Source organism: Sorangium sp. So ce381, assembly GCF_051473845.1.
Taxonomy (GTDB): Bacteria; Myxococcota_A; Polyangia; order Polyangiales; family Polyangiaceae; genus Sorangium; species Sorangium atrum.
The window spans coordinates 2,763,560-2,821,230 of sequence record NZ_CP150336.1; the positions used below are offsets into that span (position 1 = coordinate 2,763,560).

General features: G+C 71.5%; 39 protein-coding genes and 1 pseudogene (2 of these 40 running past the window's edge). 10 read left to right on the top strand and 30 right to left on the bottom strand.

What is annotated here, in order from left to right:
• Positions 1 to 295, top strand: the 3' end of a protein-coding gene (locus WMF29_RS10590; protein ID WP_437328725.1) for an SAM-dependent methyltransferase. The gene continues 323 nt to the left of window position 1, outside the view; the window shows 295 of its 618 coding nt (coding positions 324–618); its start codon lies beyond the left edge, outside the window; it ends in the stop codon at positions 293 to 295.
• 425 nt (positions 296 to 720) lie between these two features.
• On the opposite strand, the gene WMF29_RS10595 is transcribed toward WMF29_RS10590, so the two are convergent.
• From WMF29_RS10595 to WMF29_RS10645, 11 genes are all read right to left on the bottom strand, one after another.
• A complete protein-coding gene (locus WMF29_RS10595) occupies positions 721 to 1,905 on the bottom strand; it encodes an acyl-CoA dehydrogenase family protein (RefSeq protein ID WP_272101676.1) in 1,185 nt (394 codons plus the stop codon).
• A 59-nt stretch (positions 1,906 to 1,964) separates the two neighbouring features.
• On the bottom strand, positions 1,965 to 4,025 hold the full coding sequence (locus WMF29_RS10600; RefSeq protein ID WP_437328726.1) for a L,D-transpeptidase family protein: 2,061 nt from the start codon (positions 4,023 to 4,025) through the stop codon (positions 1,965 to 1,967).
• A gap of 221 nt (positions 4,026 to 4,246) precedes the next feature.
• Positions 4,247 to 6,106 (bottom strand): DNRLRE domain-containing protein, encoded by a 1,860-nt coding sequence (locus tag WMF29_RS10605; RefSeq protein WP_437328727.1) that lies wholly within the window; start codon positions 6,104 to 6,106, stop codon positions 4,247 to 4,249.
• Positions 6,107 to 6,640: 534 nt separating this feature from the next.
• Positions 6,641 to 7,435 carry a creatininase family protein gene (locus WMF29_RS10610; RefSeq protein WP_437328728.1) on the bottom strand — a complete coding sequence of 265 codons (795 nt, stop codon included), beginning with the start codon at positions 7,433 to 7,435 and terminating at the stop codon, positions 6,641 to 6,643.
• Positions 7,436 to 7,438: 3 nt separating this feature from the next.
• Positions 7,439 to 9,142 carry a benzoate-CoA ligase family protein gene (locus tag WMF29_RS10615; protein ID WP_437328729.1) on the bottom strand — a complete coding sequence of 568 codons (1,704 nt, stop codon included), beginning with the start codon at positions 9,140 to 9,142 and terminating at the stop codon, positions 7,439 to 7,441.
• Positions 9,143 to 9,144: 2 nt separating this feature from the next.
• Entirely contained in the window at positions 9,145 to 10,629 is a 1,485-nt protein-coding gene (locus WMF29_RS10620; RefSeq protein WP_437328730.1) for an NADH:flavin oxidoreductase, read from the bottom strand.
• 2 nt (positions 10,630 to 10,631) lie between these two features.
• Entirely contained in the window at positions 10,632 to 11,897 is a 1,266-nt protein-coding gene (locus WMF29_RS10625) for an acyl-CoA dehydrogenase family protein (protein WP_437328731.1), read from the bottom strand.
• Positions 11,894 to 12,781 (bottom strand): enoyl-CoA hydratase family protein, encoded by an 888-nt coding sequence (locus WMF29_RS10630; RefSeq protein ID WP_437331100.1) that lies wholly within the window; start codon positions 12,779 to 12,781, stop codon positions 11,894 to 11,896. Before WMF29_RS10630 ends, WMF29_RS10625 begins: the two co-directional genes overlap by 4 nt.
• 40 nt (positions 12,782 to 12,821) lie before the next feature.
• On the bottom strand, positions 12,822 to 13,364 hold the full coding sequence (locus tag WMF29_RS10635) for a MarR family winged helix-turn-helix transcriptional regulator (protein ID WP_012234634.1): 543 nt from the start codon (positions 13,362 to 13,364) through the stop codon (positions 12,822 to 12,824).
• 32 nt (positions 13,365 to 13,396) lie between these two features.
• Positions 13,397 to 13,897, bottom strand: coding sequence for a RidA family protein (locus WMF29_RS10640; protein WP_437328732.1), 501 nt, complete (start codon positions 13,895 to 13,897; stop codon positions 13,397 to 13,399).
• On the bottom strand, positions 13,894 to 14,655 hold the full coding sequence (locus tag WMF29_RS10645; protein ID WP_437331101.1) for an SDR family NAD(P)-dependent oxidoreductase: 762 nt from the start codon (positions 14,653 to 14,655) through the stop codon (positions 13,894 to 13,896). Before WMF29_RS10645 ends, WMF29_RS10640 begins: the two co-directional genes overlap by 4 nt.
• A 432-nt stretch (positions 14,656 to 15,087) precedes the next feature.
• On the opposite strand from WMF29_RS10645, the gene WMF29_RS10650 reads away from it, so the two are divergent.
• Both WMF29_RS10650 and WMF29_RS10655 read left to right on the top strand, forming a co-directional pair.
• On the top strand, positions 15,088 to 17,100 hold the full coding sequence (locus WMF29_RS10650; protein ID WP_437328733.1) for a hypothetical protein: 2,013 nt from the start codon (positions 15,088 to 15,090) through the stop codon (positions 17,098 to 17,100).
• Positions 17,097 to 17,858, top strand: coding sequence for a hypothetical protein (locus tag WMF29_RS10655; RefSeq protein WP_437328734.1), 762 nt, complete (start codon positions 17,097 to 17,099; stop codon positions 17,856 to 17,858). The genes WMF29_RS10650 and WMF29_RS10655 overlap by 4 nt, the downstream gene beginning before the upstream one ends.
• Positions 17,859 to 17,914: 56 nt before the next feature.
• Here the strand turns inward: WMF29_RS10655 and WMF29_RS10660 are convergent, their stop codons facing one another.
• The 3 genes from WMF29_RS10660 to WMF29_RS10670 all read right to left on the bottom strand — a co-directional run bounded on the left by WMF29_RS10660 (position 17,915) and on the right by WMF29_RS10670 (position 20,692).
• Positions 17,915 to 18,559, bottom strand: a complete 645-nt coding sequence (locus WMF29_RS10660) for a Uma2 family endonuclease (RefSeq protein WP_437328735.1) — start codon at positions 18,557 to 18,559, stop codon at positions 17,915 to 17,917.
• 160 nt (positions 18,560 to 18,719) lie between these two features.
• Positions 18,720 to 20,117: a Si-specific NAD(P)(+) transhydrogenase gene (gene sthA / locus WMF29_RS10665; protein WP_437328736.1), complete on the bottom strand. Its 1,398-nt coding sequence runs from the start codon at positions 20,115 to 20,117 to the stop codon at positions 18,720 to 18,722.
• A 47-nt stretch (positions 20,118 to 20,164) separates the two neighbouring features.
• Positions 20,165 to 20,692: a tetratricopeptide repeat protein gene (locus tag WMF29_RS10670; protein WP_437328737.1), complete on the bottom strand. Its 528-nt coding sequence runs from the start codon at positions 20,690 to 20,692 to the stop codon at positions 20,165 to 20,167.
• A 62-nt stretch (positions 20,693 to 20,754) separates the two neighbouring features.
• Between WMF29_RS10670 and WMF29_RS10675 the strand changes: the two genes are divergently transcribed.
• From WMF29_RS10675 to WMF29_RS10690, 4 genes and pseudogenes are all read left to right on the top strand, one after another.
• The gene (locus tag WMF29_RS10675) at positions 20,755 to 22,797 is read left to right on the top strand and encodes a hypothetical protein (RefSeq protein WP_437328738.1); all 2,043 of its coding nucleotides are present in this window, start codon (positions 20,755 to 20,757) and stop codon (positions 22,795 to 22,797) included.
• 107 nt (positions 22,798 to 22,904) lie between these two features.
• On the top strand, positions 22,905 to 23,678 hold the full coding sequence (locus WMF29_RS10680) for an esterase/lipase family protein (RefSeq protein WP_437328739.1): 774 nt from the start codon (positions 22,905 to 22,907) through the stop codon (positions 23,676 to 23,678).
• Positions 23,679 to 23,715: 37 nt separating this feature from the next.
• Complete coding sequence (locus tag WMF29_RS10685) at positions 23,716 to 24,282, top strand: hypothetical protein (protein ID WP_437328740.1); 567 nt, start codon at positions 23,716 to 23,718, stop codon at positions 24,280 to 24,282.
• A gap of 238 nt (positions 24,283 to 24,520) precedes the next feature.
• Positions 24,521 to 24,730 (top strand): annotated as a pseudogene (locus WMF29_RS10690) (adenylosuccinate synthetase); the annotation flags it as partial.
• Positions 24,731 to 25,400: 670 nt separating this feature from the next.
• On the opposite strand, the gene WMF29_RS10695 reads toward WMF29_RS10690, so the two are convergent.
• The 12 genes from WMF29_RS10695 to WMF29_RS10750 all read right to left on the bottom strand — a co-directional run bounded on the left by WMF29_RS10695 (position 25,401) and on the right by WMF29_RS10750 (position 48,432).
• Positions 25,401 to 32,132: a DNRLRE domain-containing protein gene (locus WMF29_RS10695; RefSeq protein ID WP_437328741.1), complete on the bottom strand. Its 6,732-nt coding sequence runs from the start codon at positions 32,130 to 32,132 to the stop codon at positions 25,401 to 25,403.
• 1,198 nt (positions 32,133 to 33,330) lie between these two features.
• The gene (locus WMF29_RS10700) at positions 33,331 to 33,549 is read right to left on the bottom strand and encodes a hypothetical protein (protein WP_437328742.1); all 219 of its coding nucleotides are present in this window, start codon (positions 33,547 to 33,549) and stop codon (positions 33,331 to 33,333) included.
• 20 nt (positions 33,550 to 33,569) lie between these two features.
• Complete coding sequence (locus WMF29_RS10705; RefSeq protein WP_437328743.1) at positions 33,570 to 37,529, bottom strand: protein kinase domain-containing protein; 3,960 nt, start codon at positions 37,527 to 37,529, stop codon at positions 33,570 to 33,572.
• 224 nt (positions 37,530 to 37,753) lie between these two features.
• On the bottom strand, positions 37,754 to 39,118 hold the full coding sequence (gene gcvPA, locus WMF29_RS10710) for an aminomethyl-transferring glycine dehydrogenase subunit GcvPA (RefSeq protein WP_437328744.1): 1,365 nt from the start codon (positions 39,116 to 39,118) through the stop codon (positions 37,754 to 37,756).
• Between the two features lie 56 nt (positions 39,119 to 39,174).
• A complete protein-coding gene (gene gcvH / locus WMF29_RS10715; protein ID WP_437328745.1) occupies positions 39,175 to 39,576 on the bottom strand; it encodes a glycine cleavage system protein GcvH in 402 nt (133 codons plus the stop codon).
• Between the two features lie 88 nt (positions 39,577 to 39,664).
• The gene (gcvT, locus tag WMF29_RS10720; protein WP_437328746.1) at positions 39,665 to 40,786 is read right to left on the bottom strand and encodes a glycine cleavage system aminomethyltransferase GcvT; all 1,122 of its coding nucleotides are present in this window, start codon (positions 40,784 to 40,786) and stop codon (positions 39,665 to 39,667) included.
• An 86-nt stretch (positions 40,787 to 40,872) separates the two neighbouring features.
• The gene (locus WMF29_RS10725) at positions 40,873 to 41,415 is read right to left on the bottom strand and encodes a hypothetical protein (RefSeq protein ID WP_437328747.1); all 543 of its coding nucleotides are present in this window, start codon (positions 41,413 to 41,415) and stop codon (positions 40,873 to 40,875) included.
• The gene (locus tag WMF29_RS10730; RefSeq protein WP_437328748.1) at positions 41,412 to 45,038 is read right to left on the bottom strand and encodes a hypothetical protein; all 3,627 of its coding nucleotides are present in this window, start codon (positions 45,036 to 45,038) and stop codon (positions 41,412 to 41,414) included. The genes WMF29_RS10725 and WMF29_RS10730 overlap by 4 nt, the downstream gene beginning before the upstream one ends.
• 16 nt (positions 45,039 to 45,054) lie before the next feature.
• Positions 45,055 to 45,654, bottom strand: coding sequence for a hypothetical protein (locus WMF29_RS10735; protein WP_437328749.1), 600 nt, complete (start codon positions 45,652 to 45,654; stop codon positions 45,055 to 45,057).
• The gene (locus tag WMF29_RS10740; protein WP_437328750.1) at positions 45,648 to 47,000 is read right to left on the bottom strand and encodes a PilW family protein; all 1,353 of its coding nucleotides are present in this window, start codon (positions 46,998 to 47,000) and stop codon (positions 45,648 to 45,650) included. The genes WMF29_RS10735 and WMF29_RS10740 overlap by 7 nt, the downstream gene beginning before the upstream one ends.
• Entirely contained in the window at positions 46,997 to 47,599 is a 603-nt protein-coding gene (locus WMF29_RS10745; RefSeq protein ID WP_437328751.1) for a type IV pilus modification PilV family protein, read from the bottom strand. The genes WMF29_RS10740 and WMF29_RS10745 overlap by 4 nt, the downstream gene beginning before the upstream one ends.
• Complete coding sequence (locus WMF29_RS10750) at positions 47,596 to 48,432, bottom strand: pilus assembly FimT family protein (RefSeq protein ID WP_437328752.1); 837 nt, start codon at positions 48,430 to 48,432, stop codon at positions 47,596 to 47,598. Before WMF29_RS10750 ends, WMF29_RS10745 begins: the two co-directional genes overlap by 4 nt.
• Positions 48,433 to 48,506: 74 nt before the next feature.
• Here WMF29_RS10750 and WMF29_RS10755 point away from each other — a divergent pair, with 74 nt between their 5' ends.
• Entirely contained in the window at positions 48,507 to 49,613 is a 1,107-nt protein-coding gene (locus tag WMF29_RS10755) for a DUF6599 family protein (protein ID WP_437328753.1), read from the top strand.
• A gap of 86 nt (positions 49,614 to 49,699) precedes the next feature.
• On the opposite strand, the gene WMF29_RS10760 is transcribed toward WMF29_RS10755, so the two are convergent.
• The 4 genes from WMF29_RS10760 to WMF29_RS10775 all read right to left on the bottom strand — a co-directional run bounded on the left by WMF29_RS10760 (position 49,700) and on the right by WMF29_RS10775 (position 54,620).
• Positions 49,700 to 50,419 (bottom strand): peptidylprolyl isomerase, encoded by a 720-nt coding sequence (locus WMF29_RS10760; RefSeq protein WP_437328754.1) that lies wholly within the window; start codon positions 50,417 to 50,419, stop codon positions 49,700 to 49,702.
• Between the two features lie 51 nt (positions 50,420 to 50,470).
• Positions 50,471 to 51,319 carry a MaoC/PaaZ C-terminal domain-containing protein gene (locus WMF29_RS10765; protein ID WP_272101706.1) on the bottom strand — a complete coding sequence of 283 codons (849 nt, stop codon included), beginning with the start codon at positions 51,317 to 51,319 and terminating at the stop codon, positions 50,471 to 50,473.
• Positions 51,320 to 51,448: 129 nt separating this feature from the next.
• The gene (locus WMF29_RS10770; RefSeq protein WP_437328755.1) at positions 51,449 to 52,300 is read right to left on the bottom strand and encodes a hypothetical protein; all 852 of its coding nucleotides are present in this window, start codon (positions 52,298 to 52,300) and stop codon (positions 51,449 to 51,451) included.
• 10 nt (positions 52,301 to 52,310) lie between these two features.
• Positions 52,311 to 54,620 (bottom strand): serine/threonine-protein kinase, encoded by a 2,310-nt coding sequence (locus tag WMF29_RS10775; RefSeq protein WP_437328756.1) that lies wholly within the window; start codon positions 54,618 to 54,620, stop codon positions 52,311 to 52,313.
• 125 nt (positions 54,621 to 54,745) lie between these two features.
• Here WMF29_RS10775 and WMF29_RS10780 point away from each other — a divergent pair, with 125 nt between their 5' ends.
• A complete protein-coding gene (locus tag WMF29_RS10780) occupies positions 54,746 to 56,404 on the top strand; it encodes a segregation/condensation protein A (RefSeq protein WP_437328757.1) in 1,659 nt (552 codons plus the stop codon).
• Positions 56,391 to 57,671 carry the 5' portion of an SMC-Scp complex subunit ScpB gene (gene scpB / locus WMF29_RS10785; RefSeq protein ID WP_437328758.1) on the top strand. It continues 453 nt past the right edge of the window, so the window shows 1,281 of its 1,734 coding nt (coding positions 1–1,281); it begins with the start codon at positions 56,391 to 56,393; the stop codon falls past the right edge of the window. Before WMF29_RS10780 ends, scpB begins: the two co-directional genes overlap by 14 nt.

The following is a 57,671-nucleotide window of genomic DNA, read 5'->3' on the forward strand; positions in this document are numbered from 1 at the left end:
GTACGACGTGGTGCTGTCGGACATGGCGCCCGCGACGAGCGGCAGCAAGATCGCCGACCAGGCCCGGAGCTACGAGCTGTTCATGCGCGCCGTGGCCGTGGCCGAGGCGCTGCTCGCGCCTGGTGGGGCGTTCGTCGGGAAGATCTTCATGAGCGAGGACTTCGTGAAGGCCCGGGACGCGCTGCGGAACCTCTGCGAGGAGGTCCGGAGCATCCGGCCCGAGGGGACGCGGGCGAACAGCGTGGAGATCTTCCTGGTGGGGCTGCGAAGGAAAGCGGCGGGGAAGACGGGGTAGGGGAGGGGAGCGGGGCGGCGGAGAGGTCTTGGCGCACTGCCCGACCCCCGGAGAGGGTGTTCGTGGGGCGGCGCGGGGGCCCCACCGAACTCGCCCAATTGACGTTCTATCTCCGGCGCGCTGTGCACGCCGGAGATAGAACGTCAATTGGGCTCAAACAACGGTCCGTCCCCCGCGCCGCCCCACGAACACCCTCTCCGGGGGCCTGCGGCTCTCCTGGGTCATGCCCACTGGGACAACGGTCCGTCCCCCCGCGCCGCCCCACGAACACCCTCTCCGGGGGCCTACGGCTCTCCTGGGTCATGCCCACTGGGACAGCGATCCATACCCGCGTTGGCATCGATTTCGAGATGCGATAGTCCCTTTCGGGGGCATCTATCACGGTGATTCGGGGCCGAGGCAGCGCAGAATCCGGGCGGCTGCCATCAGAACGCGTTGTGCCCCGTGATCGCGTTGCCGAGGATCAGGCAATGCACCTCGTCGGTGCCCTCGTACGTGTACACGCTCTCCAGGTTGAGCATGTGACGGATGACGGGGTAATCGAGCAGGATGCCGTTCGCGCCGAGCACGCTCCGCGCGGTCCGGGCGATCTTGAGCGCCCAGCCCACGTTGTTCCGCTTGCACAGCGAGACCTGCACCGGGCTGATGCCGGTCGTGTCCTTCAGCCGGCCGAAGTGCAGCGCCATCAGCTGCCCCTTCGCGATCTCCGTCGCCATCTCGACGAGCTCGGACTGGATGAGCTGCCGTGACGCGATCGGCTGGCCGAACTGGGTGCGCTCGCGCGCATAGGAGACCGCCGTCTCGTAGCAGGCACGCGCGGCGCCCAGCGCGCCCCACGCGATACCGAAGCGCGCCTGGGTCAGGCAGCCGAGCGGGCCCTTCAGGCCGACCACGCCAGGGAGCACGTTCTCCTCCGGTACGCGCACCTCGTTCAGGACGATCTCGCCTGTCGGGCTGGCGCGCAGGCTCATCTTGCCGTGGATGAGCGGGGTCTCCAGGCCCTTCATCCCGCGCTCCACCACGAAGCCGCGGATGGACTCGGCCCCTCCGTCGTCGACCTTGGCCCACACCACGCAGAGGTCCGCGATGGGCGCGCTCGTGATCCACATCTTCGTGCCCGTCAGCACGTACGAGCTGCCGTCCTTCCGGGCGCGGGTCTTCATCGAGCTCGGATCCGACCCGCTGTCGGGCTCCGTCAGGCCGAAGCACCCGATCAGCTCGGCGGCGGCCATCTTCGGCAGCCAGCGCTGCTTCTGCGCCTCGGAGCCGTACTTCCAGATCGGATACATCGCCAGCGAGCCCTGGACGCTCACGAAGCTGCGCAGGCCGCTGTCGCCATACTCGAGCTCCTGCAGCGCGAGGCCGTATGCGACCGAGTTCATGCCGGCGCAGCCGTAGCCGGTCAGCGAGCCGCCGAGCAGGCCGAGCGCGGCGATCTGGGGGATCAGGTCGGTCGCGAACTCCTCGCGCGCGAACAGGTCCGCGGCGCGCGGGAGGTACCGCTCGCGCACGAAGCGACGGACGGCATCGCGGATCATGCGCTCTTCCTCGGAGAGCAGCGGATCGATCGCCATGAGCTGATCGAGCGAGAGGGGCTCCTGGGTGGCCATGGAGCGAGCGTGTAGCGTGGCTTCGCGCGGCGTGGAAGGGGCAGCGCCGGCGCGCCGGCTCAGGGGCGGATGGAGACGAGCGTGCCCTTCCGTAGCGAGAGCGCGCCGTGCCATTCGGCCGGCACCTCGGGGGTCGTCCACTCGAACAGCCAGGCGGCGTCGAGCGGAGAGAGGTTCACACAACCGTGGCTGCGCGGGGTGCCGAAATCGTCGTGCCAGTAGGCGGCGTGGAACGCGAAGCCCTCCGTGAAGTACTGGACGAAAGGCACGTCGCGGAAGTCGAACGGATCCTCTTCCTCCTCGTCGCCGTCCATCGTGACCGTGACGTGCTTCGTGTGGATGCGGAACAGCCCCTGGATGGTCGAGCGCGTCGTCTTGGGGTCGCCGAGGCCGTCCGCCCCCGTCGAGACAAGGGTCACGTAGACCGGGCGAGCGCCCTCGTAGGCGACGAGGCTCTGCTTGTCGATCGAGACGTCGATCCACTTCCGCCCGCGCACCGCCCACGCGGGCGCCCTGGGGAGCGGGTCGACGCGCACGACCTCGTCGGCGCGGACGAGCGAGCCGTCCCGCGCCTCGAGGTAGTCGATGCCGCCGACGCGCCGCGACGCGCCGGATAGCGGGATCGCCTCGCGAAAGCGGAGCGGGGCGCGGGTGACGCCGCCGCGCTCGCCCGGGACGAGGCGCACGGCGTGGCGGCGCCTGGCGAAGGCGACGGGCAAGGTGACGCCCTCCGGGAGCGCCAGGCCGGCGAAGGCGCTCGGCCGGATGACGCGGGTGCGGTCGAGCGGCAAGACGGCGAGGTCGGTCGTCAGGCCGAAGCGGCGCCCGTCGTGGTCGAAGGTCGAGAGCAGGGCGAAGCCGGAGCGCGTCCGGGCGCGGCCAAGGACGAGCGCGCCGGGCGAGCGGCGATCGCCGGCGAGCCCAGGCGCCGGCCGCCCATAGAGCAGGACCGAGGGGGTCGCGTCAGGAGGCGGAGGCGCGACGAAGTCCGGCGCGCGCGCGGCGGTCGCGGCGCGGAGCAGGTGCGCGGCGAGGTCGGGCTCGGCGCCGCGCTGCTCGTCCTCGTCGGGCAGGCGCGCATAGAGCAGCGGGGTAGGGGAGCGAGACATCACGTACGTGTACGGCAGGCCGCCGAGCAGGGTTGTCGCGTCGCCGGCCCGCGTTGCGGCAGGTGCGCTTGCGCCGGCCTGCGTTGCGGCAAGTGCGTTTGCGCCGGCCTGCGTTGCGGCAAGTGCGGTCTCACCCGTCTGCGCAGCGGCAAGTGCGGTCTCGCCCGGCTGCGTTGCGGCAAGTGCGGTCTCACCCGTCTGCGCAGCGGCAAGTGCGGTCTCACCCGTCTGCGCAGCGGCAAGTGCGGTCTCGCCCGTCTGCGCAGCGGCAAGTGCGGTCTCACCCGTCTCCGCCGCGGCAACTGGGGTCTCGCCCGCCTGTGTTGTGGCAGGCGCGGCCTCGCCACCAACGACCGGCAAGGCGGACGAAGCGAACCGACGGACCGGGCGGCGAGACGATGCCTCGACCGCGAGGTCGTGAATGTTGAGCGTCGCACTGGCGCCGATGCAGACGTAGCCGTTCGGCTCGATGCGGTACCAGCCCTCGGCGCACGATGTCCTGCCGGACGGCTGCGGCCTGCGCGCGACCACGGCGCCGGCGCGCAGGTACCCGATCCGCCGGCTGGTCCAGCGCGGCTCGGCGAAGACCCAGGTCTCCCTGGCGATGCTCGCGAGCTCGTGGACCTCCTCCTCGGCCGCCGCCGGCGAGGTGGCCGGGGGAGGATCGATCTCGGGCAGCTTGTCGGATCCGTCATCGACGAGCTCCGGCGGCAGCGCCGGCAACGCGAGCGGGTCACCGCCCGGCGCCGCCGCGAGAGCGCCCGGCGCCATCGCGAGAGCGCCCGGCGCCATCGCGGCCTCCGCGCTGGGCGGCGCGGCGTCCTCCACGGTGGCGGCGGAGGACGCCGGGGCAGCGACGGCGGGCGCGGCCGCGGCGAGCGGCGCGGTGACGGCTGCGGCGGGCGCAGGGACCGGGGACGTCGCGGCCGGCTCGGAGGCAGGGCGCGGGCAGCTCACGCTCAGCGTCCCGAGCGCTATGGCCGGCAGGAGGAGGACGCCTCTCACGCGCATGGAGCGCGCGTATCAGGCGGCGTCGGCGAGGGCCAAGTTCAGGGGATTCAGCAGCGTGGGAGGGCACGGGAGCGAGCGGCTCGCCGGCAGGAGGCGCCCGCCTCTGGGAGGCCCGGCAGGGCCGGCGGGCGCCTTGGCGCGACGTGCGCGGCGGACCCGCGCCCGCCGGCTTCACCAGCGCGGCGCGCGGCCGCCTCGCCGGTCCGCCGGCTGGAGCGGCGTCACGGCGTGGAGAGATCGCGCGCGCACGTCGCTGTGACGTAGTAGCGCCGCGAGGTGCCCGCGTAGGAGACCTGATAGTCCGTCGTCTGCTTGAAGGCCGCGGCCAGGAAGCTGCCGCCGTGCATGAAGCGCGTGCTCGAGCTGTTGTCGAGCCGCGAGCAGTCGTTGCAGGGCGTCAGCAGCGAATAGTTGTCCGAGCCGTCGCGGGTGGCCTTGTACGCGTTGCCGGCCAGGTCGAGGTGACCCCACCGCCCGGCGCCATGGGGGAACTTGCCGACGTCCGTGAGGTCCGTCTGCGAGCAGGGATAGAGCGACGGATACCCCGTGACGCAGTCGCCCGCCACCGAGCCGTCGCCCTGGCAGCACCAGGACGCGTCCTGAAGCGTGATATCGTAGACGCTCGAGCCGCCCCACGGGTAGAGGCGCTGCTCGTTGCCGCCCGCAGAGGCGTAGTTGACCTCCGCCTGGGTCGGCAGCCGGCCGCCGTCCCACGCGCAGAACGCGAACAGCTCGTACCACGTCGCGCAGACGATCGGCTTCTTCTCCTTACCTGCCGGCGTGTCGCTCCAGGACGGCCATCCATAGGGATCGCAGATGAGCGCCGTCTTGAGCGCGCTCGTGTTGGCCGTGAGGTAAGTGTTCCACGACGGGTCCCAGCCGCTGTTCGCGATCTTCGGGTGTGCACCCGCGCCGGCGGCCGGCGGGTTGGCCTGGGTCGGGCCGCCGGTCTGCTCGAGGTACTGGCGGAACCGCCCCACCGTGACCGAGTACTTGTCGAGGTAGAAGCTGCTGACCGTCGCCGGCAGGCCCGCATTGTTGAGCCGGTTGAACGTGCCGCCCGGGACCGGGAGGGTAGAGCAGCAGTTATCACCCCCCTCGACGCCGCAATTGGCACCTGCGCCCGGGGTGCTGCTGTTGCAGCTGATCGGCAGGCCAGGCACGCCGCCCCCGCCTCCACCCCCCGCGCCTCCGGCGCCGCCCGCACCGCCCGCGCCCCCGGCGCCGCCCGCGCCCCCGGCGCCGCCCGCGCTGCTGGAGCTCGCCGTCGTGGAGGAGGTCGTGGAGGAGGTGGAGCTTGCCGTCGTGGAGGAGGTGGAGCTCGCCGTCGTGGAGGAGGTCGTGGAGGAGGTGGAGCTCGCCGTCGTGGAGGAGGTCGTCGAGGAGCTGGAGCTGCTCGACGTCGCCGTCGTGCCCCCCGTCGCGCTGTCGTAGCAGACGCGGAGAGACGGCCTCTTATCCAGCGAGACCTCGCTCGTCCTGATGTGGGTGCGACTCGTGTCTTGCTCGAAGAGCACGCCGTGGTTCTGGACGGCGCCGCTCACCCAGCTCTGCACGAGCTCGGTGAGGCTGAGCGTGTGGTAAGAGTAGTTGTATCCGGCGTCCGCCGTGAGGTACCCCAGGACCGTCGGATCCCAGGCGGCCGAGTGCGAGTTCCACGTCACCGTGTTCTCGTCCCAGGCCGTCGTGATCCGGTGCGCCCGCATCACACCCGGGGGGGGCGCGGCGCCTATGTAGAGGGAGAGATCCGCTGAGACGATGGTGGCGTTGGCAGGGATCGACGAGAGATCGAACGCGATCAGCGCGCGCATCTGGGAACCGGAGCTCTCGCCGGCGTACATGTCGGCCCCGGTGGGCGTGTAGTTGGGATAGGTCGAATTGATGAGGGCATCCTTGACCACGCCCGTCGTCCCGGTGCGCTGGAGAGTCACACAGACCGTCACGGCCTGCTGCGCCTCACCGAGCAGCTCGCCACCTTCGTCTTGTACGCCAACGCACCCGGCGAGCGCCGCGCCGGAGGCGGCGGCAAGAGAGGCCAGGAGCAGATGCCGAGACCCTCGCACGATCGTTCGATTCCTCATGATGCTCTCCGATCCGCATCGCCGGGCCAGCTCCGCCCGCGAGGCTGCATGTGATGCCATCGCGCAGGAACGCCAGAGAGCGCCCCCGCCAAAACCACCATCTGGATGCGCGCCGTAAAGCATCACCTTCATCAGGTCAGCCGTCGGATCGTTCTGGCGTCAAACAGCGCGCGAGGAAAACGATACCGTTTTACGGCTTCTCTTTGAATACGTCAATTGGGAAGCGAGGTTTGTTGTCAAAAATCTGATAATGTTGCTTGTGATGTCAGGACAAAAATAATCATTATTGCTCAAGTCGATGGTGATTGTCGAGCGCCGTGAAGCACATTTGCGATGCCGCTCACGTTCTACGTTCTGCGCGCTTCTACGCGCTTCTGCGTGGCGCGCGGCTTCTGCGCGGCGCGCGCGGCCTGCGTGACCTGTTCAGCTTGCCGAGGCGCGTGAGTCGATGGCGGATTCTGCCGTTCAGGCGAGCGTGAGGCAGCGGCGATGGAGCAAAAACGCCTACTTTTGTCTACCTGACCACCCTTTGGCTTACCCGCTGCCTTTTCCTGGCATGGGCTCGTGACCGGCAGCCCTGGAGAGCCCTTCTTCGACCTCGGTCACGACCATCGTCGCGAGCAGATCGAGCAACGCGCGGCCTTCGTCCTCGGATGCCTCGCGCGGAGAGCCGGTATAGGCGGCGTCCATGCCCAGGGCGCGGAAGCTCTTCACCCCTGCTTGAATTCCCTCCGACAGGCTCAGCGCGAGGTCGGGCAGCGCATGGGCGATGTCTCTCCGGACGAGGGCGGAGGCCGCGGCGAGGACGAGCGAGGTCTCGTAACGGCCCGCGTGGCAGGCGCCGCTCCGGAACTCCGCGGAGAGCGTCCGTGCCCAGCGGCGCGCGAGCGGGCACGCGACGGAGGCGCGGCCCAGGGGCAGGTCGCTGGCGGCGGCGCGCACGGCGCGGTCGTGCTCCGGCTCGAGGTGGTTGTTGATGAAGCAGACATGGGCCAGGCCGGCCGACAGGTAGGCCTCGGCGACGGCGCGCAGAAAGGCGGTGAGCGCGGGCGCCGGGATCGAGATCGCGCCCGCGAAGCCCGCCGCGAAGTCGGTCACGCCATAACCGACGGGCGGGGCGACGAGCGCGGCGACGCCTCGCTCCCACAGCCGGCGGCCGGCCTGCTCGGCCGCGGCCTCGCCGATGAGCGTGTCCGTACCGAGCGGAAGGTGCGGGCCGTGCGGCTCGACCGAGCCGACCGGCACGAGCGCGACGCACGGCGCGCCGGCCGAGAGGAGCGCGGCGAGCTCCTCGGTCGTGAGCTCCGCGAGGCGCGGCGCGGCCTGCATGGGCTACAGGCCCGCCGGGTTCTCGCCGGCGACCTCGCGCTGCCGGAGCGCCTTGCGATCGGCCTTGCCGCGATCGTTCCTGGGGATGTCATCGACGAAGGCGACCCAGCGCGGGTACTTGTGCTTGCTCAGCCGGTCCTTCACGAAGGCCTTGAGCTCCTGGGCGAGCTCGGCCCTCCCCTCGTCGGTGGCGACGCGGCCGCGCGCGTCGTCGCGGACCACGATGAACGCCTTCGGCTTGACGAGGCCCGCCTCCTCGGCGCCGATCACGGCGGCGAGGCTGACGGCCGGGTGCTCGGTCAGGCACTCCTCCACCTCGACCGGCGCGACCCAGACGCCGCCCACCTTGAGCAGCTCGTCGGCGCGCCCGCTGAACCAGAGGTAACCCTCGGCATCCATGCGGAAGAGATCCCCGGTGCGGCACCAGTGGCCGTGGAAGGTGCCCCAGCTCTTCTCGCGATCCTGGAAGTAGCCGAGCGCGACCGAGTCGCCCTTCACCCACATGACGCCGGTCTCGCCGGGTGGGAGCTCGGGCGCGCCCGGCCCGGCCGCGTCCGAGGAGAGGATCTTGATCGTGTACCCCTCCACGACGCGGCCGAGCGACCCCGGGCGCACATCGCCGGGGCGGTTCGTGCAGTAGATGTGGAACATCTCCGCGGAGCCGATGCCGTCATAGACGTCGGCGTGGAACCGCCCGCGGAAGCGCTCGAGGAGCGCCGGCGGAAGCGCCTCGCCCGCGGACAGGTGGAAGCGGACGCTGGAGAGATCGAGGCGCGGCTCGCCGCGCGCCGCGAGGGCGTCGTCGTGATCGAGCAGCTTGCCCATCATGGTCGGGACGTTGGTGACGACCGTCGGGCGATAGCGCTCGATGTACCGCGCGAGCGACTCCGGCGTGGGCCGCTCGACGAAGAGGCCGGACGTCGCGCCGACGGCGAAGGGGAACATCAGGTTGGTGCCCGTGGCGTAGCCGAAGAAGAGGCGCGGCACCGAGACGGTGATGTCGTCCTTGCGGTAGCAAGCGGTCGCCTTGGCGTAGCGCTCGGTGTTGAAGGCGAAGTCGCGGTGCGTGTGCATGGCCGCCTTGCTCCTGCCGGTGGAGCCGGACGTGAACAGCCAGATGGCGACGTCGTCGCGCCGGGTGGGGCGTGGGCCCGCCGGGGCGCGCTTCGCCGCGAGCGCCGCGCGCCCCTGCGCGAGGGCGCCGCGGAGCGAGGTGCCCCGAAGCGCCGCGAGGGCCGGCGAGACGGGGAGATCGGCCTCGAGATCGCCGCCGGTCGGGACCTCGGGCACCAGCACGACGGTGCGGACGTTCGTGGCCGCGAGCGCGCCTTGAAGCGCGAGCGCCTCGGCCACGCGCGGGATCGTGACGACCGCGGCGGCGCGCGTGTACTCGACGAGGTGCGCGAGGTCGGGCGCGGGCGCCTCGGGGTTGCCCATCGCCACGACCGCGCCGTGGCTCAGCGCCGCGAAGAAGGACCAGACGAACGCGGGCGAGTCGTGCAGGATGATGAGCACCCGCTGCTCGAGCGCGACGTCTTCGACGGCGAGGTGCGCCTGGAGCATCTGGACCTTCTCGGCGACGTCGGCGTAGGTGTGCCGCTGATCGCCGAAGAGCAGCGCGACCTTGTCGCCGAGCCCCTCGCGCAGCCGATCGAACAGCAAGTAGTCGGCGAGGTTGAACTCGTCAGGGAACGTCGGTGCGGTCATCGTCACGCCTCCTCTCGCCTCCATCGCGGCGCCGTGAGCCGCCGCTTTCCGCCCTCCGTGGTCGCGACCCCCGGCTCGTCGAGGCCCTCGCGATCCCAGAGCTGACACGTCACGGGTCGGTGGCGCTGATCGAGCGCCTCGCAGTAATTGGAATAGATGCAGCGCCGGACCTCACCGCTGCGGCCGAGCCGCACCTTCAGGAACCAGTCGGGATCCGCGAGCGTCTGCCGTGCCGCCCCGATGAGATCGGCCTCGTCGCGCGCGAGGATCTCCTCGGCCTGGGCGAACGTGCAGATCCCCCCCGCCACGACGACCGGCGTGCCGAGGCCGGACGCGCGCAGGGCGCGCCGGATCTGCGCCTGCTTCGGCACCTGCCGCCCGAACGGCCCCGCCGCGTCCGAGAGCGCGGTCGGCATGCACTCGTACCCGCTCGGGCCGGTGTAGGGGTACGCGGCCTCGCCGACCTTGGGCTGCTTCGCGTCCTCGAACTTGCCGCCGGTCGACAGCGAGAGGAAGTCCATGCCGGCGCGCGCGAACGCGAGCGCGAAGAACGCCGCGTCGTCGACCCGGCTGCCCCCCGCGATGACGTCGTCACAGAGGAAGCGGCAGCCCACCGTGAAGCGAGAGGAGACGGCGGCGCGCACCGCCGCGTAGACCTCGAGCGGGAGGCGCGCGCGGCGCTCGCGATCGCCGCCGTAGCCGTCCGAGCGGGTGTTCAGCGCGGACAGGAACGAGGCCATGGTGTAGGCGTGCGCGTAGTGGAGCTCGACGCCGTCGAAGCCCGCCTCGCGCGCCCTCACGGCGGCCGCGGCGAACAGGCCAGGGAGCGTCCGCGGCAGGTCGCGGATGTGCGGGAGCGCGACGTCGGTGACGCGCTCCCGCTCGCCGAAGCGCAGCGCCTCGAGCTCGCGAGGCGCGAGCACGGCCTCGAGCCGCGCGTCGTCGAGCGCGAGCAGCCGCGCGCGCACCTCGAGCTCCGGCGCGTCCCGGAGCGGCGGCTCCTCGAGCGCCTCGGACAGGGCGCGCCGGTGCGCGTCGGTGATCTCCAGGAACTCCCGCAGGAACCTGTCCTTCGGCGGGCGCCTGCGGATGCGGAGGAAGTCGATGAGCTGCAGGAACACGCGCGTCCGGCCGGCGCTCCGCGCGCGGACCGTCCGGACGAGCTCCCGGAGCCCAGGGACGAACCGCTCGTGTCCGACGCGGAGCAGCGGGCCGCTCGGCACGTCGCGGATCCCGGTCGCCTCGACAACGAGGGCGCCGGGCTGGCCGTCGGCGAAGCGGCCGTACCAGTCGAGCACGTCCTGCGTGACGACGCCCTCCTCCGTCGCGCGCCATGGAACCATCGCGGGCACCCACGAGCGCTCGGCGAGCTCGAGGCCCGAGGCGAGGCGGAGCGGCGAGAAGAGGCGCGCGCGCGCCGCCTCGCCCGCGGCCGGAGGCTCCTCGCGGGGGAGCGCGTGGCGGATCCGCTCCGGCGGCTTCCACATGGCTACCGCGCCCCGTCGCGAGCGCGCTCGTCGGCCGCGGGCTCGGCGGCGGCGCGCTCGAGGATGCCCTTCGCGATGATGAGCTTCTGGATCTCCGTCGTCCCCTCGTAGATGCGCAGCGGCCTGATCTCGCGGTACAGCCGCTCGACCACGGTCCCCTCGATGACCCCCATGCCGCCGTGGAGCTGGACCGCGCGGTCGATGATCCGCTGCGCCGCCTCGGTGGCGAACATCTTCGCCATGGCCGCCTCGGTCGAGACGCGCGCCGCCGCCGTGTCGCGCTTGTGGGCCGCGCGGGCGACGAGCAGGCGGGCCGCGTCGAGCTCGGTCGCCATCTCGGCGAGGTAGGCGCGCACCATCTGCTGCTCGGACAGGGGCGCCCCGAACTGCCTCCTCCGCGTGACGTGCGCGATCGCCTCGCGGAGCGCGCGCGCCGCCATCCCGTTCGCCGCCGCGCCGACCGAGATCCGGAAGGCGTCGAGCGTCTGCATCGCGAGCTTGAAGCCGCCGCCCACCTCGCCGAGCCGCGCGCTGTCCGGCACGCGGCAGCCCTCGAAGCGGAGCCGGCCGATCGGGTGCGGGACCGACATCGGGAGCGGCTCCGAGGCGACGCCCTTCGCGCCGCTGTCGACGAGGAACGCCGTGATCGCGGCGCGCCCGCCGCCGCGCTCGCCCGCCGCGCCGCCGTCGCGCGGCGGCGCGCCCGTGCGGGCGAAGACGACGAGGTGGTGCGCGAGCGGCACGTTCGAGATCAGCACCTTCTCGCCGTCGAGGACCCATCCGTCGCCCTCGCGGCGGGCCTCGGTCCTCAGCGAGGCGACGTCGCTGCCCGCCTCGGGCTCGGTCAGCGCGAAGGCCCCGATGCGCCGCCCCGAGAGCACGTCGGGCAAGAGCGCGCGGCGCTGCGCGTCGCTGCCGGCCAGCACGATCGGGTACGAGCCGAGCCCTTGCACCGCGAAGATCGCGTCGGCGAGCGGGGCGACCTGGCCGAGCGCCTCGCGGATGAGGACGAGCGAGCGCACGTCGATGGCGGTCGCGTCCGCGGGGCGGCCGCCGCCGATCGGCGCGCCGCCGAGCGCCTCGGGGACGAGGTGCGCGTAGAGCCCGAGCGGCTCGCCCATGCAGCGCGCCACGGCGGCGGCGTCGTGCGCTTCGGCGAGCCGCGCGAGCGGCGCGAGCGCCTCGGGCGTCAGCCGCGCGGCGAGCGCGGCGTGGCGCTCCTCGAAGAAGACGGGGAGATCGGCCGAGGAGAGCGCGAGCCTGCTCATACGCGGGGCGTCTCCAGGCCGGTGGACCGCGGGGTGGGGGGCGCGTCGGCGTCGCCGGGCGCGGCCGGCGCGTCGCCGAGATCGGCGCCCTCGAAGCGCGGCGGCCGCCTCGCCCTGTTCGCCTCGTGGGCCTCGCGGAAGTCGGGGTGGGCCATGCAGATGGCCTGCGCCTGCGCCTCGGCCTCGATCGCGGCGGCGAGGGGCATCGTGCGCTCGCTCTCGAGCATCTGCTTGGTGATGGAGTGCGCGAACGCCGGCCCGCGCGCGAGGCGCTCGGCCCAGCCGCGCGCCACGCCCAGCGCGTCGCTGTCGGCGACGACGCGGTTCACGAGGCCGATGCGGAGCGCCTCGTCGGCGCCGATGAGATCGCCGAAGAAGAGCAGCTCGGCGGCGCGCCCCTGGCCGACGATGCGCGGCAGGAGGTACGAGGCGCCCATGTCGGCGCCGGACAGGCCGACCTTGGGGAAGATGAACCCGAAGCGGGCGCTCGCCGCGGCGATGCGCAGGTCGCACGCGGCGGCGATCACCGCGCCCGCGCCGACGGCGACCCCGTTGACGGCGGCGATGACCGGGCGCCGGAGCTCGCAGATGCTCTGGATCAGCGCGCCGGTCGCGCGGGTGAACTCGAGCAGCCCCCGCGCGTCGCGCGCGAACAGCTCGGCGATGATCCCCTCGACGTCGCCGCCCGAGCAGAAGCCGCGCCCCGCTCCGGTGAGCACGACCGCGCGCGCGGCCGAGCGCTCGAGCGATCGGAACGTCGCCGTGAGCTCGCCGTAGACCTCGAAGGTGAGGGCGTTCAGGCGGTCGGGGCGGCTCAGCGTGATCTCCGCGACGCCGCGGCTGATCTCGAGCTGGAAGGAGCGGGGTGTGAGGGTCATGGGGATCTCCTGGGTCCGGTGCGCGTCGGAGGCGAGCCTCGCGCGATCAGGGCTTCGTCCGCGTGCGCCGCGGGGGGCTGCGCGCGCTCCGCTCGGCGTGAGCGCGGGCGCTGCCGGGGCGCGACGGGACGGGCATGTCCGGCTCGCGGAGCGTGGTGCGCAGCTTGTCGAGCAGCCGCGTCAGCGTGGAGAGCTCGGCCGGGCTCAGCCCGGAGAACACCTTCGCCACGCGCGCGGCGTGCCGCCGCTCGGCGTCGCGGAACGCGCGCTGCCCCTTGGCGGTCAGGTGCACCCGCCACGCGCGGCGGTCGCTCGGGTCGGCGCGCCGCTCGACCATGCCGTCGCGCGCCGCGCGATCGACGAGCCCGGTGAGGTTGCCCGCCGTGACGAGCATGCTGCGGGAGAGCGACGCGAGCGTCTGCCCGTCGCTGCGCACGAGGTTCGCCAGGAGGTCGAAGCGCGGGAGGGTCATCTCGTGCTCCAGGTCCTCGCGGATGGCCGCGAGCGCGCGCTTGTGGACGGCGAGGATGCGCACCCAGGCGCGCACGGCCGCCTGGTCGCCGCGCGCGCTCTCCGGCGGGGGGACCACGGCGAGCGGCCGCCTCGCCGGCGCCCCGCGCCTCACGGGCCGCCCTCGCCGCGCGCGCTCGCTCCGGGCGGCGCCGCCGCGGCCGCGTCCATCTCCACGGCCGCGCCCTGGGCCGCGGCCTCGCCGCGCGCGTCGAGCGCCGCGACGGCCTCGATCTCCACGAGCGCGCGCCGCTCGACGAGCCCCGCGACGCCGACGAGGGCCATCGCCGGGAAGTGCTTGCCGAACCGCGCCCGCCACGCGGCGCCGATCGCGCGGAGCGAGCCCCTGTACGCCTCGAGATCGGTCACGTAGACGGTCATGCGCGCGACGTCGCCCGGCTCCCCGCCGGCGGCCGCGACGACCGCGAGCACGTTGTCGAGCGCCTGGGCGAACTGCTCGGCCAGATCGTCGCTCCGGAGCTGCCCGGACGCGGGGTCCCACCCGATCTGCCCCGCGATGTGCAGCGTCCTGCCGCGCGTCACGACGCCGTTGGCGTAGCCTCGCGGCGCAGGCCACCCGGCCGGCTGCACGATCTCGAGATCGCCGTTCACCGCATCACCTGCCCCCCGTCGACCGGGATCGCCTGGCCATGGATGCTGCGCGCCTCGTCGCTGCAGAGCATCGCCACGACGAGCGCGACCTCGGCGGGCTCGACCATCCGGCCCTGAGGCGACATCGACTCGAGCGACCGCCGCGCCGCGTCCTCGCCCCGCCCGGTCTTCTCGGCGATGCGGGAGATCGCCTCGTCCGCCATCCTCGTGTTCACCCAGCCGGGGCAGACGCAGTTGATGGTCACCGGCGTCCGGGCGATCTCCACCGCGATGGCGCGGGTCATGCCGACCATGGCGTGCTTCGACGCGCAGTACGCGGTCGAGTAGGCGCACCCGACGAGCCCGGCGGTCGAGGCGACGTTGACGACGCGCCCGAACCCGCGCGCGATCATCTTCGGGATCAGGGCGCGGCAGAGCGCGAAGGCGCCGGTCACGTTGACCGCGAGCATGCGGTCCCAGAGCTCGTCGCTGGTCCTGTCGAACGGCGCGCTCTCGGCGACGCCCGCGTTGTTGACGAGCACGTCGATGTGCCCGAGCTGGCCTTCGAGCGCGGCGATCGCCGGCGGCGCGCCCTCGCGATCGCCGACGTCGAGCCGGACGGCGACGCCCCCGATGGCCGCGGCCGTCTCCTCGATCTCGGCCAGCGTGCGGCCCGCGACGGCGACGCGCGCGCCGCCCTGCGCCAGCCGCTCGGCGATCGCCCTGCCGATGCCGCGACCCCCACCCGTGACGAGCGCGATCCTGCCTTCCAGGGACATCCGGAGCACCTAAATCATATATATATGAAGCACAAGGCGAAGTCACCCTCGTCGGCGCTCGCAGCGCCGCCCGCCCGCTGAGGTCGGAGTCGGCCATCTCGCGACGGAACGCGCGGATCGGCCTCGTTTTCCTCGCTCTCTTCGCTCTCTTCGCTCTCTTCGCTCGTCTGGCGCTTGGTCGCTCGTCGCGCTTGCCGCGCACGGCGTCCGCCGAGCGTCGCCTGGAACGTAGCGGGCGGAGGGCATGGAGTACGGCCAGAGCGGGCGCGCCGTGTGCTCTGGATCGCGCGCGTCCGCGACGGAGCTGCATGCGCGCCCGTGATGAAGGCGAGCGCGTTCGCGACGAAGCGCCGCGCGCGCCGCGGTGGTCTGCCTGCTTCGGCGCGAGCTCGAACCGTCGATCTCGACGAATGCATGCGCCACCATGCCCTCATGCGCCCCTCCCTCGCTGCGGCGACGGCCGCGGCATCGTCGCTCGTCGCGGCGCTCGGCTGCGGCGATGCGCGCCCGAGCGTCTCGTCGATCTGGGTCTCGCCTGCGCGGCACGGCGAGCTCCGAGGAGAGCGGTTCTTCGACGCGCCGTGGCCGAGCGATCTGCGCCGCGAGGGCGGCCTGGTCCGGCTCGACGGCTACAACAACCCGCGGCGCCTCAGGATCCTCGACGAGTACATCCACGAGATGGACTCGGTCCTCGACGGCTTCTCTCCGGCCGCGGCGGGGTTCCTGCGGTTCGCCGGGCCGATCGACGTCTCCTCGCTCCCGTCGACGCCCGCGCTCGCCATGAGCCCCCTCGGGACGGTGCAGCTCATCGACGTGGATCCGGGCTCGCCGGAGCGCGGAGCGCGGCGGCCGATCTCGGTCTATCTCCGGCGTGAGGCCGGCGTTTACTGGCCCGCGAACACCCTCGCCTTCATGCCCGTGATGGGCTTCCCGCTCCGGCCGCGGACCCGGTACGCGCTCGTCGTCACGGACGCGGTGCGCGGCGAGGGCGGCGGCGCGGTGGAGGCGAGCCCGGAGCTCCGCGACGCGCTCGGGATCGGTCCGGCCAGCGTCACGCCCGACGCCGTCAGGGAGGCGCTCGCGCCGGCGGTGGACGAGATCGAGGCCGCGGGCGTCGACCGGGAGCGCATCGTTCACCTCACGGTGTTCACCACCTCCGACCCCACCGCGGAGCTCTTCGCGCTGCGCGACCACCTGCTCGCGAACGTCCCGCCGCCGGAGGCGCGGCCCGCGCTCTGGCGGCTCCTCAGCCACAAGGCGACGTGCGACGAGTACGCCGGCGTGTACGGCCCGTCTCCGAACTACCAGATCGGCCGGGCGCCGTACCTGAGCCACGAGGACGGCGGCGGCTTCGGGAGCAAGGCCGGCGAGCCGGTGATCGCGAGCTACTTCGACCTGCGCTTCTCGCTCACGGTCCCCGCCGCGAGCCGCTGCCCCATGCCGGAGGCCGGCTACCCCGTCGTGCTCTTCGCTCACGGCACCGGCGGCGACTACCGCTCCTATGTCCGCCGCGGCACCGGCCAGGAGCTCGCGGAGCGGTGCCTCGCGGTCATGGGCGTGGACCAGATCTTCCACGGCGCGCGCCCGGAGGCGCCGCAGGATCCGTCGCAGGCCGGGCTCCTCTACTACAACGTGCAGAACGTGGCCGCGGCGCGGACGAACGCGCGGCAGTCGGCGCTCGACGAGGTGCAGCGGGCGCGCCTCTTCACCGAGTCGCGGATGGCGGTGCCCGCCGCCGTGTCCAGCACGGGGGAGCAGATCCGGTTCGACCCGTCGAAGCTCCTGTTCTTCGGGCACTCCCAGGGCGGGCTCAACGGGCCGCTCTACCTCGCGGCGGACGACTCGGCGCGGGGCGGTGTGCTCTCCGGGGCATCGGCCGTCATGTCGGTCACCCTGCTCGAGAAGACGAACCCGCCGCCGAGCATCGCGGCGCTCGTCAAGTCGGTCTTCCTCGGGCTGATGGGCGAGGAGGAGGGCGAGGTGAACGAGTTCCACCCCGCGATCTCGCTCGCGCAGTCGATCGTCGACGTTGTCGATCCGATCCACTACGCTGCGCGCCTGTTCGTCGCGCCCCGCGACGGCTTCGCGCCGAAGAGCATCTACATGACCGAGGGCATCAACCCGGATGGCACCGGCGACACGTTCGCGCCGCCTCGCGGCATCGAGATGCACGCGCTGGCGATGGGCTTGCCGCTGCAGCTGCCTGCGCAGCTCCCGATCCCGGAGTACGGCTTCGGCGGCCCCGCGCCCGTCGAGGTGCCGCCCGGAGGGCTCGCCGGCAACCTCGCCGACGGCCGCGCGTCGGGGTTGCTCGCGCAGTGGCCGGTCCCCGAGGGGAGCGACGGCCACTTCGTGATCTTCGACGTGCCAGCGGCGGCCGCGCAGGCCCACGGCTTCCTCCAGAACCTCGCGGACGCACCCCGCGGGCGGGTGCCGGCTCCATGAGCGCGGCTCTCGTGCTCGCGTCGCGCGTCGCCGCGCTGCTCGCGCGCTCCGGCGTGGAGGCGCGGCCCCCGGCGGCAGGGGCGGGCGCGTGGTCCCTCGCGCTGGCCGAGCCGCCGGATCTCGCGGCGCTCTACGCGGCGGCGGACGGCATCGCGCTCCCGGACGGGACGCTCATCCTGCCGCGCGGCGACGTCGCGCGGGCGACGGCGTGGCTCGCGGAGGAGCGCTCGCTCGACTGGGCGCACGACCTCCTGGTCATCGGGGAGCGGGAGGATCTCGTCATCGTGCTCGACCTCGACGTCGCGGGCGCGCGGGCCGGGGGCGGCGTGCTCGAGGCGCCGACCGACGGGCTCGCGTCGTTCCAGCGCGTCGCCCGCTCGGTGGTCGGCTACCTGGAGCGGCGCCTCGGCGTCGCAGGGGCCGAGGCCGCGGCGCCCGAGGTGCGGGCGCGCGAGGCCGCGGCGCGCCGCGACGTCCCGGCGCTCGTCGAGGCGCTCTCGGAGGAGATGTACCCGGGCGCGGAGCGGCATGTCGCGCACGCGGCGCTCACGCTGGGCGCGCTCCTGTCGGAGCGCGGGGACGAGGCGGCGCTGGACGCCTTCGCGCGCTCGGTCGAGGCGCGGGTCGCGGCGGCGCCGCGTGGCGCCGCGGGGCCCGAGCGGCTCGCGGCGTGGCGCGCGTGCGAGATCGCGGCGCGAGAGGCGGGGGCCGAGGTGATCGCCGCGGCGTGCGCGGCGCGGGTGAGCGGCGGGGGGTAGGGGGCTGGCCTCGAAGCGCCTCGGCAGACGGCGCTTCGTCGCTCAGCGGACCGAGCTCACCTGGCGCTCCGCTCCCGGAGCCTCGCGCGCCACGCGCGCACCACGGACGTCTGATCCCCCTTGCGCAGCATGAACTCCGTCAGCCACGCGACGTCGAGCCCGGGCAGGAGCCGGCTCTGCCCGGCCTCCGCGTAGCCGTCCGGGCCGAGGAGGTGGATGGAGAGCTTCCCCTTCTTCAGGAACCAGACCTCGGGCACGCCGAGCCCCGCATAGACGGAGAGTTTGTTGATCGTCCCGCTCTTCTCGATGATCTCGATCGCGAGCTCCGGGATCTCCCCGTCCTCGACCGTCCCGAGCACGTAGCATTCGTCCGGCTCCACCCCCCGCTCCGCGAGCCTCTTGCGGACGGTCATGCTGCCGTATCCGCTGAGCGGCAGCTCCGCCTCTTCGGCATAGGCCTCGACGAGGCGGGCCAGGATCTTCTTCCGCCCCTCGTGGGGTCCGCCCGGGCTCATCAGCTCCAGCACTCCCTCGCAGTACGTCACCCGCACGCCCGCACGGTCGCCGAGGACCGTCAGGAGGGCCTCGTACTCTTCCCATGAGACGTCATGAACGACGAAGAGCTGGTCTTCCGAGCCGTCCGCCGCGACCGCGTCGGCGCGTTCGGCAGGGGGGGCGAGGAGGGGTGCAGCGGCGGCCATGACAGCGTGCTCCTCCCGGGAGTATCACCGCCGCGCCGCGCGCTGGCAACCGCCGATCCCAGCGCCCGCGCGCCGCTGCCCCGCTCGACGGCCCTGACGCGCGCCACGGACTCGCCGGACGCTGCCAGGGGCGGGCCCGGGGCGCTCGGGAGCCGCGCCCTCAGAACACGCGCCCCAGCCCGTCGAGCGCCGCGACGCGGTAGGCCTCGGCCATGGTGGGGTAGTTGAACGTCGTGTTCACGAAGTACCGGATCGTGTTGTGCGGCGCAGGCTGCGACATGATCGCCTGCCCGATGTGGATGATCTCCGCGGCGTTCTCGCCGAAGCAGTGGATCCCGAGCAGCGCGAGCGTCTCGCGGTGGAAGATCAGCTTCAGCATCCCGACCTGCTGGCCTGTGATCTGGGCGCGCGCGAGCGTCTTGAACGTCGACTTCCCCACCTCGTAGGGCACCTTCTCCGCCGTGAGCTCCCGCTCGCTCTTGCCCAGCGACGAGATCTCGGGCGTCGTGTAGATGCCCGTGGGGATGTCCCGGACCAGCTTGTCGTCGGCGTCGCCGCAGAGGTGGCTGGCGGCGTACCGGCCCTGGTCGTAGCTCGCGCTCGCGAGCGCCGGGAAGCCGACAACGTCGCCGACCGCGTAGATGTGCGGCTGGCTCGTCTGGAACGTCTCGCTCACCTCGATCTGACCGCGCTTGTTCGGCGTGATCCCGACGCTCTCCAGGCCGAGATCGGCCGTGTTGCCCGACCTCCCGTTGGCCCAGAGGAAGACCTCGCTCCGGAGCTTCTTCCCGCTCTTCAGGGAGAGCACGACGCCCTCCTTCGTGGCCTCGACCGCCTCGTGCTCCTCGCCGTTCAGGACGCGGATCCCCTTGTCGCAGAAGTGGTACCCGAGCGCGTCGGTGATCTCGTCGTCGAGGAACTCCAGGAGATGGGCGCGCGTGTTCACGAGGTTCACGGCGACCTGCATGTTGCGCAGCATCGACGCGTACTCGCAGCCGATGACGCCCGCCCCGAAGATCGTGATGCTCCGGGGGGTGTGATCCATGCGCAGCAGCGTGTCGCTGTCGAAGATGCGGGGGTGGCTGAAGTCGATGTCGGCCGGCCGGTACGGCCGCGAGCCGGTCGCGATGATGAAGCTGTCGGCCGTGTAACGCCGGCGCTGGCCCCCGTCGCCCTCCACCTCGATCGTGCGCGGATCGACGAAGCTGGCCTGCCCCGGAATGAGCTGGACGCCGTTCCGGTCGTAGAAGCTCTCCCGCAGATCGACCTGCTCGTCGATGACGCGGTTCGCGGTCGCGAGGAGCTCGGCGAACGGGTACTCCGGAACCACATCCATCCGCTTGTAGATGGGGCTCTGGTTGATCAGGTTCATGTGGTAGATCGCGCGGCGCAGCGCCTTGCTGGGGATCGTCCCCCAGTGGGTGCAGCCCCCGCCGACCCGCGTGTAGCGCTCGATCGCCGCGACCGACTTGCCGTGCTTCGCGGCCGTCATGGCGGCGCCTTCGCCGCCCGGCCCCGTGCCGATGATGATGAGATCGAAGTGCGGGGTGGTCGCCATCGAGTTCCTTGCCTCCGGCGCGCCGCGCGCGCGTGCGCCGGGGAAGGCTACTCGAACTGGAGCGGCTCGTCGTCGTCCCCGACGCCGAGCATCTCGAGGATCTGCCGCACCTCCATGGCGGACTCGACCTCGGGGCCCGCGTCCAGGAAGCCCTGGAGGTGCTTCCGCGCGAGCGCGCGGTTGCCGCGGGCCGCGTACGCGAGCCCCATCGCGTGCATCGCTTCGCCGTCCTTCGGGAACCGGCGGAGCGCCTCCTTCGCCTGCGCGATCGCGCCGTCCGTGTCGCCGAGGCGACGGAGCGCGTGCGACAGGGCCACCCGCGCCCCGAGGAAGCTCGGCGCGAGCCGCACGGCGGCGCGGTACGCGTCGCGCGCGGGCTCGAGCTGGCCGAGCTCGTAGAGCGCGTGCCCGAGCAGGTTGTACGCGTACGGGTTCGACGGGGAGGCCTTGATCACGTCGCGCAGCGCGACGAGCGCCTCCTGGACTTGCTCCTCTTGCAGGAGCTCGGCCGCCTCCTCGACGGCCTCCCAGTGGGCGGCGTCGATCGATTCGTCCACCACGGCTCTGAGCACCATGGCGCGCAGTCTAGCCAGAATCGGCGCGCCGTCCTGGGCTCCTTCGTGGTACCGGCCGGGCCGTGAGGCGCCCGCCGCGGATCCGGCTGCTCTTGTGGCACGCGAGCGCCGCGATCCCGGTGCTCGGCGCCGCCGCGGCGTTCTACGGGCCCGCGCTCGCCAGGACGGGCGGCGTCTGGCCGGCGCCCCTCGACGACGTCTACATCCACTTCGGGTTCGCCCGCGCCGCGGCCCTGGGCCACCCGTTCTCGTGGATCCCGGGCAACGGCTACTCGTCGGGCGGGACCAGCCTGGCGTACCCCCTCGTCCTTGCGCCCGGGTACCTGCTCGGGTTTCGCGGCGCGTGGCTCGGCCTCTTCGCCGCGCTCCTCGCGTGCGCCGCGCTGCTCGACCTCTGCCGGTCGCTCCGGCGGCTCCTCGAGCCGCGCGCCGGGCCCGGCGCCGCCTCCTCCCGCTGGGTCGCCTGGGTCGCGCCGCTCTTCGTCGTGGCCGTGCCGCTGCTCGACTGGAGCTGGTTCTCCGGGATGGAGGTCGCGCTGCTCGGCGCGGTGATGGGCCGGGCGCTCGTCGCGGTGCGGCGCGCCGAGCTCGCCCCGCCGGCGCAGCGCCCGGCCGAGCAGCTCCGGGCAGGGCTCCTCGCCGCGCTGCTCGTCGCGACGCGGCCCGAGGCCGTCGCGCTCGCGGCGCCGCTCGCGGTCGCCGTGGCCCACGCGGCGGGCTCGCTGGGCGCGGCGGCGTCGCTCGCGCGCGCGTCCCTGCCGACCGCGCTGCTCCTCGGCGCGCAGGCCGCCGCGAACCGCGCGCTCACGGGGGAGTGGAGCGCCGCGGGGGCGGTGCGCAAGCTCATCCTCTCGAACCCGTACCCGGCGCCGCTCGAGAAGGCGGTGGAGGTGATCAAGAACCTCGCTGCGTTGCGGGTGCAGGCGCTCGAGAGCGCGCTCGGCGGCCCGTCCTACGCCTACGTCTTGCCGCTGCTCGGCGCGATCGCGGCGCTCGACCGGCGCGCGCGGCGCCTCGCCGTGCCGCTCCTGATCGGCGCCTACGGCTCGCTGCTCCTCGTCGCGCTCAACGCGACGGCGCGCTACCAGAACCTACGCTACGCCGCCCCGGCGCTCGCGATGCTGCTCGTCGCGGCGGCCCTCGGGGCCGAGGCGCTCGCGCGGCGGGGGCGGCTCGCGGCCGGCGTCGCCGCGGCGCTCGCGCTCGCGGCCCTCGCGGCGCCCTCCGCGTGGTTCGGGCGGCAGATCGACCACTTCGCCCGCTCCTCGGCCAACATCGCCGGGCAGCAGGTCGAGGTCGCGCGGCGCCTCGCCGCGCGCGCGCCGCGGCCGCGGCGGGTGCTGCTCGGCGACGCGGGCGCGATCCCGTACCTGTCGGGGATCCCGGCCATCGACGGGCTCGGGCTCGGCGGGTACCGGGGGATGCCGTTCGCGCGGGCCTCGGTGCACGGCGTGCCGGCCGTTGTCGAGCTCATCGAGCGGCTCGACGCCGCCGAGCGGCCTGACGTCTTCGCCCTGTACCCCTCGTGGTGGGGCGGGCTCGCGGACGTCTTCGGCCGGCGCGTCGACGCGGTGAAGATCGAGGACAACGTGATGTGCGCCGCGGACGAGAAGGTGATCTACGAGGCGGACTGGTCGGCGCTCGCCCCGCCGGGGGAGCGCCGCGACGGGGCCATCGACGAGGTGGACATCGCCGACCTGATCGACGAGCGGGCGCACGGCTACGCGTTCCCGTCGCCGCGCGGCGGCTGGGTCGTCGGCGCCGTGCTGCGGGACGGGAGCGACGGCGGCGGTGCGCCGCGGTTCGACGCCGGCAGGATCATCCCCGAGGGGCGCGAGCAGTCGTTCGCGATCGGAGCGGCCGCCGCGTTCGCCCGCGGGCCCGCGGTGCTCGCGCTGCGCACCGACGGGGGCGGCCCGATCGCGATCGGCGTGGCGGTCGAGCGCGCCCCGGACGAGGCGCGCGTCGAGGTGCCAGAGCGCCCTCTGGACCGCTGGTCCGAGATCCGGGTGCCGCTGCGCGACGTCGCGCCGGGGGACCTGGTCCGGATCCGCGCGCTCCGGGGGGCGTTCCGCAGCTTCCATGTCTGGCTGCTGCGGCCGTGACCGGCCTCCTTGCCGCCCGCGCGGCGTCCTCGAGGCGCGCGCCCGCGACACAGCGCGTCGCGAGCCACGGGGACGTCACGCGACGGATCCATGGTAAGAGCCACCACGTGGCGAGGTGGTTCCGTGCGTCGGCCTTCGCGGCGACAGCTGGCAGGGAGGTGGCCTCGTTCGCGAGGCAGGCGGTCCTCCTGCCTTACGACACCCTCGCGCCGGTGATCCCTGAAGGGGCGCGCGACGGCGACGAGGTGGTGGTCATCCTTCACGGGCTCTTCGCCTCCGCCGGCGTCCTCCGGCCGTTGCGCACGGCGATCGAGCGCCACGCCGCCCTGTCGCGCGCCTCCCGGGCGCGTGGTCGGACGGACCCGGCGCGCGCCGAGCCGTCGTGGTCGGTCCACACCGCGACGATGTCCTACGCGCCGGGGCCCGGCGTCGAGGCGCTGTCAGAGCGCCTCGCGGCGCTCGTCGCGGCGCTGCCGGACGGGGCGCGCTTGCACCTCGTCGGCCACAGCATGGGCGGGATCGTGTGCCGCTTCTTCGCGCAGGAGGTCGGCGATCCGCGCATCGTGCAGACCATCTCCATGGCGAGCCCGTTCGGCGGCATCCCGCGCGCGGCGCTGCTCGGCTTCGGCGGCGCGCGCGATCTCGACGCGTCGAGCCCGGTCCTCCGGCGCGTCCTCCTCGGGACGGCGCGCTCGAGCATCCCGCACCTGTCGATCGTCGCGGGGGCCGACACGCTGGTCCGCTCGCCCATCGCGCACGCGCTGCCGGGCGGCGAGGTGCGGGTGATGGAGGGGCGTGGGCACAACACGCTCCTCTTCGATCCCGAGGTGGCCGCGCTCGTGGCGCGGCACATCGTCGAGCGGCGCGGCCCCGCGCGCTGACCTATCGCCGCTCGGCGCTTCGTGCTAGCTCGCTCGCGTGCGCTCGCCCATCGCCTGCCTCGCCGCCGTCGGCGCCTTGCTCGCCCCGCTCGCCTGGTCTTCGCCTTCGCGCGCGGACGCCTCCGCGTGGACCTTCGTGGGCGCCGGCGCGGTCGGCTGGAAGCAGGGGGAAAGCGATCTCGTCTTCGACGGCGCGCTGTCGTGCGACGTCGGCGTCGGGACCACGCCCGACGCGCCCGTCATCGTCGGCGGCCTGATGCGAGCGACGCCGATCCTCGACAGCGGCATCGATCTCGCGCTGCTCGCCCGGGTCGCGACGCGCGGCTTCCAGGCTGGCCAGCTGGGCCTCGCCCTCGACGCGGGCGGCTACCGCCGCTTCTGGGGCGCAGGTTCCACGGGCGTGGCCGGCGCGCTCACGCTGGGGGCGCCGCTCGGCATCAGCCTCTCGCTCCAGGGGAGCTACGGGACAGACAATGCGATGGCGTTCGCCGCCATTGCGGGCATCGACCTTCTGCGTCTCACCGTCTACCGTCAGTCGCTCCTGCCGCTGTGGCCGAACCCGTTCCCCGCGCAGCAGCGCGGGCAGGACGTCGCCTCGCGCTGAGGGGCGCGCGACGCATCTCTCCGGACATGATGGGGAGCCATCGAGCCGGGAAGTGGGCGGTCGAGGATCGGGCGCGCGACGCGCATTGGCGCCGCCGACGCCGGTTGACCGGCGAAGTCGTGCCCCGGCAGGGTGCGGCCAGGGGGCGTCAGGGATGTCGTCGCCGCGCTCGCCATCCTTCTCCCTCCTCGCGTTCATTCACGTTGCGCCGCGCCGGATCGGATGTCACGCGCGGAGGGTCGACGAGATCGCGACAGCGAAGCCGATGGTGGAGTCGGTGGACGAGTGGAGCGAGCCGATCGGCGGCGCGCGGTCGATGACCGAGCTGCCCGCGGCGGCGCAGCACTACGTGAAGATAGGCGAGAAGGAGACGGGCATGCAGGCCGATGTCGTCTCGGTCGGCGCGGACCGAGATGCGACCATCGTCCGGCGCAACGCATTCACGTGAGGGGCGGGGCTGAGACTCCGGGCCGTTGGCCAGGAGCCAGCCCCGGCGTTGCCAATGTCTCGCGGGAGCCGAGGTCGTGTCAGGCCTTGAAGGGGAGGTCCTCAGGACGACGACCAGCGTCCGCGCCTCATTCGAAACTGCCAGCGACCGCGCGGACTGAGCAGGCTCAAGAGGACCCGCCCAGCGACCGGCACCGCACGCTGAGGCTCCGGGCCTGTCAGCGCAGCTATCGCTTCATGTAGAGCCTCATCGAAGCACCTCATTTCCAGGTACGCCAATGCCAGGTCGGCGCGCACCTCGGCATCAGCTTCATCCGCCGCTTCGCCAACATTCCTTGTCGCGCTGGGCAACACACGGCACCAGCGCTCCGGGTCATTGGACACTTCGCGCGCCAGCGCCGTGACGCAACTCGCACAGGCGCCCAGCTCGTCGTGGCTCGTTCCTGGCGGTCCGCCGCAAGAGCCACAGCCTGCTCGACGTACCCGGTCCGTCGCCTGGCTCGCGTGCTCTCTCTGGTGCATGATATTCTCCAGCGCCTCTCGATAGCGAGGCTCATCGCTCGCAATCAGATGGCATACCGCGAGGCACTCGAAGCAGATCCCGTCGCGCGGCCCGACGACGAGTTCATCCGCCGACCTCGTCGTCCCACAGAACACACAGGCCGCTGGATTCACAGCTTGTCCCGCCCAGCGACGCACGCCGCCCAGAAAGCCTGCATCGCCCGGTTGCAGTGATCAGAATCACCCCTGGTCTTCATGCACAGCTCATAGACTTTTATTGCCCTCGCTTGACAATCCTTGTCCCGCCGTTCTTTGCCGTTGTCGTTGGCCGGGCACATACCGAAGCCGCCCGGAAACTGCCTCGGGCCAGACCCAGACCCAGAATCAGATCCAGAACTAGAACCGTACTTGGATGCCACTTCAGACGCCATGTCAGCCACGCAGTCCACCAAGTTGCGTCCGCTCAGGGAGCAAATCACAAGGGAGAATGGATTGAGACCGTTCGGATCCGTGAAGCTGATCGGATCGTTGAGCACGTACCCGTACAGGTTTGTGTCTCCACCGTCAAACCAGATCGGATCCTTCGCCGTCCACCGCCCCACCTCCGCGTCGTAATCTCGCGCTCCGAAGCGCACCAGCTTCGTGTCAACGTCGTACAACCCGCCGGCGAAGCCGAACGGCTGGAAGCCCGGATTCGTGTCCTGGAGGACGCGGCCGAACTCATCATAATCGATGCGCTGCGCTATCGCTCCGGTTGAGGTGTTGACGACCAGCCGCGGGCTGCCCCGGTGGTCCGTCAGAATCCGGTAGGTCGCCGCATCCTTCAGGATGAGATCAGGGACATTGCGACCCTGCCCGTAGACGAACTGCGCCACCACCGCGCCCGCGGCATTGAGCTCCGCCACGGGTCGCAGGTCGTCGCGGTAGATGAACCCCTGCACCACCGCGCCGTTCTTCTTCTTCCAGATCCGGCGGTCCTCCCCATCCACCAGGTATTCGATCACGTCACCGGTGCCCAACTCCACCTGGCGGAGGTTACCGCGCGCGTCGTAGGTGAGCGTCGTTGTCGCTCCCGTGGTCGTATCGGTGATGCTCGTGAGGTCGCCCGCCGAGCTCACCTCGTAGGTCTTGAGTGCATAGCTCAGGAGCCGATCCCGGTCATCATACGTACCGCTCTCCGTCCCCGCGGACGACGTTCGCGACAGACGATTCCCGTTCGCGTCGTAATCGTAGTGCGCCGCGATCACGCTGTCGTGATACACGTCAGTGAGGCGGCCGACGAGGTCGCGAACATACTCGTACGTCGCGGTCTGCCCTTGTATCGTCTCCGTCATGCTCTGGATACGCCCTACAGCGTCGGGCGTGTATGTCACCTCGTACAGCGTCGAGCCGCTCGCCTGCGCGACGTACGTCGCCGCGGCGCCATAGGCGTCGCGGGTGATCGTATCGCTCACGACGCCGATCGTGCTCCCGGAGTACGTCCCGTTGTCGGGATGCCGGGAGAGCGTGAGCCCGCCCGCTTGGGTGAGGAGGCCGTCTGGGTCGTAGTCGAAGTTGATGGTCGCACCGCTGCTCACGGTCTCCGTATCGATGCGAAAGTCGTTGTCGTAGACCCACTGCACACTCGAGGAGTTGCCCCCGAACCCGGCTCCTGTCCACGTCAGACCGGTCAAGAGCATGCCATCGTAGGCAAAATTGAGCGAGATACCTGAAGGACCGGCGATGGTCGTGAGTCTTCCAGTCGACGGATGATAGGCGTAGCTGATGGTGCCCATCCCCAGCGGCAGCGCCACCTGGCTGAGGCGACCTGTGGACGGGTCCCGCGTGTAAACCGTCGCGGCCTCACCTGGGCGCGCCAAGCTCGTGAGCATGCCGTCCAGATCGTAGGACCACGAGGTATCCACGGGAGCACCGCCGACGGCCGGAGCCAGGTACTCCTCCAGGAGATCTGCCGGCGTATAACCGAATGTATGCGCCGGCCGGTCCGGCGGCGTCACCGTGTGGACGAGTCCGCCGGGATAGTAGCTCGTTCCGATCACCTCGTCGTCGGCCCTCGTCACCTGCGTGGAGCGGCCGACCGCATCGTGAAGGAAAGAGACGGTGTTGAGCAGTGGATCGGTTGCCGTCGTGAGCCAGCCGTTATCTTCGTACGTGTACGTCCACGTCCTGGCTCCCTGGGTTCGCGCGCTCAAGCGACCATCCGGATAGTACGTGAAATCCATTGGCAGGATTGCGGGCACCGCGATGCGCTGGGTCCGCCCCTCGGGGGTGAGGGTGACCGTGGACTGGCGCCCCGCAGGGGATGTGTGGACGGTCGCCCTCGTGGCCTTGTTGAAAACGAGAGAGGAGGCGCGCCCGTTGATCGATATGGAATCGGTCAACGAGCTCACGCTCAGCGCGTTGGTCGGATCCGTGAGGACCACCGAGTGCGATCGGGTAACTTGCCTTGTTCGTCCAAGGGGGGTCGTCGTGACCTCGCTGCTGACCAATGGGGACTGCATGCCGAAGCGCGGGTCCCCCTTCACTTCGACGGAGGTCACGGTGCCGTCCGGCGCCGTGGTCGTCCTGGCACCACTCGTACTGATGTGTTCCACGGTCGAGAGCCCGTCCGATCCGGTGCGGATGCGTTGCTTGCTGCCGTCCGGCAGCGTCGCGACCTCGTACCCGCGGGTCAACCCCATCGCGGTCGTGACCGTGACACGGTGGCCGTTGGGCATCTCGGTCCGGGTGAGCTGCTTGTAGCCGCCCGCCGGATCCTCGTCCCTGATGAGGCGTCCTTTCGCGTCGAACTCGAACTGGTGCAGCCGGCCGAGCGGGTCCTCGAGGGACTGGAGCAGCCCGCTGTTCGGATAATACGAGAGCGTCGTCGTCTCGTTCGCCGGATTCGTGACCTTCCAGAGATAGTGCTCGGCGTCGAGGGTGAGCGCGGTGCTCTGCCCGGTCGGCGCGAGGATGGCCGTCGGGTAGCCGTCTGCGTTGCGCTGGATGGTCGTGACCTGCTGGTCGACATCGGTGATCGTGCTCAACCGCCCCTTGGCGTCATACCCGAATTCGTAGCGCACGGTGCCGAGGAGAGTGTCATGAGTGACGAGGTGCTTACCCTGCTGGTCGAAGATGTACACCTCGGTCCCGTCATCGCTCGCGATCGCGAAGTGAGCCGCTTGGATGCGCGGGAGCGCCATGTCGACGCGGCCGATGTAGGAGTAGCTGCCGTTGCCATCGATGAACATCAGGCGGTCATCTGGAGTAACGGCCAAATCCGTCACTTGTAAGAACCAGGCCGCGGTCGGGGGACCGCCGAGACCGCAAGCATCGCAATTCCAAGGGCGAGGAGCTCGGTTGCCGGCGAACGTGGTGAGTACCCCATCGGGCGAGATGCGCCGGATGAGATTGTCCTGCAGCAGCTCGCCAGACCGCGTGGCGAAGTACACGCTGCCGTCCTGTCCGACCACCAGTGAGTTGGGAACACCGATCGAAGCCGAGATCGCGGGCACCCCGTCCTCGGATGTGGTCGTCTCGACGGTGCCCGCGATCTTGCTGATAATCCCACTGCGATCGATCCGCCGGATCCGGGTACCATCCCACGATTGTCCGGAGGATTCCGAGATATATATTGATCCGTCCGGCCCAAGTGCCATATCATAGATCGAACGGAATCGGGCATCGACAGCGGGGCCGCCGTCGCCGGAGCTGACAGCGGCGTTGGTGTTCCATGAGCCTGCAACCGTCGTGATTATCCCGTCAGGCGCCACCTTGCGGATAGAATTGTTGAATGCCAGGTAGAGGTTACCGTCGCTGGAAACGTCGAGGCCATACACGGAGCCCGAGGAGCCGGAAGTGGCGAGCACACCGTCGGGCGGTCGAGTGCCTAATAGACCGTTGCCTGCGACCGTGGTGATGATTCCATCGGGCGAGATCTTACGGACGCGGTAGTTGCGCTCGTCGATGAAATAGATGGCACCGTCGGGTCCAATCGTGAGTCGCCCAGGCTCGTTCAATAACGCCTGAGTCGCAGGCTGGTTATCTCCATTGAATCCGGCCTGCGCGTTGACGCCGGCGATCGTGTTGACGAAGCCGTCGGGCGAGATCTTGCGGATGCGATGCATATAACGCTCGGAGTAGTAGATGCTTCCATCCGGACCGACGGCGATTCCGCGAGAGACAGCAATAGGCACTCTGTCGGCGCGGACTCCCTCAGCGGTGGCGCTGCTCGCAGGAGGAGGTGGATAGCCGGCGATGCGCTGGAGCACGGCGACCATGGCTCGGCCGGTGCGACGCGAGCCGTCGCCGCTGTAGAGCATGGACATGCCGGGATCGAAGACGTGATGATGGCTCAAGCTGAACCCGCCGAGGGCAGGCGTGCTGTTGGTCCACGCTCCGAGCGTGCTCTCCCAGCGTCGGCCCAGGGAGATCTCCTGCCGAGTGCGGTTCCCCGTGATGATCACGTCGGCGGGCGCTCCGAAGGATCGCGGACCGCCGCTGCCCGAGCCGCCACCGCTCGACATCGCTCCCTGCGCAGCCGGCACAAAGTAATAGCCTTCGTATACGTAATTGATGTCCACTGTGACCGGCTGCACTCCGGGAACCACACGCCCGAGCATATCTCTTCCGTCCCACTCAAACGTGTACTGCTGGTTCGGCGAGCAGGGACAGTCGACGCGCATATCGAATGTCTTTCCCGCCACGGTGACCTTGAACTCGATCCGCTCGAGGTTGGGGGGCACGGCCGACGTCGTCAGTGGAATCGCGAGGCGATTCCGGTTGAGTCCCTCGGTGCGATCGCTCTTGTAGTGGAGGTCGAACGGCGTCCCGACGATGGGTAAGCCCTCCCCGAGCCTCTGGCTCTCGCATTCGATGATGGATCCGCACTCGAGGCTGGGGTCGTCCGGATCGTCGTCGTCGTCGTCGTCGTCGTCGTCACCGCCACCATCGCCGTCGCCGCCACCATCGCCGTCGCCGTCGCCGTCGCCGTCGCCGTCGCCGTCGCCGCCACCGTCGCCGTCGCCGTCGCCGTCGTCGTCGTCGTCAGGAACGGGGGGCGACGGAGCGCCAGGGGGCGGACCGAACGGCCAGTTGCAGTCCCACGGGGTGAAGTGCGTGACCAGGGATCGCCAGAGGCTCGTCCCGACCGCATACTGCGCGCCGAGCTGCTCCAGCTCCTCGGCGCTGATCCCGAGCGCGCCGAGCTCGCTCGCGTCGTCGGCCGCGCCGTCGCCGTCGATGTCGACCGACGCTACCCCGCCGCTCACAGCGAGAATCTCGATGACGCGCCCGTCGTTCGCCGGCACCCACGCCCCTTTCTCGGCGTCGTAATAGCCGAGCGGCACATGCATCCCGACCGGGAAGTCGAGGAAGTTCTCGACATAGAACGGAATGGGCTGGTTGAACTCGACCTTCGTCGCCCCGGCGGCGACCGCCTCGTCGAGCCCGAGCTCCACCGCGTACGTGTACCCGCTGGTCGGGGGCAGCGTTCCCGGCATCGCCTCGGGGCCGTTCGGGCCGACCGTGTACTCGGTCGAGCGCACGTGCACCTCCGCCGGCAACGCCACGGTCATCGTCGCCCCCGGCGGACCGCTCGGGTTCGGCACGGTCATCGTCCCCGTCGTGCCCGAAGGGAAGAGCAACGTCGCCTGGCGTGTGCCGCTCTCGTCCATCTGGACGCTCCCGCGTGCGACCTGCGCCCCGGCCCCGCTGCCCAGCGCGACGGGCGTCACCACGGGATCGCTCTCGATCAGCACGATGTCGGGCGCAGCGGACCAGCGCTGCCACTGGGTGCCCACCTGCCGCTGCACCGGCAGATAGCCGGCCTTCTCGTACTTCATCGTGAGCGGCTGACCTCCCCGCACGACCAGCTCGAAGGCCCCGTCCGCGCGCGTGAGGACCTGTCCGTAGCTCTCCGCGTCTCCCGCGTCATGGTGCAGCACGCTCACCTTCACGCCCGAGATCGGGACGCCCGCTCGCGTCGCGACCTTGCCCTTGACGACCGCCACCGAGGCCGGGGCGATCGTCGCCGTCACACCCGTCTGCGGCGCGTTCGGCCCCTGGTAGATGCAGCCCACGGCGTCGATCAGCAGCGTGGCCACGGTCGGATCCAGCGCCGGACAGGCCACGTGCGTCACCGTGCCGGTCGCCGGGTCGCACGTGTCGATCGTGCTCGGATCGCTGTCGTCGGTCGCGATGGGCGTGTGCACGATGCCCAGCACCGGATCGCAGGTATCCGTCGTGCACGCGTCGCCGTCGTCGAGCGTGCCGGTGCAAGTCGGCGCGGTCGTGTAACAGACCTCGAGGCTCGGCCGCGTGGCCACATTCGGCTCCTCGCTGCTCCGGAAGGAGGTGGTGAGGACCGGCGCCTCTTCCAGCAACACGCCGTGATTCGGCGTAGTTCCAGCGAGCCACGCCGCGGTGAGCGCGGTCAGATCGGCCGAACGCATGCCGGCGCCGGGAAGCGACTGGAACGACGCCGCAATCGCCGGGTCGAAATCGGTGCCGTTCGCCAGGCTCTGCCAGGTCACCGTCGGCTCGGTCCACGGCGAGAGGATCCGGTGGATGTTGATGGTGCTGGAGCTGGTATCGTCCCGGTAGATCTGCTGGAGGCGCAGCGTCGCGGAGGCGACCTGCGCCGCTGGGGGTAGCGGCGAGAGGTCGAAGCGGAGGACGGCGTGCCGCACGCCGAAGCCGGCCAGCGTGCCCGTGCGGAGCAGCACGGTCGAGTCGCTCCAGGTCGGGTACGTCTCCCAGATCGTCGCGTCCTCCACCGCGCCGAGGGTCCCGCGCTGGATTGTGACGCACGTCGGGTCCTCGGTGCCCGCCGCGAGCTTCGCGGTGCCGTGCAGCTCCTCCTCCGGTGAGCTCGAGCTGCACGCGGAGCCGGTCGCAGTTGCGCTGAACAGGACGCCCCCCATCAGCAGGGAGTACTTCCGCCAAGCGTTGCGTAAGACCCTGATGGATCCTAGTGGTCGAAGGGATGATGGCTCGTGATGTCTCACTCGATATCTCCTTATTGAAGAAGAGAAAGGAGAACTGCTGCACGTCACCGCTGGATGGCGGACGCGTTGAACCGCAAAGCATTGCCAACCAAGCGCTGTCGCCCTGTGCCTTGTCATTGATTTTTATACTGAACGGCATTGCGCCGAGCAGGGCTGATGGCGCACCTTAGGGGCCACCTGGGAGCTCCACATTCAAAAAAACGGAACTCCATGTTTGTCATGCGAAGCGAATCCGAGTGTCTTGGTGCCGCATCCACGCGCGCGCCTGATCCCGCCGTCGGGGCGCGCACGGGAGCTCCAGAGCGACGAGATCACGACCGCGAAGCCGGCGCTGGAATCAAAGCCGGCTAGCGCGCCCGTCCGGAGGAGCACGGTCGAGTCAATCGATGTCGTGAACGTCTCCCAGATCGTCCCGTCCTCCACCGCGCCGGCCGTACCGCGCTGGATCGTCACGCATGTCGCGTCCTCGGCGCCCGCCGCGAGCTTCGCCGTACCGCGCAGCCCCTCATCGTCCGACGATCCGGAGCTACATGCCCCCCCTACGAGGAGCACCAGAGCGCAGCACGCGAGCGCTCTCCGCTTCACCCATCCCCGGCGTCATTGCTTTCCTCCGCGGGCGCGAAGGGACCAGAGCGACGAGTAAATAGCAATTACAACCGATAACAGACAGCGCGACCCCGCCACAAAAGTCGCCAGATCCGCCCGCTCCCCAGCACGATTTCAGCGCATCCGCAGGCGCGCCGTCTCCGAGCCATCGCCTCGATGACGGCACGTCCCCGTTCGTGACGTCGTCCTCGGCGATCGCGGGCGGCGCGTGCGTCGGCGCCGGGGTCGACGAGATCGCGACGGCGAAGCCGGTGCTCGAGCTGGTGACCGAGTGAAGCGAGCCGGGCGGATCCCCGGCGCATCGGCCCGATGACGCGCTCCCGCCCCCGGCGCGACTTCCTGGTCCGGCTCGGCGTGGCGCACCGCAGACGAAGGCGAAGGTCAAGCCGGGCCCCGCCGCGCCGCCTGCGCCCGACGTGCTCTGAACGCAGCGACGCCGGTGCGTTCCGGGCTTGGCCGGGGCGGGGCAACTCGGCACTCCCCGCCCCGCCCCGCCCCGCCTGCCGCTTCAGCCCGTGAACCCCGCGAGCCCCGCCACGAGCCGATCGAGATCCGCGCGGCTGTGCCGCTCGGTCACGGCGATGAGCAGCTCGTCCCGCCGCCGCGCGTCGATCCGCCCGAGATCGAGCCCCGCGATGATCCCCTGCTCCGCCAGCGCCCGCGTGAGCCTCCCCGCGTCCCCGCCTCGGACCTTCACGGCGGACTCGTGGAACGTCGGCGCCGACATCGGCAACGCGTACCCTGGCCTTACCCGGCCGGCTGTCCACCCGGGCCGTGGTCCACCCACGCCCGCGAGAGCTCCAGCGTTCGGGCATTCTCCTCCACGTTCTGGAGGAATCCGTCGCGCGTCCGGGGATCGGCGATCTGCACGGCCACAGCGAGGAGCCGGTCGCGCGCGTCGGCGATCGCAGCCCGGGCCGCGCCGCGCTCGCCCGCCGCAAAGAGCGCCTCCGCGTGCACGAGGCGGGCGAGCGCTTCGCCCTCCTCGACCTTCGTCACCGTGGCCAGCAGCGCCATGGCCGCGTGGCTCTCCGCGAGCGCCTCGGCCGACCGGCCGCGCGCGAGCAGCACGGATGCCAGCGTCGCTCGGGCCGCGACCTGGGCTTGCTGCGCGGTCTCCAGCAGCGCCACCGCGCGGCGGGCCTCGCCCTCCGCCTCGTCGAGCCGGCCCGCGCTTCGCAGGATCCCCGCCAGGTAGGTGCGAGACCAGCCCTCCCCCCGCCGACTGCCCTGCGCGGCGCACAGGGCGGCGGCCTTCGCCTCCACCACGCACGCCTCCTCGAGGGCGCCGGTACGGCCGAGGACGCGACCCAGGTCGTGCAACGTGAAGCCGAGGACGTAGTCCAGCCCCATCCGCTCGGCTTCAGCGACCGCGGCGCGCAGGCGCGTCATCGCTTCCGCGTACGCGCCGAGCAGGGATTCCCGGAATGCGAGGTTGCACCGCTCGACGCACGCCCTCCGTAGGTCGCCCACCTCCTCGTAGCAACGGAGCGCGCGCGCGGCGAACGCGCAGCTCTCTTCCAGATGGCCGGCGAAGAGCTCACGCATCCCGCGCTGCCGATAAATCGGCCCGCTCACGCTCGGGTCGTCGCGAAAGCGCTCCGCGACCGACGCGATGCGCGCATCGAGCGCCTCGGCCCGCTCGTGGAGACCCGCGAGCAGGAGGTCGAGCGCGATCGACGCGGCCGTCGTCACCGCCGGAGCGGTCGCCTGCCCGTCGGGCCGCCAGGCGTCCGCGAGCATCGTGTCGAACAGGACGAGGTCCTCCGGCTGCCCGAGGTGCCTCGCCGCCCGTCCGGCCTCGGCCAGCGCCGCATACCAGGGCGCAGTGCCCCTCGGCAGCACGCGCAAGGCCACCTGGGCGCACCGACCGAACTCCGCGATGTCCCCGCGCCACCGGCGCGCCTCGGCCCGCAGCAAGAGCAGCTCCTCCCGCGCCGCGCCGCTGACCCCGAGGGAGAGGGCGCGCTCGGCCCACCGCAGCACCGCGGCGAAATCGTTCGCGGCGAACGCCTGCGCTGCCGCCGTCCGGTAGAGCTCGGCGGCGCGCGCGTGCTCGCCGGCGCGATCGAAATGCTCGGCGATCACCGCTGCCGATGGCTCCGCGGCGCGATCGAGCCACGCCCCCGCCAGCCGATGCCCGAGCGCGCGATCCTCCTCGGTGAGCATCCCATAAGCCGCCTCGCGCACGAGCGCGTGCCGGAACGCGATCTCCCGCTCGCCTTGGAACCTCGACGCCGAACGCGTGATGATCCACTCGAGGCCCTCCAGCCGGGCGAGGTGATCGTCGATCGACCCGTCATCCATGCCACCCAGCAGCGAGTCGATCGCGCCTCGCCAGAAGACGTCGCCGAACACGCTCCCGGCGCGCAGCAGCCGGCGCGCCATGTCGTCCAGCCCTTCGAGGCGGGACCGCACCATGGCCAGCACGGTCTCCGGAGTGTTCTGCTTGTTCCCTTCGGAGGTCGCGCGGATCAGCTCTTCCAGGTAGAACGCGTTGCCTTCGGCCTGCGTCACGATGCGCTCCAGGGTCGCCTCGCTCACCTGGTCGCCGAGCACTTGCCTCACGAGCCGCGCGCTGGCCCTGGAGGTCAGCGGCTCGAGGCGAATCTCCTGGAGCTGCCGCTCGGCCCACAGCCGGGGGAACAGCTTGTGCACGTCCGGGCGCGCCAGCGCCAGCAGCATCCATGGCCGATCGCGGACGCGGCGCAGCGCCTCGTCGAGGTATTGAACCGTGGGCGCGTCGCTCCAGTGCAGGTCCTCTATCACGAGGAGCAAAGGGCGCTCCCCGGACACCGCCTCGAGGAAGTCCACCCAGGCGCGCTGCATCTGATCGCCGAGGAGCCGGACGTCGCGGCGCGCGGCGTGCAGCTGAATGCTGTCCTCGTCGGGAAACGGTGTATTCAGGAGCTCTCCGAGGAACTCCGAGACGCGCCGCGCCTCGGCCCCGTCGAAATGCTTGCTCACGTGGGCGCGGAGCTTGTCGCGGCGCTCCTCCAGCGGCTCTCCGTCTTGGATGCCGCCGCAGGCCTGCCGCAGCGCCTGACCGAGCAGGCCGAGCGCGGCGCCCGTGCGCAGCGGGTCTCCTCGGCCGACCCACAAGGCGAAGGGGGGATCGCGCTGGCGGACGCGGAGCAGCAGCTCGTAGGCGATGCGCGATTTGCCGATGCCGGCCGGCCCCGTCACGAGCACCGCGCGCGCCCTCGACTCCTCGATGGATTGGGTGCGCAGCGCCTCGATGGCCGCGATCACCCAGTCGCGCCCGACACATGCGGTCGGCCTGCCGAGCAGCGTCCTCGCGCCCTTCGTGAGGGCCTGTTCGCCCTGGAGCCACAGGCCGGTCTCCGTCTCGAAGACATCGAAGCGGGCGTCGAGCAACCCGGCGGTCACCTCGTCAATCGCGATCGGCCGCGCCTGGCCTGCCGCGTGCGCGGCGCCGGCCGAGGGCACGGGCTGCGCCAGCGTACGTGTCGCCCGGTCGATAAGGTCGCTGGCAGGCAGCCTCCCCGACAGCTCTGCGGTGCCCGTCGCGAGCGCAAGCCGGCGGCCGCCGGCGTGCTTGCGCAGCGAGAGCGCGCAGCGGGCCGCTCGCACCGCCTGATCCGTGGCCAGGCCAGTTCCAGTGAACGTCATCAGGATCGAGCTGTCCATCAAAAGGTCGAGCTGAACCCCGAGCGCAGCGACCTCCCGCGTCATCTCCTCTGGGGTGGACGCGATCTCGGTCTCCGCGTCCGGTCGTCCCGCGCCGCCGGCCCTGGGGGGCTCGGGGGCCATCAGCAGCACGCACGTCACCCTTCGTTCCTTGTGGGTCAGCGATGGCGGGGGCGAGGAGAGCGGCGAGCGGACCGAGGGCACCGGGGCCGACACCTCCTCAATGGGGAGCGTCGCTCTCAAGCCCACCGCGTTGAGCGCCGCGGCCACCGCGGCGCCGTCGCATGGTCGCTCCGCCGGGTCCTTGGCCAGCATCCGGGTGCACAGCACGTCGAGGGATGGCGGCACATCGGCCCGCAGCTCGCTCGCCCGCTGGACGTCCTCCAGCACGATCTTCAGCAGGATGGACATGAAGCTGTCGCCCCTGAAGGCCTGTACGCCGGTCAGGCACTCGAACAGCACGCAGCCGAGCGCGAATACATCGGCGCGCGCGTCGACCGTCGTCCTGCTCCGGGCCTGCTCAGGCGCGACGTAGGCGGGAGTTCCGACGATCATCCCCGACTGGGTCATTCGTGATGCATCGGAGAACCGGGCGATCCCGAAGTCGAGCAGCTTCACCCGCGCGACGTCGCGCTCCACGAGGAACAGATTGGAAGGCTTGAGATCGCGATGCACTATCCGGTGCGCGTGCACGACAGCGAGCGCCTCGGCGGCGCGTGTCATGAGCGTGACCGTCTCGTCCACGCTGAGCCCTCGACGCCCGAGCCTCGTGCAGAGATCCTCGCCCTCGAGCCACTCCATGGCGAGGTAGGGGACTCCCTCCGCTGTCATCCCGTGCGCCACATAGCGGCAGATGCCCGGGTGATTGAGCTCGGCGAGCACAGCGGCTTCGCGCATCAGGCGCTCGACGTTTCTCGGGTCGAGCTGCTGCACTAGCTTGACGGCGACGGGCTCGCCCGAGGCTCGATCGCGAGCCTGGTAGACTTCCCCCATGCCGCCGATTCCCCCGAGCTTTTCGATCTCGAATCGTCCGGCGATTACCTCTCCCCGCCGCATGGGGGCGCAGTATCCCTCGGATCGAGGAATACTTGCATCAGAGGAAATCTCGACCGTCTAGGCATCCGCCGGCGAGCTTGTGGGGGAGGGCCCGCGTCGTGCCCTGCGCCTCGAATTGGCACACTCCACTCACGTCGTCTGGCGTTCCCGGCGACGATCGCGACGCTCTGTCTCTCGACGCTACCGTGCGTTCCGCCTGGAATCACCCGCGGGCGTCCCCCGCATCACCCCGTGAACCCCGCGAGCCCCTCGACGAGCCGATCGAGATCCGCGCGGCTGTGCCGCTCGGTCACGGCGACGAGCAGCTCGTCCCGCCGCCGCGCGTCGATCCGCCCGAGATCGAGCCCCGCGATGATCCCTTGCTCCGCCAGCGCCCGCGTGAGCCTCCCCGCGTCCCCGCCGCGGACCTTCACGACGAACTCGTGGAACGTCGGCGCCGCCATCGGCAGCGAGTACCCGTCGAGCCGCGCGATCTCCCGCTTCAGGTGCTCGGCCTTCGAGAGGCACTGCTTCGCCGCCTCCACGAACCCGCGCTTGCCGAGCATACACATCCGCATCGTGACCGCCGTCGCGCAGAGGCCGCTGTTCGTGCAGATGTTGCTCGTCGCCCGCTCGCGGCGGATGTGCTGCTCGCGCGTCGCGAGCGTCAGCACGTACCCGCGGGTCCCGTGCTTGTCGACCGTCTCGCCGACAAGCCGGCCGGGCACCTGCTGGAGGTACTTGCGGTCGTTCCGGCACGCGAACAGCCCGACGTTGGGGCCGCCGTACTGCGGCGGCAGCCCGAGCGGCTGGCCCTCCGCCACCGCGATGTCGGCGCCGAGCGCGCCCGGCGACTCGAGCAGCGCGAGCGCGTACGGGTCCAGGGTGACCGTGATCAGCAGCGCGCCCTTCTGGTGGCACACCTCGGCCACCTTCCGGATGTCGCCAACGACACCGAAGAAATTCGGATAGCCGACCACCACGCAGGCGGTCGTCTCGTCGATCGCCCGCGTCAGCGCCTCGACGTCCGCCGTGCCGTCGCGGCCGACGTCGACGCCGACCAGCGACGCCTTGCCGGTCCCGATGCCGTGCACGTACGTCTCGACCGTGCCGACATAGTCGGGGTGCACGCCCCCGGACAGCACCGTGCGCTCGCGCCCCGTCAGCCGGCGGGCCATCAGCACGGCCTCCGCGAGCGCGCTCGCGCCGTCGTACATCGACGCGTTGGCGATCGGCAGCCCGAGGATCTCGCTCACGATCGTCTGGAACTCGAAGATCACCTGGAGCGTGCCCTGGGAGACCTCGGGCTGGTACGGCGTGTACGCGGTGTAGAACTCGCTGCGGAGCAGCAGCTGATCGGCGGCCGGCGGGAAATGGTGCTCGTAGGCGCCGGCACCCAGGAACGAGAGCATGCGCCCTGCGCGGTTCTTCTGGGCGAGCTCCTCGAGGTGCCGCATGAGCGAGGCCTCGTCGAGCGAAGGCTCCATCGAGAGCGGGCGCGTGAGGCGCGCCTCCTTCGGGATCGCGCTGTAGAGCTCCTCGAGCGACGACAGGCCGACGGCCTGCAGCATCTCGCTGATTTCCTCGGGCGTGTGGGGCAGGTAGCGCATGGTCTTGTGCAGCGGGAAGCAGGAAGGGTGATGCGGAATGCGGAGGGGCGCGGCGCTCAGTGCGCCGCGGTCTTCAGGAGCTCACTGTACGCGTCGGGATCCATGAGCGTGCCGAGCTCGCCCTCGTCCGAGGGCACGACCTCGATCATCCACGCCTTGCCGTAGCAGTCGTCGTTGACCAGCTCGGGGCGGTTCTCGAGATCCCCGTTGACGCGCTGGACCTTGCCGCTCACCGGCGCGAACAGATCGCTCAGCGTCTTGACGCTCTCGATCGTGCCGAACGCCGTGCCCGCGGTGATCGTGTCGCCCGGCTTCACGTCGAGGTTGACCAGCGTGATGTCGCCGAGCTGCTCGACCGCGAAGGCGGTGATCCCGATCACGATGAGATCGTTCTCCTGCTTGGCCCACTCGTGGTCCTTCGTGTACCGCCGGTCCGTTCGGACATTGTCGCTCGCCATGTGACTTCTTCTCCCTTTGCCAACCTGAGTCTCTGGTCGCCGCGCACGGTCGCTCGGATCAGCCCGCCGCGGCGCGCCTCGGCGCGGGTCAGGCCCGCTTGTAGAACGGGGTCTTGACCACGACCGCCTCGACCGTGCGCCCGCGGCAGTCCACCTGGAAGGCGGTCCCGATCGCCGCCATCGGCGCCGGCAGGTAGCCGAGCCCGATGTTCTTGCCGACGGTCGGCCCCGGGCTGCCGCTCGTGCAGACGCCGACCTTCGCGCCGCTCACGTCGAGCAGCGGGTAGCCGTGGCGCGCGATGCCGCGGCCCGTCATCTCGAAGCCGACCAGCTTGCGCGCGGGGCCCTCGTCCTTGATGCGCTGGAGCGCGGCGCGGCCCACGAAATCGCCCTTGTCGAGCTTCACCACCCAGCCGAGGCCCGCCTCGATGGGGTTCGTCGTCTCGTCGATGTCGTTGCCGTACAGCGACAGGCGCGCCTCCAGGCGGAGCGTGTCGCGCGCGCCGAGGCCCGTCGCCTCGAGGCCGAGCGGACCGCCGAGCTCGACGAGCGCGCGCCAGAGCCGCTGCGCGTCGGACGGCGAGCAGAAGATCTCGATGCCGTCCTCGCCCGTGTAGCCGGTGCGGGCCACGGTGCAGCGCACGTTGGCGAGGGTCGCGTCGCGGAAGTGGAACGGCGCGAGCTCGCGCAGCGCAGGGCCGTCGCCGCCCGCGAGCGCGACGATGTCGAGCGCCTTCGGCCCCTGGAGCGCCATCATCGCCGTGCGATCCGACGCGTCCTCGAAGCTGCAGTGGCCCTGCGCCGCGCCCCGGATGTGGGCGGCGATCTTGTCGCGGTTCGACGCGTTGCAGACGATGAGCCACTGCCGCGCGTCGATCCGGTACACGATGAGGTCGTCGAGGATCGTTCCGGCCTCGTTGCACGCGCACGTGTAGAGCGCGTGTCCGTCCTCCAGCTTCTTCACGTCGTTCGTGACGAGGTAGTCGACCACCTGTCCGGAGTGCTCGCCGCTCAGGATGATCTCGCCCATGTGCGAGACGTCGAACAGCCCGGCGGCGGAGCGCACCGCCTTGTGCTCTTCGGTGACGCCTTTGTACTGGACCGGCATCTCCCAGCCGGCGAACGGGACCATGCGGCCGCCGAGCTTGATGTGCTCGTCGTAGAGCGGCGTCCTTCGGAGCGGAGCGGTGGGGAGCGGCTTGGTCGACACGGCCGCGATCTACTTCGAAAGGTCGTAGATGTCGACTGGCGCAGCGGCCCCCGCGGCGCGGGAGGTCGAGGCCGCCGCTGTCGCGCTCACTCGAGGCGGGTGGGATCGATCACCTTGCCGTCCGGCGTGAGCCCGCTGCGGCGCCAGCGCTCCTCGACCGACAGGCCCTGCTCCGCAGGCGGCCGGGTCTCATCGCGGACGACGAGCTCCGAGGTGTGCGCGCGCGAGACGACCTCGATCCGGATCATCCGCTGCGGCGCGCTCTTCACGGTGGCGCGCGAGAAGATCGTCTTCGCAGGGCCGGTCTCGACATTTCCGGCGAGGACGCGCGTGCGCACGTAATTCGCCACCCGCTCGGCAGGGATTTCCCCGATGGCGAAGACGGCATCGGAGAAGCGCGCGCGCACCTTCATGCGGCGCGGGATGGGCAGGCCGAACGCCTGCTCGGCCCCCTCGGCGAGCTCGCCCGGCAGCGCCTGGTCGACCGGCGGCTTCGGGGCCGCGGCCTCGCTCGCCTGCGGCGCCGGCGCCGGCCCGCCGGCGTCGCTGCGGCAGGCGGGCGCGGCCGAAGCACACGCGACGAGCGCGGTGAGCGCGCCTGCGGCGCGCGACAGGCCGGCTCGTGTCATTCGATGAGGGTGGCCCACGAGTCGATCTTAACGACCTTGCGCGGCCGCTGCAGCGTCCTCGTGCTCGTTCGCGTCGCGCCCCCCTGGGCGTCCGCGTCGCCCGCGGCGCCGGTGTGGAACACGAGCTGGTACTCGGGCGGGGTGGACTGCCGGACGATCGTCTGCGGGCCGAAGTACGGATCGGTGTAGTTCTCCGTCTCCGTGCAGGTCGGCTTCTGGGTCACGGCCACGCCGAAGACGATCGTGCCCGGCGACTGCAGCTCGAAGTGCTCGGGAGGCGCGAGCGGATCGACGACGAGGCAAGCGTTCGGGTACGCGGCCGGCGTCCCCGCCGCGCCGAGCAGGTAGTCGACGCCCCAGATCGCGCCGCGCCCGTCCGCGCACGCGTAGGTCCCGGGCGCGACGGGCGTGAACGTCGCGAAGTACGCGCAGCCGTTGAAGAGGGAGATGGGCCCGGTCACGCGCTGGCCGCCCGTGAACGGGACGACCCAGTTCTCGCTGAAGCGGAGGCTGCTGTTGTGCGGGCGCTCGGTGATCGACCAGACCCGCGTCTCGATGGTGCCGCTGGCCGTGAACGCCTCCTGATCGCCGGTGGAGAACAGGATGACCTTGTTGCCGAGCGGATCGGTGCTCACGATGGGCGTCGTCTGGATCGGCTGGCTCTTCGCTGCGGTGTCGGTCGGGAACGAGTACGCGTCCCAGGCGAGGTCCACGGTCCAGTTGTCCGGGTTGGTGCTCGTCAGGCTGACGCGCCAGAGCGTCCCGTCGGCGTCGCCGACGTAGATGCGCTCGGCGACCTCGCCGACGCCCGCCGGGAACGGCACGGGGACGCCGGTGATCGGCGAGTCGAAGTCGACCTGCGTGGTCCGCGAGCCGATCCCGCCGGGGGCCTCGTCGACGCGGCCCCGGAACGTGCGGATGATCTCGCCCGTGTCGAGCCGGACGATCGTGAGCGAGCGCGACGGGCCGACGGGGCCGCCGCTGCCCGCGCTGCCCCAGCACCGGACCGAGTCGCGGACCGCCAGGGTGCCCGTCGGATAGAAGAGCGGGTGCGTCGTGTTCTGCCGGTTGCACGCGGGCTGGCTCGTGTCGAGCGGAGCAGAGCCGCCGGGCAGGATAGCGACCGCGATCTCCTTGATCTGACCGCCGGATTCCATCTCCACCATGCCGATCGCCGGCGTCGGCGCCGCGTCGCCGAACAGTGGGTTGCCGGCGTTGTCCGTGGAGAGCTGCCAGAGGAACCGCGGAGCACGGGGGTTCGTCACGTCGAGCGCGTAGTAGAAGCTGCCGCCCGCGCCGCCGCTGGCGAGGAGCACGGTGCTCCAGGTCGCGTTGGCGCTGCTCACCTGCGCCGACGTGCGCTCGAAGACGACGTTCTTCACGACGGGCGCGCCGTCGAGCAGCAGCGATTGCTGATTGAACGTCGCGAGCAGCCGGGGGAGCACGTGGGGCGGCAGGAACGACCAGAGCTCGTTGTTCTCGACCTTGTCCACCTTGAGCACGTCCGCCGTGTTCGCCGCGGTCACCTGGAAGGCGTGCAGCTGCCCGTCGGTGGTCGCCGTGTAGAGCACGAGCGGTCGGGCCTTCTGATCGGGGTGCTCCGCGAAGGCCCGGTAGGACTCGTCAGGGATGTAGTCGTTCGGCGGCCCCACGACGACCGGTGTGGAGTGATAGATGCTGCCGAGCTCGTTGCCGTCGCGCGAGGCGACGCCCGAAGGCATCGGCTCGCCGACCTCCCACTCGATGAGGCGCCGGGCGCAGTCGCCGGCGTTGGTCGCCTGCAGCCCGCCCGAGCACTGCGGCGGGATCGCCGCGCTGGGATCGAGGTCGAGAGCGCGGGACACGCTGGAGAACGCGCTCGCGAAGGTCGACCCCGGCGCGAGCGCGCCGCCGTTGGTCATCGTGCCCGTGTAGCTGCCCAGCCCGTCCGTGGCGACGGTGGCGGGGCGGATGCTCCGGCTCGACCAGATGCGTTGCGCGGTGGTGTCGAGGTCGCCGATCACGGTGAAGAACCGCCGCGGCTGCCCGGTGTTCGAGTTGACGTTGGCCGCGAAGTCATCGCCCTTGCCGGGATCGATGTCCTCCAGCTGCGTCGTCATGACGCCGCTCACGGCCTCGCAGACGAAGCGCTTGCGCTCGAGGTTGCCGCTCCAGAGCGAGCCGTCCGGCGGCGGGCTGAACGAGGAGGCGAACTGGTAGGCGACCCCCGCGGCGGTGCTCCCGGTGTTCGCGGTCGTGGCCGCGTTGGCGAAGACGGGGAGGGTGCGGCTCGTCGAGTTCGCGGCGATCTGCGCGAAGATCCGCGACATCACCGCGGAGAGCTCGTTGGCGTCGTTCGGGAAGTAGCCGCGGTCGGTCCCGCCCTCGATGGCGATGCGCGAGAGCGTGCAGCACGCCTTGAGCGCGCCGGACGCGCCGTCGCAGCGCCCTCCCGCCAGGAAATCGGACGAGGAGATCGTCGAGCAGTCGACGCCCGCCTCCGTGGAGAGGCCGAACCCCACGGTATAGGTCGGCACGCGCCGGTTCGGGTTGACGTGCGTGTTGAGCGAGTGCGCGATGACCTGCGGCTCCTCGTAGGGACAGCCCGTCAATTCGGGGCCGGGGCCGGGCCCCTGCGCGCAGCTCGGGCGCAGGTCGAGGTTCGGCTCGCCGTCGGAGATCAGCACGATCGACGTCTTGCGGCAGCCGCCGCTGATGAACGGATCGTCGCGCGGCCCGAGCGGCCGGCTCTTCCAGGTCGAGGCCTCGTTCAGGATGTAGTCGCGCGCGTCGGACAGCATCCCGGCGAGCGGCGTCGCGCCGTAGGGGCGCGCCGCGATGAGCGCGTTCTGGATGCTCTCGTTCACGCTGCGGATCTCGGTGGTGTCCGCCGTGTAGGTCGGGAAGGGGATGAGCGGCCCTTCCCAGAGCGGCGCGGACGGGTTCCTGGCGCCGACCTCCATGTCCGCGGCAGCGCAGGCGGGCGGGTTGCCCCGCGCCGGGTATCCCGCGCCGCTCTCGAACCCGAGGAAGTAGCTCCACATCCCCTCGATGCCGCCCACCGGATCGGGAGCGCCGGAGAGGAGCCCGGTGCTCGCGTCCGGGAGCGTGTCGAACGTCATGAGCGAGAACCGGATCCGATCCTGATAGACGTCGAGCAGGCCGGCGTTGAGCTGCGTGAACGGCGTCGTACAAGGAGTGGCCGCGTTGTCCCAGCGGTGCTCTCCCACCAGATCGTAGGTCGCCCCCGGGCCCTTCGTGCAGTGGCCCGAGATCATGCGGTGGAACGGGATGTAGTAGTTCCTGTCGTAGGGCGGCTCTCCCCCGAGGCTGAACTCGTTGACGAACGCGGCGCCCGTGCGGGGCTGCGCGACGCAGCTGAAGTTCTGGATCGGGCCCGTGAGCGACTCGACGAGCTTCGTCCAGCGGCTCTTCAGGGCCTCGGAGGCGGGGGGAGTGCCCGGGTTGCAGTCCGGCTCTCCGCCCGCCACCGTCTTCTCCATCGAGCCCGACGTGTCGACAAGCAAGAGCACGTTGGGCAGCGGCGGCTCCACATCCATCGCCTGCGCGCGTGCGCGCCCCGCGACGAGGCCGAGCGTCGCCGCGGAGCTCATGGTGACAAGGACCTTCGTCAGGTTTCGCATCGTGCGCTCCGGTTCGTCACTTCGAGCAAAGGATATCGGCAACGACGGACATGGATTCCTGGCTGCCCGCCGTCGCGATGGCAGAGCCGCCGGGCCAGGCGATGAGACGCGCGCTCATGGTGACCGTGCAGTAATCGACGCTCACCGGGTTCGGGCCGCCCATGTCGCTGCCGGCGCGGTTCCCTATCGCAGGCCTTATCTTATCAGTGATCTCCACCTTGGCGATCCACTGGACGGCGGCGCGACCAAGGCTCCCGGGCGTCTCCGGCGGGCCGGCCGTGGGTGGCTCCAGGAGCGGCTCTGCCGCGCCGAACGTGTGCGGCAGGAGCGGCCAGCACTCGTTGGTGGCGACCGAGCAGGTCGTCGACCTGGGGATCATCTCCAGGCCTCCCTTCTGCTCGATCTCGGCGATCGCCAGCTGCATCGCGTACTCGGTGAGGTAGTGGGTCTGCGTCATCCGGCGCTCGTGGCCGCTGGCGATGGTCGACAGCGTGGCCGCGTGGGCCGCGAACAGGCCGATGGCGGTGAGCATCGTGATGACCAGCACGACGATGAAGACGGCGGCGCCCCGCTCGCGGGAGCGCCGGCGGGACCGGGCGATGCTTGCGTTCACCATTGGACGTAGGCCTGGTTGGGGAGCGCGATGTCGGCGTAGAGCGTGCGCATCCGGGCATAGACAGGCGGCGATCCCGAGGGCGCCGTGTTCCCATAGGTGTTGGCGCTGGCGACGATGCCGGGGATCAGGAACCTGAGCCTGCGGCCATCCGGGCCCACGGGGACGGGGAGACCGACGTCGCGATCGGGCGCCCGGGTGCGGGTCGAGAGCCGGACCTGGACCGCCCGCACGCGCTGCGGCGTGCCGGGCGGTCCAGCATCGATCGCGGCGGCGGCGCTGTACACGAGCGCGTTGTCGGTCGCCATGATGGGATACCGCGTGATCTGCGGATTGGTCACTCCAGGGGTGGTGCTCTCCTGCGCGACGGAGATGCCGAACTTCAGATCGACGGCGTACTCCGCGATGAGCTCGAGCGTGTCCGGGAGCTCCACATCGTTCTCGTTGAGCTCGACCCGCACGAGCTCGGTGCGGCCGTTGTCGCCGGTGAGCGCCGGCGTGACAGGCGCCACGAGAGGGTCGTAGGCCGTCCCCTTGCCGGCGAGGCTCCGGATGTCGTAGCGGACGCGCGAGACGACGTTCACCCATCCTCCGTCGCCGGTGGAGCCGCCGGGGGTCACGCCGCAATCGGCGAGCCCGACAAGCGTCGGCAGGCCGGGATCAGCCTTCAGCGTGATGCGGATCTCGAGGGGCGGATCGCCGACCACGTTGACCTGATCGATGACGCCATACAGGAACTTCTCCTGACCGCGGACCATGATGCGCAGGAAGCGGTGGGGAGCGAAGATCTGGGTCAGGCTCTGCCCGCCGCCCCGCGCGCGCTCCAGCGTGCGCTGCACGGCGGTGCTGCTCGGGTTGAGCTCGACGATCCAGTCGCCCGACTCATCGCTGATCTTCCTGAACTCGAACAGCTCGGTGCTGTTCAAGCTGCCGCCGATGATGATGGAGTCGGGGTGCAGCCCGTTGGCGATGCTCTGGCTGAGCTCCGTCCCGTGGAGGAACTCCGACCCTTGACGCAAGATCGAGATCCCGGCGAGCCGCCGCAGGCCGACCGGCGAGGCCGGGACCTGACAGACCTCCGGGTCCAGGAGGATGTTGGGCGACGAGAGATAGCCCGCGCGCTGCAGGTCCGCGGTGAGCCGGTTCATCCCGATCGTCGCCGCGAGGTGCGAGGCGGAGGCCCTCGCCTCGTTCTGGAAGAAGCGCGTCGCGTTCTTCGAGAGCAGGAAGGCCGCCAGCGACACGACGAGGCCGGCCGCCATCGCCACGAGCAGCTCCACGAGCGTGAAGCCTCGCTGTCCTGAGGCGCCCGCTCGCACGCGGTGGGTGGTGCGTCGGCTCGTCGTCATCGCCTGTCCTCGCTCGTGTTCCGGAGCACGCCGGTCGTCAGGTAGACCGCGCCGAAGCGCCCCGGGTTCGCGTCGACGTCGAGCGGGTCGACCCCGCAGTCGATCGGGTTCCCGTTGCGCTCCCAGATGACGCGGATTTCGGCGCGGATGAGGCTGTCCCAGATCCGCGCGCTTGACACGGGATCGGTGAACTGGCTGAAGCGGACGTGCGTGCAGAACGCGGACGGCGACGCGTCGCCCGTGTAGATGTCGGCCCCGAGCACGTCAGCGCTCGGCGACCCGAGCGCGGCGATCTCCGTGGGGGTCACCTTCGTGAACGGGGCGGTGGCGCTGAGCGCGAGCCAGTCTGTATCGCTGCTGATGTCGGGCACCCGCATGGGATCGTTCCACTGGAGCGCGTCCACCCGCAGCCGCTCTGCCCAGGTCATGGCGATGCTGTTGGCGATCGCGAGGTTGCGCGCGTTCGTGTTGCTGATGAGCGTCGCCTTCTGCAGCGCGAGCACGCCGGTGGCGCCGATCGCGAGCACGCCGAGCGCCGCCATGACCTCGATGAGCGTGTAGCCGCGGCTCGCCGCCCTCCTCGCACGCGCCGCGCTCACAGCCCGAGCCTCGCGACGCCGTTCGGCGGGACGAAGACCGAGCGCAGGAGGCCGGTCCTCGTGTTGGTCACGTTGACCCGGAGCGCGCCGAGCAGCGGCGCGAACCCCGTGCTGGGGTCGTAGCGGACGAACGTCCGCCCGCGCGGCGTGAAGCAGACGTCGGCGTCGGCGCGCGCCGTGCCGGTGGGATCGAGCAGCTGCATCGACGCCAGCTCGACGCCCTCGGTGTGGAACGTCGTGACCGGCTCGGTCTCGGCCGCGTTCATCCAGTCGACGACGCTGAGGCAGCTCTTCGCGATCATCGGGCCGGCGGCGGTGCTATCGACCTGCGCCTGCCGCACCTGGAACTCGCCCGTCGAGGCGGTCCACCGCACGAGGACCGCCGTCCCGCGCCCGATCGCCTGGTAGCGCGCGAGCCGGTAGATGCCGCTGATCTCCATCGCCGTGCGGTTCACGCGGCGATCGCGCATGCCGCTCACGAAGCTCGGCGACGCCGCGGCCGCCAGGATGCCGATGAGGACCACCACCGCGAGCAGCTCCGGCAGGGTGAAGCCGCGCGCGCCACGGCGGCGCAGCGCGCGCTGCCCCGGAGAGCAAGCCCGCGGCCTTTCGGAATCACGAGGAGGACGTCGCGAACAGGAGGTAGGGCGCACCAAAGCCTCGGCAAAGGCAAGCTGCATGCCCTCGACGGGATGCGCTAAGCCATTGAATTTCATGGTGAATCTCTCAAAGCGATTCGCCGCGGGCGCTAACGATTGCGGCGCTATGAAAAAAGGTGCAAGGCGAACGGGCCATGCGATTCCCGCCTGAAAGGTGTTCACCGAGAGGCCCATTGGACCACAGCGCGTCAGCTCCGACTCGCACGACTCGCGCGAGCCGCGCGGCGCGCGCGTGCTCCGGGAGGCCGTTGCGCTCCCCTGCGTGGAGCTGCGCGCTGCTGGCCGGCGCGCTCGCGGCCGCGCTGTCTTCGGGCTGCAGCAAGAAGGAAGAGCCCCTCGGCGCGCCGCCGCCGCCCCCGCCGGCCGCGAAGCCGGCCGCCTGCGCCGGCGGCGGCGGGACGATCGGCGACGCGGCGAGCGCGCCGTTCTTCCCGCGCACGACGGGCGGATTCTGCCTCGACCCGAACGGCGGGGAGAAGACGTTCGGCGAATCGGCGCCCCTGCCGCTCGACAGCATCTGCGACATGTTCGACGGGGAGTGCGAGATCTACAAGGGATTCGGCGTGCGGCGGGTCGTCGAGGCGCGGTACGTGAGCGGCGAGGGCGGCTCCGCGACCGTCGACGTCCACCTCTCGAAATTCGGATCCACGGAGGGCGCTTACGGGATGTTCACGAAGCGCACCGTGGGCGACGGCGACCCCGCCGACGAGGCGACGCCGCGCCCGATCGAGGGGGGCGGCGCGGCCGCGATGGGGGTCGGGAACGCGTACCTCTGGCGCGGGCAGTACCTCGCCGAGATCACCTACAACGACGAGGCGCTGGCCGAGGCGGCGCTCAAGTCGTCGAGCGAGAAGGTCCTGCCTGGGCTCGTGAAGGAGATGGGCGCGAAGCTGCCCGGCGAGCCGTCGCTGCCGCCCGCCGCGGCGGCGCTGCCCAGGGACAACATGATCCCGCTCGGGATCCGCTACGAGACCAAGGACGTGCTCGGGGTGGATGGCGCTGGGCCCGGCGCGTTCGGCTACTACAAGGAGGTCGACAAGCGCTACCGGGTGGTCGCGGTCGTGCGCGGCGACGTCGACCAGGCCAAGGACGTGGTGTCGACGCTGGCGAAGCTGCCGGGCGCGGCCAGGGAGAAGGGCATCGGCGACGGCTCGGTGCGCCTCATGAGCAAGGACGGCGAGGGCTCCGCGACCGAGTGGGTGTTCGCGCGCGCCGACAAGACCGTCTACGGCATCGGCGACGAGGCCCGCGTGCTCCGCAACGGCATGACGGCCGACGAGCACGCCAAGCTGACGCTGACCAAGGAAGAGAAGACGGCGAGGCTGAAGAAGCTCGTCACCGCGCCCGCGCGCTGACCGCAGCGGGAGCGGTCGAGCCGCCCGGGGCTCGCGACGCTATGGCGCCGCGCGCCGCGCGCCGCGGCCCGGGCGGCGCCGTGCGCTCACTGCGTGCGGAGGATGACGTGGTAGCCGAAGGCCGTCTCGACGAGGTCGCTCACCTCGCCGACCTTGATCTTCTCGAGGCCCGCCTGGAACTCCGGGACCATCGCGCCCTTCGGGAACTTGCCGAGGTCGCCGCCGCGCTTGTCCGCGCCCGGCTCGTCCGAATACTCCTTCACGATGTCCGCGAACTTGCTCGGATCGGCCTTGGCCTTCGTCATGGCCTCGGTCGCGCGGGCCTTGGCTTCGTCCTTGGTGCGCTCGATGGTCGGGGGCGCTCGGCGGCTCCCCTTGTACATGACGAGCAGGTGCTTCGCGCCGAACATCTCCCTCGGCGCCTGCGCCGCCTGCGCAGGGCGGGGCGTGGGAGCGGGCGGCGGAGCGGCGGCGGTGGCGTGCTCGTGCTCGTCGGGCTCCGGGGCGACGGGGGCCGCGAGCCGGGCGAGCGGCGTCGTGTTGAACATGCCGAAGAAGCCGAGGAGGCCGATCAGCACGAGCGCGCTCAGCACGGCGTGCGGCGCCCACCAGTACGGATCTTCCGGCTCCGAGCCGTCGTCCTCTGCGTCGTCGTCGTCGTGCGCGTGGCCGTGGCCACGGCCGCGGGCCGCGGTGGCCTTCGCCTCTTCCTCCTCGCCGTCGTCGTTGCCTTCGTCGGCCGACCCGGCCTCGTCGTCGAGGTCCTCGTCGTCCTTGGCCCTGTCCTTCTCGCTCGTCTTGCTCATAAAGCTTCCCTGATCCGGGCCCCGGCCCTTAGCACGCGACCACGCCGGCCGTCAGCCGATCTCCGCCCACGCGCTCGTGAGCACCGGATCGGGGCGTTCCTTGACAGAGGTGACCACCGCGACCTTGCCGCCGGCCAGCGCCCAGCCCCGCGTGATGAGGGTGTCGCCCGGCCACACCGGCTTGCGGAACTGCGCGCCGTACGCCCGCAGCCGGCTCGCGTCGCCGCCCGCCGCCTTCTGGATGATCGCCCGCGCCGCGAAGCCGTACGTGCAGAGGCCGTGCAGGATGGGGCCTTGCGTGAAGCTCGCCTTCGCCGCGACCTCCGGATCGGCGTGCAGCGGGTTGTCGTCGCCCGAGAGCCGGTACAGCAGCGCCTGCTCGGGCGTCGTCGCCTGCTCGACGACCCAGTCCGGCTCGCGGTCCTTCGGCACGGGGGCCTCCGACTCGGCGTGCGGCGGGCGCGGCCCGCCGAAGCCGCCGACGCCGCGCACGATGATCGACCACACCGTGTCGAAGAGCGGCTCGCCGTCGAGCGTCGTCTTCGTCTCGACGATCACCTGCGCGAACTTCTTGAGGTCGTAGATGCCCGTCAGCGTGGCGGTCGTGAACAGCGTCCCACTCGTCGGGAGCGGGCGGTGCACCCGGAGCGTCTGCCCTCCGTGGACGATGAGCGCCAGCTCGGCCCCGGCCGCCTCGAGCGCCTCGAACACCGTCCCCTGGGAGGGGATCACGCCGAACGTCGGGTAGACCTTCATGCCGCCCGGCGTGCCCTCGTACAGGTACTCGAGCTCCTCGCGCTTGGCGCCGATCCCGAGCGCGTAGGTGGCCAGGGTCTTCCAGTTGAAGGTGAACGCGCTGGGCTGGGTCGTGTAGCCGACCTTCGAGAGATTCAGCGGCATCGGGGGCTCCTCGCAGGATGGAAACGGCCGGGCAGGCGTACCGACCTGGCGATGTCGCGTCAACTGCCGCCCGCCGAGCGGAGCGCGGCGTCACAGCGTGCGGCGCTGCCGGCCGCGCCCGGCGCGGCGTCAGAGCGCGAGGCGGTACGCGATCAGGACGCCGATGTTGAACATGTCGACGCGCTGGGAGAGCGAGGCGAGATCGCCGGTCGGGGAGACCTTGCGCTTCTCGGGGAGGAACCAGCTCGAGTAGCGGATGTGGCTCCCGACGCTCCAGTTGTCGGCGAAGGCCCAGTCGCCGCCGAACGCGAGCCCAGCGGCGACGCCTTCGGTGCCGATCGTCGCCGCCCTGGGCCCGACATACGCCGTGTCCGAGTAGGGGTTGCGATCGGCCTCGACCGACCACGAGTCGTTGACGACGACGCCGCCGATCGTCACGCCGGCCCACCACTCCGAGCTGTGGATGCGGAGGGCGTAATAGCGAAACAGCCCATCGAGCATGAAGTAGCTGCGCGCGTGATCGCGCTCGAGGCCGCGCGCGCCGCGCGCGGCGTCGGAGGTCAGCGTCGCCGCCCAGAAGATGCCTGCGCCGAAGCCGATGTCGCGCCAGCGGTAGAGGTTGTGGATGCCGAGGGAGACGCTCGTCTCGCCCTGCTCGCAGGCGCCCGGAGACACCGAGACGGGGCAGACGTCGGCGCCAGGGAGCGTCATCACGCCGCTGCTCACCTCCACCATGGTGTAGGGGAAACCGCGCTCGCGCGCGGCGACCGCGCGGCGGGCGGCCCTGCTCTCGTCGGCGCGGCCGGGGGTGGAGATCAGGAGCGCGGCGAGCGCGGCGAGCGCGGCGGCGCACGCGGCGCCGCGCGAGCGCACGCTCGTCGCTCGCGCGCTGTCACGCCCCGCCAGCGCTGCCCGGCCGCCCTGCCCGGCGCGGGCGTCGGAGGGCGCTTGCGACGTCGGGTACCGGCCGCCTGGACTCACGTTCTCTGGATTATAGCCATGGACCCGTCGACGAGGGGAGCGGCGAGGCGGCGTCCGTGGGCAGCGGCGGCGGCGAGGGAGGCAGGACCGGCGCTGGTGCGGCGCTGGCCGGCGGCGAGGCAGCGCCGGTGCTGTTGGGCGAACCCGCGCCTCCCGGCGTCGGGGACGGGGCCGGCGCGCCCCGGGGGACGGGCGCCGGCGGCTGCCCCTGAGGAGCGCCGCGGCCCTCGGCCGGCGCGGGGCGGCGCGGCGCAGGCCTGCGGTCTGCGCCTGCGGCCTGTGTCCCCGAGCTCTGTGGAGCGACCTGAGGGGGCGGCGCCGGGGCGGCGCCCGGCGGGCCCCCGGAGAGCTCGGCGACGAGGTGCTGGGCGGTGGTGAGCGCCGGCTGCAGCTCGAGCGCGAGCTTCGCAAGCTGGATGGCGCCGGCCTTGTCGCCGGCGTATTTCCGCCCGAGGGCGTCGGCGACGATGCGCTCGGACGACTCGCGGCGGAGCTCGGCGAGGCGCGCGTCTCCTGGCCACCGCGCGAGCGCCTGCGAGACGATCTCCTTGACGTTCTCGCGGGGCGGGGTGTCCCAGGCGTGCCTGCCCATGCAGTCGCGCGCGCGCTCGATGTGCCCTTCGATGGTGTCGCGCGCGGACGGCCCCCCGAAGGCGCCGAGGTGCCGCCCGCCGAGGAACACGACGAACCCCACCGCGCTGGCGCACGCGAGGAGGGCGGTCGCGCGCGCGATCATCGCCCGACGGGGGAGCGGCCGCGCGGCGGACTCGACGCCTTGCATGGTCGACGGGACCGGCGCAGCGTCGCGCATGGGATCGATGCCGAGGCCGATCGCCGTGCGCGCGGGCTCGTCCGCCGCGCCGCCGTGGCGAGCGGGGCTCCACGATGCGCGCGCTCCGGCGTCGAGCCGCTCCGCCGGTTCGGCGAGCGCGCCGCCGAACCGCGCGCCGCTCGAGGGCCGCTCGGCCTGGGACGAGGCTGCGAGCGGCGTGGTCCACGAGGGCGCCGAGCTGAACGAGCTGGGTGAAGCGCGCTCGGCGCCGCTGGAGGAGGAGCGCTCCTCCTCGCGGCGATGCGACGCGGGGTCGCTGTAGCGCGCTGCATCGCCGCCCGGGAGGCGGGGCTCGAGGTCGCCGATGTGGGCGCTCTCGAGCGTCGGCGCGGCGATGCCGCCGATCTGGGCGGCGAGCGCGGGGGAGAGATCGAGCGATTTGGTGCGCGACTTCGAGGCCAGCTTCATGACCGCGCTGGCGCGCAGGAGCCCGGGCTGGGCGGCGATCTCCTCGGGGTCGAGCCCGCTCGCCCGGACCGCGAGGGCGAGATCGCGGCCGAGGGCGCGCGCGTCGGGGGCCCGGTCCGAGGGCTTCTTGGCGAGATTCTGCATCACGATCCGCGCGATGGGCTCGGGCACGTAGCTGGAGCGCGCGATGCTGCGCAGGTCCGCCGGCGGGGCGTGCGTGTGCTGGACGAGGAGTGCGACCGGCGAGTCGCCCTCGAACGGGGCGCGCCCCGCGAGGCACTGGTACAGCATCGTCGCGATGGAGTAGACGTCCGCCGGCGGACCGACCCGCTGCCCTTCGGCGCCTTCGGGCGAGATGTACTTGGCGGTGCCGAAGATGAGCCCCGCCTGGGTGGTCATCGCCTTGTCGGCCCAGTCGAGGCGGGCGATGCCGAAGTCGAGCACCTTCACGTAATCCGGGTCCTCGCTGCGGCGGACGAGCATGATGTTCTCGGGCTTGAGATCCCGGTGGACGATGCCCTGCGCGTGCGCCTCGCCGACCGCGTCGCACACCTGGAGGGCGATGTGGAGCGCCCTCGGGAGCGGCAGCGCCTCGCTCTCGCCGCCTGCCCCTGCCGCGGCGAGCGCGGAGAGCAGCGAGATGCCGTCGAGGTGCTCCATGACGAGGTAGAGCTCGCCGCCGATCCGGGGGTCGGCGATCGGGGGCACGCTCCCGGTCATGAGGACCTGGACGACGTTCGGGTGGACCAGCCGGCTCGCGATCTTGGCCTCGCGGTGGAAGCGGCTCACGAGCTCTGCGTTGCTGCTGAGCTCGCGGTGGAGGATCTTCACGGCCACATCGCGCTCGATCCCGGCCTGGAAAGCGCGGTAGACGCGGCCCATCGAGCCGATGCCGATGAGGTGGCGGGTCTGGATCTGCCCGCCCAGCGTGATGCCCACGTACGGGTCGCGCTCCGCGGCGCCGAACGTGGGGCTCTTGCGCGAGCTCGCGAGCGGGGTGCCGTCGCGCGGGCAATAGAGGACGCCCGCGTCGTAGCGCTCGCCGCACGAGGGGCAGCTCTTCGCGGGGGACGGCTCCATCGACGGCGCTGATCCTAGCACCGCTCCCGCCATAAATTCTCGGACGGAGCGGCGTTTCGGCGCGCCGCGGCGCCCGAGGACGCTCGGACGTGGACCGACCGGCGCCTTGCGACTACGGTCGCGGCGTGAGCGGTTCCAAGGCGAGTGCAGCACGGGCGCGCAACGGCAGAGGGCGCGGCAACGCGGGTGCCGCCCCTGCGCCCGCCGCGCGCCAGGCCGCCCCCTCGCCGGCCCGGGAGGTCGCCTCGCCGGCCCGGGAGATCGCCTCGCCGGCGGCCGACGCAGGGCCGCGCGAGGGCGAGTACGTCGTCACGCTTCCCACGTTCGAGGGGCCGCTCGACCTGCTGCTTCACCTCATCCAGCAGCACGAGCTCGACATCCTCGACATCCCCGTGAGCTTCGTCACGGAAAAATACCTCGAGTACCTGAAGCTCATGCGGTCGCTGTCGATCGACCTCGCGAGCGAGTACCTCGTGATGGCGGCGACGCTGACGCACATCAAGTCGAAGATGCTGCTGCCGAGCGTGCCTGCGGGGCAGGACGACGACGGGATGCCGGGCGAGGAGGAGGATCCGCGGGCGGAGCTCGTCCGGCGGCTCCTTGAGTACCAGAAGTACAAGGTCGCCGCAGCCGACCTGGCCGAGCGCGGGACGCTCGGGCGCGACGTGTTCACGCGCGGCATGAGCGAGAGCGAGGTGCCCAAGGGCCCGGCTCCGTTCGCGCAGACGGCGATCTTCAGCCTGCTAGACGCCTTCGAGCGGGTGCTGAAGCGGACGAACGTCCAGATCGATCATGAGGTCGTCTTCGATCGCATCAGCATCACGGATCGCATCGTCGAGCTCACGGAGAAGCTCTCGGCGCGGCGCGCCATGCGGTTCGAGGATCTGCTGCTCGACAGCGTCTCGAAGGGGGGCGTGATCCCGCGCTTCGAGGTCGTGATCACGTTCCTGGCCGTGCTCGAGATGTGCAAGCTGAGGCTCATCCGGGTCCACCAGACGGACCCGCTGGCGCCCATTCACATCCAGCTCGCGGTCGCCGATGGCGCGCCGGTGGTGTTTGACGGCTCCGAGGACGGCGTGCCGATGGCATTTGACGGCTCCGAGGACGGCGCGCCGGCGGCGGAGCGGATCGAGACGGCGGGGAGCGAGGAGGCAGGAGCGCCGCCTGCTGCCGCCGAGGGCGAGATGGCGGAGGCCGTCGAGGTGGGGCGAAGCGAGCCGGCCGGGCCGGAGCTCGTCGAGCCGGCCGAGCCGACGAGCGGAGCGCCGTCGGGAGCGGAGCCCGCGGGGGCGCCGAGCGTCGCACCGGACGGCCTGGAGCCGGTCGAGCCCGTGGAGCAGGTGGAGGACGTCAGCGCCGAGGCGGCAGAACCGGAGCCCGCGGAGGCAGCGGAGGAGTCGAGCAGCGAGCCGGCGTGGTCGGAGCTGGCCGAGCCCGTCGAAGAGAGGAACGTCGAGGCGGGGGACGCGGAGCTGGCGCAGGCCGTTGAGCCAACGAGCGGCGAACCGGCGTGGTCGGAGCTGGCCGAACCAGCTGAGGAATCGAGCGGCGAAGCATCGGCGACGGACCTCCCCGGGGCCGCGGAGGAGACGAGTCGTGCGGACGACGTCCCAGCGGGCGAGCCTGCGGTGGAAGCGGTGGAAGGTGATGCCGACCCGGCTCCAGGAGAGGCGGAGCGCGATGCTGCCGTGGACCCGAACGCGCACCCGGCCGCAGAGGACTTCGCAGCGCCGCCGGCAGAGGTGGATGAGGTAGACGCAGGGAGTGGCCGTGACGGTGGCTGATGCCGCGGCGAAGCGGCGGCGCATAGCAAAGACGACGACAGGACAGGGCGCATCGGCGCGGCTGAGGGCGGCGGCGCACGCATGGCTCGGCGAAACGAAGCGGCCGAGGGGCGGGAAGAAGGAGCCGCGTGCGCCGAAGACGGCAGGGCAGGGCACGCCGGCGAGGGCGAGCGCGCAGGCCACGCCGGCGCGGCTGAGGGCAGCGGCGCACGCGTGGCTCGGCGGAACGAAGCGGCCGAGGGGCGGGAAGAAGGAGCCACGCGCGCCGAAGACGACAGGGCAGGGCACGCCGGCGAGGGCGAGCGCGCAGGCCACGCCGGCGCGGCTGAGGGCAGCGGCGCACGCGTGGCTCGGCGGAACGAAGCGGCCGAGGGGCGGGAAGAAGGAGCCACGCGCGCCGAAGACGACAGGGCAGGGCACGCCGGCGAGGGCGAGCGCGCAGGCCACGCCGGCGCGGCTGAGGGCAGCGGCGCACGCGTGGCTCGGCGGAACGAAGCGGCCGAGGGGCGGGAAGAAGGAGCCGCGCGCATCGAGAGGGACGCGGCAAGATCCGGTCGCTCGCTTCCGCGCTGGCGCATGGGACCAGCTCGGTCATCCGGCGCGCCGCGCCGACGTTCCTGTCCGGAGCGCGGCCACGGCGCCCGGGCTCTCTGCCGTCGCGCGCAAGCACCTGAAGGGAGTGCTGGAAGCGCTCATCTTCGTGGCGGAGCGACCGGTGCCGGCCCGTGAGCTCGCGCGTTCGGCGAATGCAGAGCACCGCGTCGTGCGAGAGTTGCTGGCCGAGCTCGTCGCGGAGTACGACGGGCGAGGGTTTCGCCTGGACGAGGTCGCCGGAGGGTATGTCTTTCGCACGAGCGCCGCATTTGCGCCCTTCGTTCGCGAGGTGACAGAGCAGAAGCCGGTCAAGATGTCTCGCGCCCAGACCGAGACGCTCGCGATCGTCGCGTACCGGCAACCGATCACGCGGCCCGAGATCGACGAGATCCGCGGCGTGGACTCCGGCGCGGCGCTCAAGTCGCTCCTGGAGCGTGATCTCGTGAGGATCCTGGGCAAGAAGGACGAGCCTGGGCGCCCGATGCTGTACGGCACGACGGCGCAGTTCCTCGAGTTCTTCGGCCTGAAGGCGCTCGGCGAGCTGCCCACCCTGCGCGAGTTCACCGAGCTGACCGACGAGTCGCGCCGCGCCTATGAGCGCGAGCTCGGCGAAGAGCCGCCCGAGACGGGGGTGGTGACGTCGGGACAGGAGAGCTTCGCCGGCGCGGAGGGA

Bases quoted from the DNA above. Each gene is read 5' to 3' on its own strand.
- WMF29_RS10740 (WP_437328750.1), bottom strand. From the start codon at position 47,000: ATGACGACGAGCCGACGCACCACCCACCGCGTGCGAGCGGGCGCCTCA.
- WMF29_RS10735 (WP_437328749.1), bottom strand. From the start codon at position 45,654: ATGGTGAACGCAAGCATCGCCCGGTCCCGCCGGCGCTCCCGCGAGCGG.
- WMF29_RS10615 (WP_437328729.1), bottom strand. From the start codon at position 9,142: ATGACCGCACCGACGTTCCCTGACGAGTTCAACCTCGCCGACTACTTG.
- WMF29_RS10620 (WP_437328730.1), bottom strand. From the start codon at position 10,629: ATGTGGAAGCCGCCGGAGCGGATCCGCCACGCGCTCCCCCGCGAGGAG.
- WMF29_RS10625 (WP_437328731.1), bottom strand. From the start codon at position 11,897: ATGAGCAGGCTCGCGCTCTCCTCGGCCGATCTCCCCGTCTTCTTCGAG.
- WMF29_RS10760 (WP_437328754.1), bottom strand. From the start codon at position 50,419: ATGAGCAAGACGAGCGAGAAGGACAGGGCCAAGGACGACGAGGACCTC.
- WMF29_RS10765 (WP_272101706.1), bottom strand. From the start codon at position 51,319: ATGCCGCTGAATCTCTCGAAGGTCGGCTACACGACCCAGCCCAGCGCG.
- gcvPA (WP_437328744.1), bottom strand. From the start codon at position 39,118: ATGCGCTACCTGCCCCACACGCCCGAGGAAATCAGCGAGATGCTGCAG.
- WMF29_RS10670 (WP_437328737.1), bottom strand. From the start codon at position 20,692: ATGGTGCTCAGAGCCGTGGTGGACGAATCGATCGACGCCGCCCACTGG.
- WMF29_RS10705 (WP_437328743.1), bottom strand. From the start codon at position 37,529: ATGCGGCGGGGAGAGGTAATCGCCGGACGATTCGAGATCGAAAAGCTC.
- WMF29_RS10610 (WP_437328728.1), bottom strand. From the start codon at position 7,435: ATGCAGGCCGCGCCGCGCCTCGCGGAGCTCACGACCGAGGAGCTCGCC.
- sthA (WP_437328736.1), bottom strand. From the start codon at position 20,117: ATGGCGACCACCCCGCACTTCGATCTCATCATCATCGGCACGGGGCCG.
- WMF29_RS10655 (WP_437328734.1), top strand. From the start codon at position 17,097: ATGAGCGCGGCTCTCGTGCTCGCGTCGCGCGTCGCCGCGCTGCTCGCG.
- WMF29_RS10645 (WP_437331101.1), bottom strand. From the start codon at position 14,655: ATGTCCCTGGAAGGCAGGATCGCGCTCGTCACGGGTGGGGGTCGCGGC.
- WMF29_RS10650 (WP_437328733.1), top strand. From the start codon at position 15,088: ATGCGCCCCTCCCTCGCTGCGGCGACGGCCGCGGCATCGTCGCTCGTC.
- WMF29_RS10700 (WP_437328742.1), bottom strand. From the start codon at position 33,549: ATGTCGGCGCCGACGTTCCACGAGTCCGCCGTGAAGGTCCGAGGCGGG.
- WMF29_RS10660 (WP_437328735.1), bottom strand. From the start codon at position 18,559: ATGGCCGCCGCTGCACCCCTCCTCGCCCCCCCTGCCGAACGCGCCGAC.
- gcvH (WP_437328745.1), bottom strand. From the start codon at position 39,576: ATGGCGAGCGACAATGTCCGAACGGACCGGCGGTACACGAAGGACCAC.
- WMF29_RS10730 (WP_437328748.1), bottom strand. From the start codon at position 45,038: ATGCGAAACCTGACGAAGGTCCTTGTCACCATGAGCTCCGCGGCGACG.
- WMF29_RS10600 (WP_437328726.1), bottom strand. From the start codon at position 4,025: ATGCGCGTGAGAGGCGTCCTCCTCCTGCCGGCCATAGCGCTCGGGACG.
- WMF29_RS10605 (WP_437328727.1), bottom strand. From the start codon at position 6,106: ATGAGGAATCGAACGATCGTGCGAGGGTCTCGGCATCTGCTCCTGGCC.
- WMF29_RS10595 (WP_272101676.1), bottom strand. From the start codon at position 1,905: ATGGCCACCCAGGAGCCCCTCTCGCTCGATCAGCTCATGGCGATCGAT.
- WMF29_RS10725 (WP_437328747.1), bottom strand. From the start codon at position 41,415: ATGACACGAGCCGGCCTGTCGCGCGCCGCAGGCGCGCTCACCGCGCTC.
- WMF29_RS10695 (WP_437328741.1), bottom strand. From the start codon at position 32,132: ATGGGGGGCGTCCTGTTCAGCGCAACTGCGACCGGCTCCGCGTGCAGC.
- WMF29_RS10750 (WP_437328752.1), bottom strand. From the start codon at position 48,432: ATGGGCCTCTCGGTGAACACCTTTCAGGCGGGAATCGCATGGCCCGTT.
- WMF29_RS10775 (WP_437328756.1), bottom strand. From the start codon at position 54,620: ATGGAGCCGTCCCCCGCGAAGAGCTGCCCCTCGTGCGGCGAGCGCTAC.